Origin of the sequence: Halopseudomonas sp. (assembly GCF_036961105.1) — a bacterium.
Classification (GTDB): Bacteria; Pseudomonadota; Gammaproteobacteria; order Pseudomonadales; family Pseudomonadaceae; genus Halopseudomonas.
Genome location: NZ_JBALWW010000001.1, coordinates 57,197 through 114,519, shown reverse-complemented (window position 1 = coordinate 114,519; position 57,323 = coordinate 57,197). Strand labels below are relative to the sequence as shown.

Sequence of the window (57,323 nt, the reverse complement as noted above, 5' to 3'; positions counted from 1 at the left end):
CTCCTTTCGGGCCCACTCAGGGATATCAACACGCACGTTATAGGTTTGCGGCTCAACTAGGGACTGCCAGCGCACAAAAATATACTGGGGTAAATCGATGCCTGTCATCGGCCGGGTTGCACCTACTCTGGGACGAGCTGGCCAGCCGAGCGGGTTTCCTTTGTTTCCCGGCGGATTTTGTATGGATGACGTACCACCATGTACCCGCTCATAAGCAAAGCCGCGTTGATCCAGTACATCCACGCTTTCTACCCACACCTCCATGTAATTAGGGGCCAATAGCCCAATCTCCCACGTTCGGTAAGGTAATTCAGGGGCAGCCGGACGTTGGGACTTGCTTGCGCCAGAGCATGCGGTCAGCGCCAACACGGCTAGCAGTAAAATTGCAATATGGGTCGAACGCGTTGTCGGCACCTCAATTACTACCAGCTATCAAAAGGTATTTCGTGGGTCTCGAGGTAGTGCTGCGCGGCGGGATCCAATGGCAGCGCGTAGCGCCCTTCGGTTTGCCCGCGGCTCGGCCCTTCAAGACTTATTGAGCCTTCGAAGCGGCCGATTTCTATGGGGTCTGAACAGTCACCGCTCAACCAGACTTTAGCAATCCCTCCTGGAGCCAGACCAACGGTAACCACCTTTCGATAGTCCAGAATATTCTTACCATCAAATCCGCAATTGGCGTCCTTAGGCAGAACCATTTCTTTTCTAGCCCATTCCGGAATATTGATCCGAACATTGTAGGTTTGCGGCTCAGCCAACGATTGCCAGCGGACAAAAATCCGGTCTGGGAGGTCTATGCCTGTCATCGGACGCGACTTTCCCGCTCCAGGGCGCTCTGGCCAACCCGCGGGATCACCTCGGTCACCAGAAGGATTGGTTATTGACGAAGTTCCTCCATGTACTTGCTCATAGGAAAATCCCCGCCGATCAACTACGTCAACGCTTTCAACCCAAACCTCCATGTAGTTCGGTGCAACAAGTCCAATCTCCCAATTTCGGTAAGGCAAGTCTGGTGCCGAAGGCCGCTTTGCGTAAGCATCAAATGAGCAACCGCTCTGGGCCGTTATTAGCGCGAGCGCCAGAAGCAATCTAAACAGCATCAACAACCCAACCTTACTCGCTCTCATAAACAGCTCGCTTATTCTCCGCTCGAGGCTTATTGACGAAAAAGCCCTGTCTTGCATTCCAGTTAGCGGAACAGTGTATGTATGACCCGTGCAGGAAGCGCTTTTCGCTTTCCGACAACGACACAACATCTCCTGCTAGAGCAGCAGAAATAATTTTCTCGGCGATAGGCATCAATGGTGGGGGAACAATAAAGACTGGTGTCTCTGGAATCGGTTTGAATGGTGCCTCATGCGAAATTGCTTTTGAATGCATAACTCGCAGAGAAATCTTCGATAAGTCGCCCAGCACATAGCGATCCAAGCTAAGAAACAGCAGCACATCTCCGGCGCTTCCAAGCCCTGTCTGTCGGGCGTTGCTCGGCGCAATTGTGATCTCGTGTTTAATAAATTGCCCTGTGCCGGGCAAACCTTTAGCTCTGAAAGCGTTTTCCTGGCTTTCGCGTCTACTCCAAGCACTAGATCGTTCAAGCTTTGCCCTTTCAATGCCGCGCAGTGAATAATAGCTCCCCGTCACCAGCAAAGGCCTGGCAAGCAGCACGCGCTCGCGTATAACTGCTGGATAGCCCCCACCTAAATTCGAGTGAACACCGGGCAAAGCTAGCTCTTCATGGTATTTGGTATCGACCCTGTTGAGACTGAAGTTATGCCTGTGCTCATCAGCAGCGGTCAGGTGAACTACCTTTTTAGCGCAATCAGGAGCCAAGTGCAGATTAACGCCGGGGTTCTTGGCGTCGCCAACGCTCAAATGCCCTCTCCCAGGATCGCCTATGGCAGCAACCGTATCAAACAGCCCGATGAAATTTATGCTCACGTGCGAGCGCCATTTGAATTCGGGGGCTAGCGTCGAACCAAGCTGAGATAGCAGTGCAGACCGCACCATACTTGTTGGTGCGTTTACGTCATTAGCAAAATGCCGCGCAGCCGCGGCGCCCCGACTGAAGCCAAAGATATCGAACTCGAGCTCTTCAATGAGCACTCCTCGGTTGCTATTCAGAAGCCGGCGCAGCTTGGCCAAAATCAGCTCTGGGCTTTGCTCTACACGCTGAACAACCCCAGTATCACCTTGTCCAAATGCATATCCTGCCAGCGAATCAGCCTCTCCCGCTGTTGACCCAATACCATCAACGTACACTGCAAGGCTGACCCTATTATCGCGTTCGCCAAGAACCACATCCGCCTGATCCTGATACAGGTCATATAACAGCGCCACATTGCTCTTCTCGCCGCCGTAACTGTTATCCGGCAAGCTGTCGTAACGCCCCTGCGGCGAGAACTCGCCATAACCATTTTCTTCGCAGAAGGCGCGGATGCGTTCCAGCTCCTCGAGTTCGAACAGTGCCAGATCCTGACGCCGGCACTCCGCAGTAAAGGCGGCATTATTCATATTGTTCAGAGTGCCGTCGAAGAACATACCCACCCGCAATGTAATGCGCTGTTGCAACGGCAGCTCCTGCTCGTCTTCCTCCTCTTCTTCCTCGATTGAAAACGGCAAGTCTTCACTTACTGCGCTCTGCCGAAACTGCTGCACGGACGTTGCGCCGCCAGGGGAAAGCAGGCTGCTGACGCCACCCTCCCCGCTAGCAGAAACCACTGCGCCGCCAATGATCACGGTGCCAGAGCCACCTATCACTACATCCCCATGGGTGCCGGTACTGCCAAGCACCGCGGCCGGGCGGCCATTGATCAGTACATTGGGTATCACCTGTCCGAGCAGCGCGCTACCGCACGCGGTGCTGTCGCCCAGGCGCGCAGCCGGCTGGCCGTCGTACAACACATCTGCTGAGCCGGTAACTAACGCGTTACCACCGTGCCCCTTCTTCGGGCATTGAGTTGGATCGCCCTGACGGGCAGCGGGTTTGCCGGACATGCCAGGCTCCTTTTGGCGAAATTGCACTCCTGTGTGATTTGCAGGCTATGAAAGCGGACGAGGCGCAGCAATGGCTATTCCGGCGGTATGTGACGCAGCGCATGCTAGGCAAGCAAATTGGCGGAGGGAGAAAAGCAAACCTCAGAAACACGAAAGGCCCATCCGAAGATGAGCCTTTTGCGTTGATTCGATGGTGCCGGCACCAAGAGTCGAACTCGGGACCTACTGATTACAAGTCAGTTGCTCTACCAACTGAGCTATACCGGCGCGGGGTGCATTATATATCGCTAAATTTGTGTGTAAAGCCATGGGGCGCAAGAGTTTGCATTTATATGGCGGTTTTGGGCCTGAAACAGCCCACTGTCACTTGTGCATGACTTTTCGCTCAGTACTTGACGTAGCGCCCGCAAGCTGTTGTTTTCGCGCACTTATCAACCCTGATCAAAATTCATACGCTTGGCGCAAAGGCACGTCATTTCTCGCTTTCAGAGGGTTACCACCGCGTCATCAACATAGTTATGCACAGCAGACGTGGATAACCGCGGCAGCGCGCAATCTGTGGATAACTCTGTGCACTACCCGTTTACAGACTGGTGATGACTTGTTGGTTCTGCTTTTCTGCCAACAGCAGCAGGTTGCGCGGCGTCAGGCTGCGGGAGCAGAACTCACCCAGCTGCACCTGGTAACCCGCCTCCTGCAGATATAGCGCGCGGTCGAGCAGTAGCCAGACTTCCAGCGGACGGCGAAACAGGCCGCGCAACAGCTCCAGGTTGCGCACCTCGGCCAGGCGCTGCCAGCCGCGCTGTTCCAGTTGCGGCCAGCTGTCAGGGTCGGCCAGTTGCAGCTGATGGTGCTCCGCCAGGCTGCGGCAGAAGCCGGCAAAACCTTGCACGGTGCCGCCCGGAGGTTTGGAGGGGCTGGGCAGGTAGCTGTCTATGCCCCGCGCCTCGCGCTGCCAGAGATCGAAAGCCAGGCGCCAGGCCATGGAGCGGTCGCGCTGCTGCCGCTCGCGCTGGCCGGCGGTGACGGTTTCCTGCAAGGGCAGTGACAGGTCCTCCTTGCTGAGTTGTAGCTGCGCGGCGCGCGCTGCGGCCGATAGCGGCTGATAGCGCTCAGGCTCAATGCGGTTGTAGCAGCAGGGAGAAAGTGCCAACTGGCGGCAGTCGTTGGCTACCAGTTGCTGCAGCAACGTCATGTGCAATTGGCCGCAGGCGTGCAAGGCGACAACCGAGTCGTGACCGCGCAGCTGCTTTGCGCAATCAGACGCCAGAACATCCGTCTGCAGGTGCTGCGCATCGACCGATAATGCCTGACTCAGAGCCGCTCCGGCCTGAATTAGCGCCGCGTCTTGCTCAAGACAGACCAGTGGCTGCCTGCCCTGCCAGGCCAACAATCGGCCCAGGTGCCCTTTGCCGGCGCACCAATCGATCCAGCGCGTGGCAGGCTGCTGTAGCTGCGCTGCGGCGACGCCGGCGAAGGCGGTGATCTGCTGCCATTTACGGCCGGGAATATGGCGATACAGCGGCTCGGGCAGAGCGTTATCCGGCGGCGCCTGCCAGCGCGGTAGCCGGATGAAGCCTATGGCGTCGGCTGCCAGCTGGGTGAAGGGCGCCGGCGCCTGGAGCAATTGCGGCGCTTGATGCGCGGCTTCGGCCTCGGCCAGGCTACGCTGGCGCAACCAGTGCGCCAGCTCGGGCCAATCCGCTTCCCAAGGCAGCTGCAGCTCGGTGAACGGCTTGGCCCGCCATAGCGCTTGATGCTGGTGCAGCCACCGATCCAGCTCGGCGAAGTGCGCGGCGAAGCTCACTGCCGTGCCGTTCAGCGCGACTGCCGGCTGGCGTCTACCTTGAGCCAGCGCTCAACCAGGCGAAACAGCTGGGTAAACACCAGGGTAATGATCAGGTAGATCACCCCAGCCACCATGAAGAACAATTCGTACTCATAGGTCCGCGAATTGATGGTACGGATAACGCCCATGATATCCATCATGGTGACGGTATAGACCACGGCGCTGGCCTTGAGCATCAGAATCACTTCGTTACCGTAGGCCGGCAAGCCGATGCGAATGGCGCGCGGCAATATGATGTGCTGCAACGCCTGGCGCCGCGACATGCCCAGCGCGCGCGCCGCCTCGACCTCACCCGGTGGCACGGCCTGAATAGCGCCGCGCAGAATCTCGGCGATATAGGCAGCGGTGTGCATGGTCATGGTGATCAGCGCGCACCAGAAGGGCTCGCGCAGATAGGGCCAGAGGAAGCTGTCGCGCACCGCCTGAAATTGCGAGATGCCGTAATAGACCAGAAACAGCTGCAGCAACAGCGGGGTGCCACGAAAGAAGAAAATATAGCCATAGGGTAAGGCGCGGATATACCAATGCCGCGAAGCCCGTGCGAGGCCCAGCGGAATGGCGACCACCAGGCCGATCAGCACCGCCAGGCCCACTAGCTGCAGGGTAACCATCGCACCATCCCACAGCTGCGGCAAAAAGCGCTCGATCAGCGCCCACTTCTCGGCGAGGATCATAGCTCGGTTCTCACAAAGCCACGGTTGGCGCGATTTTCAAACCAGTGCAGCGCAGCCATGATGAAGACGGTCAGGAACAGATAGATCCCTGCTGCCAGCAGATAGAAGGTAAAGGGTTCTTTGGTAGCGTTGGCCGCCGACTGCGCCTTGCGCATGATTTCATCCAGGGTAATCAGCGAGACCAGCGCCGTGTCCTTGAGCAGAATCAGGTACAAATTGCCCAAGCCGGGCAACGCGACGCGCCACAGTTGCGGCAAAGTAATACGGTAGAAGATGCGCCAGTTCGACAGGCCAAGCGCCAGGCCGGCCTCCTTCTGCCCTGCCGGGATCGCCAGCAGCGCACCGCGAAACACCTCGGTGGCGTAGGCTCCGAAACACAGCGCCAAGGCCAGGGTGCCCGCCACAAAGGGGCTAAGTGACAAACGCGGGTTACCGAAATAGGCGCCCAGGGCGTTGAATGCCGATACCGTACCGAAGTACATCATCAGTACCCAGACGGTTTCCGGGATGCCGCGCACTACCGAGGTATAGAAGCCACCCAGGCCACGGGCGAAGGCGTTATTGGAAACTTTGGCGCTGGCGCCAAGCAGGCCGAAAACCAGGCCCACGGCTACCGCGGCAAGAGACAAACGAATGGTCATCCAGGTCCCTTCGAGCAGGGCTGGACCGAAACCTTGTAAATCGGGCATGGGCGTTTTATATCCAGGCCGGGCTCCGTAGAGCCCGGCTGGTCATCAATAGATGCTGAAAGGGAAGTACTTGGCGTTGATGTTCTCGTAGGTACCATCGTCGATAATGGCCTGCAGCGCTGTATTCAGGCGCTCACGCAGCGGATCATCCTTGCGCACGGCAATGCCGATCTGGTCGTTGTCGAACACCGGCTCGCCCTTGAACTCGAAGTTGGAACCAGCTTCGCTCTGCAACCACTCGTACTGCACAAAGTTGTCAGCCAGAACGCCGTCGATACGACCGGAGTTCATGTCCAGGTAGGCATTCTCCTGGGTGTCGTACAGGCGAATGTCCACCACGTCGCCCATGTTCTCTTCCAGCCACTGACCGGCGATGGTCGCGCGCTGCGCGCCGATGGTCTTGCCTTTCAGGCTGGCCTCATCAACCTTGAAGTCGGCCGACTTGGGCGCCACGAACTGCAGCTTGTTGGTGTAGTAGGGGTTGGTGAAATCAACTGCCTGCTTGCGCTCGTCGGTAATCGACATCGAGGCCACCAGGAAATCGAACTTGTTGTTGTTCAACGCGGGAATGATGCCATCCCAGTCGGACGTCACCACGGTGCACTCAACCTTCATTTCGGCGCACAGAGCCTTGGCGATATCGATATCAAAGCCAACCACCTCGCCACTGCTGTCGATCAGGTTAAAGGGCGGATAGGCCCCCTCGGTACCGATGCGCAGCGTTTCGGCCAAGGCCGGAGCACTCATAAACAACGCGGCGGCAGTTGCCAGCAAAACCTTTTTGTATTGTTTCATGGACCTACTCCTATTTATGGCTTGACATGAACTGTCGGCAGCGTTCGGAACCGGGGTTATCGAATACCTGTTCCGGGGTACCGATCTCTTCGACCTGCCCTTGATGCAGAAACACCACCTGGCTGGATACCTGCCGGGCAAAGCCCATCTCGTGGGTTACCAACAGCATAGTACGTCCTTCGTCAGCCAGGGCTCGAATCACCGTGAGTACCTCATGGACCATTTCCGGGTCCAGCGCCGAGGTCGGCTCATCAAACAGAATCACACGTGGCTGCATGGCCAGCGTGCGCGCGATGGCAGCGCGTTGCTGCTGCCCACCAGAAAGCTGTGCGGGGAAGGCATGGCGCTTGTCGGCGATGCCGACCTTGTCGAGAAAGGCCTCGGCCGCCTCGACTGCTTCCGCCTTGGACTGGCCCAGCACGCGGCGGGGTGCCTCGATGATGTTGTCGAGGATGCTCATGTGCGGCCACAGGTTGAAGCTCTGGAACACAAAGCCGACGCGGGCGCGCAGGCGATTGATCTGCTTGTTATCGGCCGCCACCAGCTCGCCGTGACGACCCGCTTTGAGCTTGAGCTCTTCGCCAGCCACCAGTATCTGACCCTGATGCGGATTTTCCAGCAGGTTGATGCACCGCAGCAGCGTACTCTTGCCGGAACCGGAGGAACCGAGGATGGAAATGACGTCGCCATCGTTGGCGACCAGATCAACGCCCTTGAGCACTTCAAGGTCGCCGTATCGTTTGTGCAAATTGCGCACTTCTAGAGCGGGCGAAGTCACGTATCGTTATCCACTAGGCTTTTAGCCGTCAGGTGTATTACCACCACATTTGTGATGCGGCGGCTGGGACACAGATCCTTCTGCGGGGTCCAGTCGTCATGTTCTGGCAAAACTAGCACAGCTCGGCGGCATGACCAAGAACCCTGTTTCGGTCACAACCCGGCAAATACAGGCAAGACTCTTGCCAACACGCCAGCTAGAGAGCTCTCAACCACCAGAAACAAAAAAGCCCGCTGGGGTCGCCAGCGGGCTTTGAAATAGGTGGTGCCCAGAGACGGAATCGAACCGCCGACACGAGGATTTTCAATCCTCTGCTCTACCGACTGAGCTATCTGGGCATCAAGGGCCGCTATTAAACGGTTTAAGCCTTTTTGTGTCAAGCGCCTGCCAAAAAATATTTTCTACTTTTCAGCCGCTTACCAAAACATCATGCACTCGGCGGCACGTAACCCTCGGCCTGCGCGTAGTCTTCCCCGGCAAGAAACTTGTCCATTTCCGCCTGGATAAAGCGCCGATCCTCGGGATCCATCATGTTCAAACGACGCTCGTTGATCAGCATCGTCTGGTGGGCCTGCCATTCATCCCAGGCGCGCCTGGACACGTCCTGAAAAATCGCCTCGCCCTTGGGGCCCGGATAGGGCGGGCGCTCCAGCCCGGGCAATTCTTCCTTGTATTTGCGGCACATTACCGTGCGTGTCATCACTGTCTCCTTCAAGCAACAGTTGGCAGGTGAACCTCGATCAGCTTTAGCAACTTTTTCACCGGCGCTGCCAGACCGAGGCGACTGGGTTGGCGCAGGTTATACCAGAGCCGCCCCTCTTCAGCCACGCCTGAACCGGCACTGACCCTGACCAGCACCGGCTGGATGTCCAGATGAAAATGGCTGAAGGTGTGCCGCAGGGGCGGTAGCGCCTCACGCCCTTCAACCTGCAGCGGCTGCGCCTGCAGCCAGACTGCGAAGCTCGCTTTGTCGTCCAGTTGCGGCGGACACCACAAACCGCCCCACAAACCACTGGGCGGCCGGCGCTGCAACCAGACTTCACCTTCCTCATTCAACAACAGGGGCATCACGCACTGACGCACCGGCAGGGTCTTGCGCGGCTTGGAACCGGGAAAGCGGGCGGGCTCGCCCAGAAGGCGCGCTTCACACCCCTCTTTCACCGGGCACAATAAGCAGGAGGGCTTGCTGCGCGTGCACAGCGTAGCCCCCATATCCATCATCGCCTGCGTGTAGGCCTGCACCCTGTTTTGGGGCGTGTACCGCTCGGCCATGCGCCACAAACGATCATGCACCTGCTTTTCGCCTGGCCAGCCTTCAACCGCACCAAAGCGCGCCAGCACCCGTTTGACGTTGCCGTCGAGAATCGGCGCCCACAGGCCCATGCTGATCGAGGCGATGGCGCCAGCGGTCGACCGACCTATGCCCGGCAACGCCATCAGGCCCTCTATGCTGCGCGGAAACTCACCAGCGTGTTCGGCAACTACCTGTTTGGCCGCCTTGTGCAGGTTGCGCGCCCGGCTGTAGTAGCCAAGCCCGGTCCACAGATGCAACACCTCGTCATCGCTGGCCGCCGCCAGGGCGTGCACATCTGGCAGTGCCGCCATGAAGCGCGCGTAATAGGGAATCACCGTTGCCACCTGCGTCTGCTGCAGCATGATCTCGGAAACCCAGACGCGGTAGGGCGTCTTGTCGTGCTGCCAGGGCAGATCCTTGCGCCCGTGCATGTCGTACCAGTCCAGTACACGCTGGGCAAACTCATCCGACTTCAATTGGAAAACAGCCCCTTGATGGCATCGCGCAGCTCGGGCGCCTTGTCGCCCAGCTTTTCATCCAGGCGCTCTTCCAGCTTGCGCTTGGCCTCGTTGCCCAGCAGCTGCCCCGCGACCTTGGTCACGCCTTCGGTATCCACGCCGCAGCTGCGCGCGGCATTGTGCAGATAGCCCTGGCAGCGCACCGGCCACTCGACGCCGACATAGCGCTCATTGACCTGACAGGCCTCATCCGGCATGTCGCTCTTGTCACCCTCGAGCAGCAGGCCAATGCGGTAGTCCAACCGCTGGTCAGGGAGATTGACCTCGCCCGTGCCCTTGGCCGTAATGCCGGGCAGCTCGACCACCAGATCGCGATTGCTGATCTGCCCATCACGCACGGTAAAGCTGCCACTCAACTGCTCGAAGGGGGTGTCCTCACTGCCGTGCTCCGCACTCAGCGACTTTCGGTTGGCCAATGCAATAGCGCGGCACAACTGCTGCTCCAGGTTCACCCCGAGCAGTGCCCCCTCATCGAACTCGAAGCTGGCGTTGCCGGTCAGGGTATTCATCCAGCGCCGCATGCTATTGCCGCGCATGCTCAGATCCAACTCCAGATCCAGCGCGCCGCGTACCTGGGCTGGCATCTCGTAGGCTTTCTGCGCGGCCAGCGAGTCGATACCCTTTAGCTGGCTGGCAATATTCAACCTGACCGGCGTCTGGCGCGTGTCCACTTCGCCCTTGCTGGTAAATGTGCCAGAAAACACACCCCCATCAAGCTGCTTGAGCAGGATGCGCCCCTCGCGCGCCGTTACTGCCGCCTTGAACGGACTGATGTCCAGCCCCGTCAGTGTCACTTTCTGCAGCTCCAGGCTGCCATCCACATCCAGGCGCGCCAACTGTTCCAGCGGCAACACGGCGTCGTCGCTCCACTCGGGCGGTGGCGCGGTTGACCTGCTGCCGCCCGACGCTTGCTCCTGGGCCGCGTCGCCCTGTTTTTCTTCTCGGGGCGGCAGATAGTTATCCAGGTTCAGTTGATCTCCCACCAAGCTGAAGCGCAGCGCCTGGCGGGTAAAATCGGTAATCCCCATCTGCCCCTTGAGGCTGGCGTCATCCACCACCAGCTCCAGATCATTCAACATCAGGCTGGAGGCAGAGCCGCTGAGGCTGGTCGACAGCGACACCTTTGACAGTGCGCCCGGGTCAGCCATATCAGGTAGCTCCTGTCCCAGATCACGCAGCAGATCGCGGGCATCAAAGTCTGCCACGTTCAATTGGCCGCTGAGCCGTGGCTCGCTATCCAATCCGGTGGCCTTGAGCGCGCCGGTTGCGCGCATGTCACCCAGGCTCATGCGCAGCTGATTCAGCTCCGCTACCTGCGCGCCAAGATCTACCAGGCCATCCGCCTGTAGCTGCAGATTGACTGCACGACCGGAGAAGGGCTCGCCACTGGCGTCCACTTTCATATCCAGCGCATCGAAGCGATAACGCTTCAGACCCAGGTCAAACTGCGCGACTGTCTTCACGTCCAGCCGCACGCGCAGAGCCGGCTTGTCGGTGGTGAGCATGCCCAGAAAACTGACATCAAAGGGCTCGCCCTCAATCAAGGCACCGGTGGTCAGGTTGGCCTGCTCCAGGGTCAACAGTTGACCGCTCTCTCGGTCTTCATAGCGTACGCTGGCGTTGGTGATCTGGACGCTTTCCACGGCAAAATCCATGGACCTGTCTTTGGTGGCGGGTGCGGGCTCCTGCTCGCCAGCGGTGCCTGAATCTTCGCCCGAATCCTGTGGACCTATATTGGCCCAGTTACCCTCGCCGTCCTCATCTTTGACCAACAGCAACTGGACATCGTCAAGAATCACATCGCTCATGCGCAGCTGGCGGCGCAGCAGCGGCAGCACCTTGACGCCCAACCCCAGCGAACCTACCTGCGCCAACGGCTGCTGCGGCTGCTCGGTAGGCGCCACACCCACATCCTTGAGCTCTATGCCAAGCCAGGGAAACAACGACCAGCCGATGTCCCCGTCCAGGGTCAGCTCGATATTGGCCTTCTCCCGTGCGGCTTGCTGGATGTCTTCCTTATAGTCATTGGGGTCGAACATCCGGGTAAGAAAAAACAGCACGCCGGCAGCCAGCACCACAATGCCGAACACTACCAGTCCAAGTACCTTGGCAAAGGCTTTCATGACTTCTCCTTAACAGGCTTCCAATGGCCCCGACGGAACACCCCGCCCAGGTAGCAAAATCGTGCCCGCACTCAGGGCTCCAGCATCAGCAGCACCCGCTCGGCCAACGCCAGGCTGGCAGTCAGCCCGGGCGATTCGATCCCGAACAGACTGACCAGCCCAGGCACAGCATGAATTGTCTGATCTTGGAGGACAAAATCCATGGCCGGTTCCCCCGCGCCGCTAAGCTTGGCACGCACCCCAGCATAGGCCGGCTGCAATCGCTGCGCCTCGCAAGCAGGCCAATAACGCTGTACCGCACGAGCGAATTCGTCGCGCAGGCTGGCATCGACCTGATAATCCAGTTGTTGTACATAGCGCACATCGGGACCAAAGCGCAGCTGGCCTGCCATGTCCAAGGTGGCGTGCACACCAAGCCCAGCCGCATTGGCCTCCGGCATAGGGTAAACCAGATGACGGAAGGGCGACGAGCCGGAGTAGGCAAAATAGCGACCCTGACACCAATACAGCGGCGGCATCTGCCGTACCCCCTCGATACGCTCTTGCAATGCCTGGGCGAACAGGCCGGCAGAGTTCACTACCTGCGCCGCCTCTACCGCAAAGGGCTCACCGCCGCTGATGCCCTCGACTCGCAAGCCCTCAGCCAAAGGCGTTATGCGCTGCACCAGGGTGCGGCAGACCAGCTCGCCACGCGACGCGCGCAGTGCCGCTTCGAAAGACTGCAGCAGCGCGTGACTATCGACAATCCCGGTGAGCGGCGAAAACAGCCCCGCCACCGCCCGCACCTCCGGCTCCAGCGCCTGCACCTGCTGGGCGTCCAACCACTGCAACAGCACCCCGTTTGCGGCTGCATTGCGCTGTAGCTGGTGCAGTGCAGCTATCTCGGCTGGCGCAACGGCCACCAGCAATTTGCCGATCCGCCGGTGCGGCACCCCATACTCCTTGCACCAGGCGTACAGCAGCTCTCGCCCTTCCACACAGAGGCGCGCCTTGAGCGAGCCGGGTGGGTAGTAGATTCCTGCGTGTATCACCTCGCTGTTGCGGCTGGAGGCATGCTGCCCCACCCAGGCTTCCTGCTCCAGCACCAGCACCCGCCGTCCGGTGCGTGCCAGGCGTTGCGCTATGGCCAGCCCCACTACGCCCGCACCTATCACAACCAGATCATAGTCCGTCGCCTTATACTCCCGTCTCTACGTGTTTTTTCTGCTCCGCACACCCGCTCTGCATTGTGCCGCCCCGCCCAGTTCAATGACAGCCGTCAGCCACTCATCGCCGGCCGGGCCAGCCGGCTGTAGCCCAACCGGCCCGCAGGCAAGTATAATGCCCGCCTTTGACCGACAACTTCAGCGGAGATTAACCATGGCGGAGCGCAAGGCCAGCGTCGCGCGCGACACTTTGGAAACCAAGATCAATGTCGCCATCAACCTCGATGGTACCGGCGAAGCCGACTTTGATATTGGCGTTCCCTTCCTTGAGCACATGCTCGACCAGATCGCCCGACACGGCCTGATCGACATGACTATCAAGGCCCGTGGCGACCTGCACATTGACGACCACCACACCGTTGAAGACGTGGGCATCACCCTAGGCCAGGCCTTTGCCAAGGCGATTGGCGACAAGAAGGGCATCCGCCGCTATGGCCATGCCTACGTGCCGCTGGATGAAGCCCTGTCACGCGTGGTGATCGACTTTTCCGGCCGCCCCGGCCTGCAGATGCACGTGCCCTACACCCGCGCCAGCGTGGGGGGCTTTGACGTTGACCTGTTCATGGAGTTTTTCCAGGGCTTCGTCAACCACGCCCAGGTGACCCTGCACATCGACAACCTGCGCGGCGTAAATACGCATCACCAGATTGAAACCGTGTTCAAGGCCTTTGGCCGTGCGCTGCGCATGGCCATCGAGCAGGATGAACGCATGAGCGGCATCATGCCCTCCACCAAGGGTTGCCTGTAAGCATGTCGACTCATGTAGCCGTCATCGACTACGGCATGGGCAACCTGCATTCGGTGGCCAAGGCCCTGGAGCACGTGGGCGCGCAACAGGTTGAAGTCACCAGTGATCCGCAGGCGATTCTCAACGCCGACCGCGTGGTGCTGCCTGGCGTAGGTGCAATTCGCGATTGCGTCAGCGAGCTGCGTCAGCTGGGGCTGGATCAGGTGGTCTATCAAGTGGCCAGGGAAAAGCCGCTGCTGGGCATCTGTGTGGGCATGCAGATGCTGCTCGAGCGCAGCGAAGAGAATGGCGGCGTTGACAGCCTGGGTCTGTTTCCCGGTGAAGTGAAGTTTTTTGGCAACGAGCTGTACGACGGCGATGTGCGTCTCAAGGTGCCGCACATGGGCTGGAACCAGGTGCAGCAGAACCTGGACCACCCGCTCTGGCATCGCATCGAGCAGAATGCGCGCTTCTACTTTGTGCACAGCTATTATGCCGCACCGGTTAAAACCACCCAGCTGGCCGGCCGCTGCCATTACGGTGTCGACTTTGCCGCCGCGCTGGCCCAGGACAATGTATTCGCCACCCAATTCCACCCCGAGAAAAGCCATACCAATGGCCTGCAGCTGCTGCAGAACTTTCTCGCCTGGGATGGACGCTGGTAAAGAACAGAGCTGCAAGCCACCAGCTGCAAGCTGCAAGCAAATCCGCTTGAGGCTTGCAGCTTGAAACTTGAAGCTCTTTTTCCAAAGGAAAAAGTTATGCTCATTATTCCCGCTATCGACCTCAAAGACGGCGCCTGCGTGCGCCTGCGCCAGGGCCTGATGGACGACGCCACCGTGTTCTCCGACGATCCGGTCGCCATGGCCGCGCGCTGGGTCGAGGCCGGCTGTCGCCGCCTACATCTCGTAGACCTGAATGGCGCCTTTGAGGGCAAGCCGGTGAATGGCGCCGCCGTCACCGCGATTGCCAAGCGCTACCCCGACCTGCCGATTCAGATCGGCGGCGGCATTCGCTCCCTGGAAACCATCGAAGAATACGTGAAAGCCGGCGTCAGCTACGTGATCATAGGCACCAAGGCAGTAAAAGAGCCCAAGTTCGTCGCCGAGGCCTGCCGTGCCTTCCCTGGCAAGGTGATCGTCGGTCTGGACGCGAAGGACGGTTTTGTCGCCACCGACGGCTGGGCCGAGGTGAGCAGTATTCAGGTCATCGATCTGGCCAAGCGCTTTGAAGCCGACGGCGTGTCCGCCATCGTCTACACCGACATCGCCAAAGACGGCATGATGCAGGGCTGTAACGTCGAAGCCACCGCCGCACTGGCCAACGCCACCTCGATTCCGGTGATCGCCTCAGGCGGCATCCACAATCTGGGCGATATCCAGACCCTGCTCGACACCACCACCCCCGGCATCATCGGCGCCATCACCGGCCGTGCAATCTATGAAGGCACGCTGGATGTAGCTGAAGCGCAGGCGCTGTGTGACAACGCAGCGGCAAGCCACAAGCCATAAGCGGCAAGCTGTCCGCGCCGGTTTACTGATTTTGCTTGCAGCTTGAAGCTTGTCGCTTGCAGCTGCTTTCGGAGAAAGCCCATGCCCCTGGCCAAACGCATCATCCCCTGCCTCGACGTCGACAACGGTCGCGTGGTCAAGGGCGTCAAGTTCGAGAACATCCGCGATGCCGGTGATCCGGTGGAGATTGCCCGTCGCTACAACGAGCAGGGCGCCGACGAAATTACCTTTCTCGACATTACCGCCAGCCATCAGGAGCGTGACACCACGCTGCACACGGTCGAGCGCATGGCCAGCCAGGTGTTCATTCCGCTGACCGTGGGCGGTGGCGTGCGCACAGTGGCAGACATCCGCAACCTGCTCAACGCCGGTGCCGACAAGGTCTCGATCAACACCGCTGCGGTGTTCAATCCAGAGTTTGTCGGTGAAGCAGCTGACCGTTTCGGCTCGCAGTGCATCGTCGTCGCCATCGACGCCAAGCGGGTTTCCGCCCCCGGCGAGCCGGGCCGCTGGGAGATCTTCACCCACGGCGGGCGCAAGCCCACCGGGCTGGATGCCGTGGAATGGTCACGCAAGATGGAACAACTGGGCGCCGGCGAAATCCTGCTCACCAGCATGGATCAGGACGGCGTGAAGAGCGGCTACGACCTGGGCGTGACCCGCGCCATCAGCGACGCGCTGCACATCCCCGTGATCGCCTCGGGCGGTGTCGGCAATCTGCAACACCTGGCCGAGGGCGTGATTCAGGGCGGCGCGGATGCCGTGCTGGCGGCCAGTATTTTCCACTTCGGTGAGTTTACCGTCAGCGAGGCCAAAGCCTATATGGCCGAGCGCGGCATCGAGATGCGCCTGTAACCAACAAGCGTCTCAATGCGGCCGGGTCAGCAGCGCCTGCACGCTGACCAGCTGCACCCCCTCGCGCGCCTCCAGCCCGGGCAGTTGCTGCTCCAAGAAGGCCAGGGTCTCCGGATAGGGATGACCGATCAACACCGCCGCGCCCTGCTTGCGCGCCCGTGCCAGCACCAGTTTGAACTCCCGCTCCAGCTCCACGGGCGTACGCAGGTTATCCAGGAAGACGTCACGCGATACATTGGCCACACCGCTCGCCTGCGCGGCAAAGGCCGCCTGGGTTTCCTTGTTGGTGCGGCTATCAACAAAGAATAGCTGCCGCGCTGCCAGTTGCGTCATCAGCCAGTCCATGCGTTCCCGGTCGGCGGTCAGCTTGCTGCCCATGTGGTTGTTCACCCCCTGAATCGGCGTGAAGGCGTTCAGGCTGGCCTGTAGCTGAGCATCGAAAACCGTCCGTGACATCTGCGTGCTCAGCCCGCCTTCACCCATGGAGAGCCCGGCCAGATTTTCCATCGGCAGATGCAGCATCACCGGCTTGCCGGCCTCGGCAGCCAGGGTCGCCAGGGCCTGTGCATTGCGGGTAAAGGGCATGATCGCCAGCGCTACCGGCGCCGGCAGGGCAATGATCCGCTCGCCGGCGGCGCGGCTGTGGCCGACGTCATCAATGATGATGCTGAGCATCGGTAGCGCAGCAGGCGGTGCCATCTTAGTTGGTGACGGCGCAGGCAGCTGCACCTCAGCCGGTCCGGGAGCTACCGGCGGCGTAGCCAGCTCTGGCGGGGGCGCTGACGCAGAGCTAGCGTCCGGCGACATGCCGGCAGCGGACTCGGGCGCTGGTGGTGGCAGCGAAGGAATGGACCCGACGCCCGGCGAGAGGATCGCTGGCGCGACCGGCTCGCGCTCGACAGCAACTTCGGCAGCGAGCTGCGTAGAGGAGTCCGCTTTGGTAGCGGCCGCCGAATCCGGCGACTCGTCCGAGCAGCCAGACAGCAGCACAGCGGCGAGCAATATCGACACCCCGCTGCATGCGCCGCAGACGAGGCGGCGCAAGCTGTTTCTCGACAACACCAGTGGCGCTATTGCACGTGGCTGCGGGCGACGTTCAGCCCCTTGAGCAGACTGACCGCCTGATTCAACTGATAGTCATCAGCCAGCGGATTGTCGCCTCGACTGCTGGCAGAGGTAGGCCGTTCATTGCCGCTGGCGTTGTTCAAATGGCCGGCCAGATCGGCCTCGCGATAGCTGATTTCGGCCTCGTCCAGGGTCAGGTGCGCGCGCTCCACACGGATGTCCGGCACTATCCCCTGGGCCTGAATCGAGCGCCCCTTGGGCGTGTAATAGAGTGCGGTGGTAAGTTTCAGGCCGCGATCATTGTTCAGCGGCAGCACGGTCTGCACCGAGCCCTTGCCAAAACTGTCGGTACCCATGATCACACCGCGCCCCAGATCCTGCAGTGCGCCAGCCACAATTTCGGACGCCGAGGCCGAGCCGCCGTTGATCAATACCACCAGCGGAATATCACCGGAAGGGTTGTTGCTGGTCGCACTGAAGCGCATTTCGGAATTGCTCAGGCGCCCTTTGGTGTAGACGATCAGTCCTTTGTCGACAAAGGTATCAACCACTTCGACAGCCGACTGCAGCACCCCGCCCGGATTGTTGCGCAAATCCAGCACCAGACCCTTGAGGTCGCCGTCGGCTTTCAGACGATTGAGATTGCTGCGCACCTCATCCCCGGTATTAAGTTGAAACTGGGTCACGCGCAGGTAAGCGTAGCCCGGCTCGAGCATTTCCGACTTGACGCTCTTGACCTTGATAATGGCGCGCTTGAGCGTGACCTCGAAGGGGCGTCCGTTGTTGCGCACCAGGGTCAGGCGAATACTGGTGCCCGGCTCGCCGCGCATTTTGTCGACGGCATCCATCAGGCTCATGCCCTTGACGGGCTGATCGTCGATCTTGACGATCAGGTCGCCCGCCTCGATACCTGCCTCTGCAGCCGGTGTATCGTCGATAGGCGAAACCACCTTGAGAAAACCATCCTCCTGACCTACTTCTATACCCAGCCCACCAAACTGGCCCTGGGTCGTATCCTGCAGCCCGGCGAACTCATCCGGCGCCATGTAGGCCGAGTGCGGGTCGAGCCCCTCCAGCATGCCGCGGATGGCATTCTCCAGCAGTGTCGCGTCATCCACCGGCTCAACGTAGGCGGTACGAATACGCTCGAACACTTCGGCAAAGGTACGTAGTTCGTTCAACGGCAGGGGTGCGGCAGCCTCCTGTGGAGCTTCTTGCGCATACACAGGGGCCAGACTGAGACTCAAGCTCAAGCTGGCAACAAACAGACTACGCACTGCAATCATGAAACTCTCCCAACGCAAGAAAGGCAGACAGCGACACGGCTACGGGGGCAGCCGGCAACACGCGCAACATCACCCCGACAGCATACACCACGCCAATGGATCAAGGGCCCGGCCCTTGTGTCTGATGGCAAAATACAATGATGGTTCAGATAATCCGCCACTGTTGCCCACGGTAGCCACCGGCTCACCCGGCTTTACCCAGGCACCCACGTCACGTAGCAACGTCTGATTATGGCCGTAAAGGCTGAGGTAGCCATTACCGTGATCGAGAATCAGCAGCAGGCCCGAACCGCGCAGCCAGTCGGCAAAGACCACCCGCCCGCCGTGTATGGCACTGACCTGACTACCCACTGGCGCAGAAATCAGCAGGCCATCCCATTTCAATCGCGCATCACCGCCGCGCTGGCTGCCGTAACGCGAGACGATACGACCACCCACCGGCAGGGGCATCTTGCCACGGGCTTGGGCAAAAGGCTGGCTACCTGCCGGCCAACTGGCTGGCGCCGGAATGCTCGCCTGCCCCTGATTCTGACTCTGGCCCTGGCTTGGCACCCGAGGCGCGGTGGGCGTTGGCAGGCTGGTGATGGCTTCATCCAGCTGCTTGATCAATTTGTTCAACGCCGCGCGCTCGGATTCACGTGCAGCCAGTTTCTGCGCCTCCGTGCGGCTCTGCCCCTGTAGCGAGGCGAGCAGTTGGGTACGCTTTGTCTGCTGCGCCTGCAGCGCGCTTTCCCGCGCGGCCAGATCCTCGCGGGCACTTTGCAGAGCTGCCTGCTCGCGCACTATCTCTGCACTGGCCTGCTGAATCTGGTCCAGGGTGTCATTGAAGTGGTTGATTTCCTGGACGCGCGCCTGCCCTACATATTCGTAGTAGCGCATCATCCGCGCCATACGCCCCGGATCATCCTGATTCAGCAGCACCTTGAGATAGCCTTGCTGCCCGGCCATGTAGGCAGCACGCACCTGCTGGGCAATCTGCTCCTGCTGCGCCGCCAATGAAGCCTGCAGCGCCCTGGCCTGTTCGCGCAGATCCAGCAGGCGCGTTTCACCGTCGCGAATCTGCTGTTCCAGTTCGTTGCTTTCACGCTTGAGGCGGCCGATGTCCGTCTCGCTTTCCTTCAATTCGGACTCAAGGCCGGACACCTCCTGCTTGAGTCCATCGAGCATATCTTTCAGACGCTTGATATCGGCCTGGGTCTTTTCCAGCTCGGCGCGCGCTGCACGCGAGTCGGTCTCCTGAGCGCTGGAGGGTAGCGCCGCGCCAAACAGCACGCTACCCAATAGCGCAACCGCCAGCATCAGGCGGCGTTGCCGTGCTCGTTTCAACAGCCACTCCATTGGCCTTGCCCTCCGCGATAGATGGGATTCACACCCGGGTAACAATAGAGCGGCCGGTCATTTCATCCGGCTGCGGCAAACCCAGCAGTGTCAGAATGGTGGGAGCCACATCGGAGAGGATGCCACCATCGCGCAATTCCACGGCGCGCGGCCCTACATAGACAAAGGGCACCGGCTCGCAGGTATGCGCCGTGTGCGCCTGACCGGTGCTGTCGTCGGCCATCTGCTCGACATTGCCATGGTCAGCAGTAATCAGCGCTTCGCCACCCACCTTCTGCAAGGCTTCAGCGATGCGGCCAATGCACTTGTCGAGGCACTCCACCGCCGCCACCGCAGCCTCGAACACGCCTGTGTGGCCAACCATGTCGCCGTTGGCGTAATTGACGATGATCACATCAAAACGTTGCTGCTCGATGGCCTCGACGATGCGGTCGGTGACTTCCGGCGCGCTCATCTCGGGCTGCAGGTCATAGGTAGCCACTTGCGGCGAGGGGATCAGGATGCGCTCTTCCCCCTCGAAGGGTTCTTCCCGGCCGCCAGAGAAAAAGAAGGTGACGTGGGCGTATTTCTCGGTCTCGGCAATTCGCAACTGGGTCTTGCCCTGCTTGGCCAGGTACTCGCCCAGCACGTTGTCGAGCGAGGCCGGCGGATAGGCACAGGGCGCCGGAATGCTTGCCGCATACTGGGTAAGCATCACAAAACCGGCCAGCTGCAATTCGCGTGACCGCGCAAAGCCGCTGAAATCCGGCTCGACGAAGGCGCGACTGAGTTCGCGGGCACGGTCGGCGCGAAAGTTCATGAACACCACCGCATCGCCGTCTTCCACGCGCACCGGCTCACCCACGGTGGTAGCTTTGACGAATTCGTCGCTCTCGCCACGCTCATAGGCCGCGTCCAGAGCTTCCGCCGCGGTGGCTGCGCTGTATGCGCCGTGACCGTCGCTGATCAGGCGATAGGCGGCCTCGACCCGGTCCCAGCGATTATCGCGGTCCATGGCGAAGTAACGGCCAATCAGGCTGGCAGTACGGCCCTTGCCCAGACGCGCGTATGTCTCTTCCATCAGTTGCAGCGAAGGAGCGGCGCTCCGGGGCGGGGTATCTCGACCGTCGAGAAAACCGTGTACATATATATAGTGCGCGCCACGCTGGGCAGCCAGCTCGACCATGGCCGCCAGGTGTTCCTCGTGGCTGTGCACCCCACCCGGCGACAGCAGTCCCATGATGTGTACCGCGCGCCCAGCATTCACCGCCCTGTCGACCGCCGCGCATATATTCTCGTTGCTGAAGAAATCGCCGTCGGCGATGGCCTTGGTGACCCGGGTAAAGTCCTGGTACACCACACGGCCAGCGCCCAGGTTCATATGGCCCACTTCGGAGTTGCCCATCTGACCGTCCGGCAACCCCACATCCATGCCCGAGCCTGACACCAGGGTATGCGGGGCATTGGCCCAGAGCTTGTCCCACACCGGGGTGTTGGCCGCCATGATGGCGTTGGACTCCGGCGACTCGCTATGACCAAAACCATCAAGAATCATGAGGACTACGGGCTTGGGGGCTGCTGTCATGCTGAATTAACTCACAGGTTGAATTGGCAAAAAGGCCGCAGCCAACCGGGCTGCGCCAGTGACGAATAGAGCCACAGTTTACTTGCCGGGTCTGCAACTGTCATGCCCGGCTCCGTCTCGGGCACGCATCGACCGTTCATCGCCTGCGACCGTTTTTTCTCGCAGCCGACCTGCGTCCGCTCGTCGAACGCGGCCTTGGTGTATACTCGCCCCCTTTATCGATTTCGGAAGCGTCGCCAATGCAGTTTCTCCAACATTTGATCGAATTCATCAGCACCCATTACCTGCTGACTACTGCCTTCCTGGTAGTGCTTGCCCTGCTGCTGTTCACCGAAGGTCGCAAGTCCGGCACCGCCGTCAGCACGCAGCAGGCCACCGCCATGATCAACCGCGAAAACGCCGTCGTGGTGGACCTGCGTCCCAAGAAGGAATTCGCCAACGGCCATATTGTCGAATCCATCAATATCCCGTTCGACAGCCTGACCAGTCGCATCAGCGAACTGGACAAGCACAAAGGCAAACCACTGCTGCTGGTCTGCGCAGCCGGCCAGCATGCCGGCGGGTGCGCCAAGCAGTTGAAGGCAGCCGGCCACGAGAACGTTGCGCGCCTTTCCGGCGGCATCGGCAGCTGGCGTTCGGACAATCTTCCTCTGGTGAAATAACATGGCCAAGGTCGTCATCTATAGCAGCAACTACTGCCCCTTCTGCATTCGCGCCAAACAGCTGCTCAACAGCAAACAGGCCGATTACCAGGAAATCAGTGTCGATGGACGTCCGGCGGTCCGCGCCGAAATGACCCGGCTGGCCGGCGGGCGCACCTCGGTGCCGCAGATCTGGATAGGCGATACCTACATCGGCGGCTGCGACGAGTTGTTTGCCTGCGAGCGCGCTGGACAACTGAACGCCCTGCTGGCAGGGTAATCAGCCAACCCAATACAACGTTTTAAACCACACTAACGAGCAATTAAGGATCGAGCATGGCCGAGGAAAACCAGAACAATCAAGCCGCCAACGGCGCAGCCAGCCAGCCGCAGTTCAGCCTGCAGCGCATCTACGCCAAGGACATCTCCTTCGAATCACCCAAGTCGCCCAGCGTTTTCCAGGCCCAGTGGAATCCGCAGGTCAACCTCGACCTGAATACCCGTCACACCCAGTTGCAGGAAGGCATGTACGAAGTAGTGCTGACCCTGAACGCCACCGTGACCAACGGCGAAGACGAAACCACTTTCATCGCCGAAGTGCAGCAGGCCGGCATTTTTGCCATCAATGGCCTGGACGAAGCATCGCTGCGTCACACCCTGGGCGCCTTCTGCCCCAACATTCTGTTCCCTTACGCACGTGAAGCCATCGACAACCTGGTTCTGCGCGGCAGCTTCCCTCCCCTGATGCTGTCACCGGTCAACTTCGATGCCCTGTATGCCCAGGCCGAACAGCGCCGCGCGCAGGAAGCCGCCGGCACCGCCTGATCGCTGCTGCATGGCGTGGCCCTGACCGGCCACGCCATGCCTTTTATCCCCCGCCTTCTACCGTCCGCAACCCAGACACCGCCGCAAACCGACTTTTGCCTTGTGTGCCACGCAGCGCATGCTCTAAGGTAGGCAACCGCAAATTTGCAGAAGACGGAATATCGCATGACCCTGCCGGCCTCCCGCCCCCTTTATCTGCTCGCTTTCATCGTCTGTGTACTCCTGATGGGTACCGCCCTGTATCTGGAACATGTGGTCGGCCTGGAGCCATGCCCCCTGTGCATCCTGCAACGCATAGCAGTGATCGTGATCGGCCTGCTCTGCCTTGCTGCCGTGCTGCACAATCCCAAGCCCCGCAATGGCAAGCGCACCGGCGCACGCGTCTATGCCGTGCTGCTGATCCTGGCCAGCCTGTTTGGCGGTGCAACCGCCGCGCGCCAGGTCTGGCTGCAACATTTGCCGGCCGATCAGGTACCCACCTGTATGCTGCCGCTGGATTACATGCTCGAAGCCCTGCCTTTTTGGCAAGTACTCAGTCAGGTATTCAGCGGCACCGCCCAGTGCGCGGAAGTCACCTGGACTTTCCTCGGCCTGAGCATCGCCGAGGGCACTCTGATCGCCTTTGTCTGCTTTACCGTCTTTGGCCTGATGCAGTTGCTGCGCAAGGTCGACTAACCCACCGGGAGCCGGTATGAAAACCCTGCTGATCCTGCTGTTGTGTTGCACTCTGGCGGCCTGCGCCAGTTCCGACGTGGAGCAATATGCCGCCGAACAACCCCAGCTTTCACTGCAGGACTACCTGAACGGTGACCTGGAAGCCTGGGGCATGTTTCAGGGCCGCAGCGGCAAGGTCATCAAGCGTTTTCACGTGAAGATGCAAGGCACCTGGGACGGCGATACCGGCACTCTCGACGAGCAATTCACTTATTCTGACGGCACCACCGAGCGCCGCATCTGGACGCTCACCCGCCAAAGTGATGGCAGCTGGCAAGGCACCGCAGCAGATGTTGAGGGTATTGCGCAGGGCCGCGTGGCGGGCAACGCCTTTCATTGGCGTTATAGGCTACGCCTGCCGGTGGACGGTCGCACCTGGCTGGTTGACCTCGATGATCGCATGTATCTGATCGACGACAAGGTCATGCTCAATCGCGCCGTGATGAGCAAATGGGGCATCACCCTGGGCAGCATCACACTCAACTTTTATAAACCTTGAAGCAGAGCCATCGAGTGGCCTATTCTGTTGCGACCACAAGACAACATATACCCACATAGCCGGCTCGCCGGCACCGTACGACGAGGTGGCAGATGCTGGACAGTTGCACGAATTCCCAGGAACGTTGGGGCGGCGTTCATCAGCTGATAGACCGCTGGCTTGCCGAGCGCAAGCAGCTGGTGATGAACTACAGCCAACTGCGCAAACGTCAGGCTCCGGCCAGCGCGCCCGACACCGAACTGGCCGCTTTCTGCGATGTACTGGTCGACTACCTGTCAGCCGGACATTTCGAAATCTATGAGCAGCTGATGCGCGAAGCGGAAGACTTCAAGGATCAGCGCGGCATCGAGCTGGCCCATCAGGTATATCCGCGTATCGAAACCATCACCCGTGAAGCGGTGACCTTCAACGATACCTACGGCCAGCCCGACTGCGGCGTCGAAGAAGACACCATGCAGACGCGCCTGCAGCACCTTGGCGCACTACTGCACGAGCGCTTTGAACTGGAAGATTGTCTGATCGAAGTACTGCATACCGCTCACAAGGACATGCTCAGCACGGTCTGAGCCACAGGAAACGCCAGTGACCAGCATAGAAAGCCCGCGCAAACCCGCCAAATCCAGCGACAAGGTTTCCAGCCCGTTGCACTTGCTGCAAACGCTGACCCGGACGCTGCACGAACATCTTGCCGACGCCTGCACCCAGGCCGAGCAGGACGCCCGCAAGGCGCTCGACAAGCTCCAGCGCCAGCAGGAGAAGCTGGATCTGAAACTCGGCCAGACGCGGGACAAGCTGGATGCGCGCACTGCCGAGCAGCCCGACAAACCGGCCGGCAAGACCCGCAAGAAGCTGGCCGAACTCGAAGCTGCCAAGCTCGAACTGCACGAAGCCCGACTAAAGGCTGAAAGCTACATTGCACAACTCAGTTCCGATGTTCGCCAGACGCTACGCCTGGCCAAAGGGCTTGAGCGCATTGATGGCCAGGTCAGTCAGGCGCTGGAAAAGCGCGATGCCCCCAAACCGCCTGCCAAGCCACGGGCGCGTCGCCCTGCCGCTCAGCGCAACGGCAAAGGCACCGCAGCACGCAAGCCCACCGCAAAGCCCAAGCCCTCCGCTACCGCGCCTAACTGAAACCGGCCTGCGCCGCTGTTTCGACAGCGGCAGCATAATCTTGCAGCAGCACCTGCAAATGCTCACTCTCGATCGATAGCTGCGCCGCGCACAATGCTCGCAGTTGCTCCAGCAAGCTTCCAGCCTCGGCCGCAGACATCTCCAGCACCCAGACCTGCAAGCGTCCCAACTGCAGCAACTCGGCCGCAAGCTCTACTTCCTTCACCTGTTTATAGAGCCTGTGCGCATCGGCGTGCTGTTTAAGCCTGCGCCGCACATCGCGCAGCGGCGATACCACCTGCTGCTGCCATGGACGCTGCTGGTCCAGCAGCCGCGGCAAGTGCTGGCTTGGCACATGCTTTCCCTGCGCCCATAACCAGGTGATTACCAGTAACAGCAGCACGTCCTGGCCGCCCTCATCCTGCAGCGCCAGCAATGCCGGCGCTACACCCGGCTGGCCATAGCAACGCTGCGCCCATTCGCTCAGATCACTACCCGGCGCTTTCATCATCTACTCCGCTGCTCAGCGCCACGGCGCGCTGGTATACTCGCGCCCCATGATCACTATTGAATCCCTAATTCTGCAACGCGGACCGCTGCGTTTGCTCGACAACGCCAATCTTAGCCTGCATAGCGGGCAGAAGGTTGGCTTGCTTGGCGCCAACGGTGCCGGAAAATCCAGCCTGTTTGCGCTGCTACGAGGCGAACTCGAGCCCGATTCCGGCGAGTGTAGCCTGCCGTCCGACTGGCGGATCGCCCACATGCGCCAGGAGATCGAGACCCTTGACCACCAGGCGGTGGATTACGTGCTCGACGGCGATCGCCGGCTGCGCGATATCCAGCGCCGCCTGCAGCAGGCAGAGCAGCAGCACGCGGCCGAGCAACTGGGCACGCTATACGGCGAACTGGAGAGCCACGATGGCTTCACCGCCGACAGCCGTGCGCGCACCCTGCTGGCTGGCCTGGGCTTTACCAGTGAGCAATGCGAACGCCCGGTTGGCGACTTCTCCGGTGGCTGGCGTATGCGCCTGAACCTGGCGCAGGCACTGATGCAACCCTCGGATCTGCTGCTGCTCGACGAGCCAACCAACCACCTGGATCTGGACGCCATTCTCTGGCTGGAGGAATGGCTGCGCGGCTACCCCGGCACCCTGCTGCTGATTTCCCACGACCGCGATTTTCTGGACGCTGTGGTCGAGCACATAGTGCACGTTGAAGGTCAGAAACTGAACCTCTATCGCGGCGGCTACAGCCAGTTCGAGCGCACCCGCGCCGAGCGCCTGAGCCAGCAGCAATCGGCCTTCGAGAAACAACAGGCGCAGCGCGAGCACATGCAGAAGTACATTGCGCGCTTCCGCGCCCAGGCCACCAAGGCCCGCCAGGCACAAAGCCGTTTGAAAGCATTGGAGCGCATGGAAGAGCTGAGCCCGGCGCATATCGACTCGCCCTTCTCGTTCAGTTTTCGCGAAGCCGCCAACCAGTCCACGCCGCTACTGGATCTGGACAAGGCCTGGCTCGGCTACGACGGCAATGCCATCCTCGAGAACGTCAAGCTGCAACTGGCGCCCGGCGCCCGCGTTGGCCTGCTGGGCCCCAATGGCGCCGGCAAATCCACGCTGATCAAGTCCCTGGCCGGCAGCCTGCCGCTGATCGGCGGCGAGCTGAAAACCGGCGAACATCTGGCCATCGGCTACTTTGCCCAACATCAGCTCGATAGCCTTGATCCGGCCGCCAGTCCACTGTTGCACCTGGCGCGCATGGCGCCGGATGAGCGTGAACAGACCCTACGCAATTTTTTGGGCGGCTTCGACTTTCAGGGTGATCGCATCGACCAGGCGGTCGAGCATTTTTCCGGGGGCGAGAAAGCCCGCCTGGCATTGGCATTGATTGCCTGGCAAAAGCCCAACCTGCTTTTGCTCGACGAGCCAACCAACCATCTGGACATGGAAATGCGCCACGCGCTTACCATCGCGCTGCAAAGTTTTGAGGGCGCCATGCTGCTGGTATCACACGACCGCGCATTGATTCGCGACACCACCGATGAACTCTGGCTGGTAGCCGACGGCAAGGTCGCCGCCTACAACGAAGATCTGGACAGCTACACCCGCTGGCTGGCGCAGTTTCGCCAACAGCAGGCCGCTGCAGGCCAACCGGAATCGTCGAACACTGCGCCCAAGGTCGATGCCAAAGCCCAGCGGCGCGCCGCCGCCGAACAGCGTCAGCGCCTGGCCCCGCTCAAGAAAGCGGCAGACAAGCTGGAACAGCAACTGGCGAAAGCCAACGAAGAAAATGCCGAAGTGGAGTTGGCGCTGGGCGACAGCAGCCTGTACGAAGCGGCCAGCAAGGACCAGCTGAAACAGTTGTTGAGTCGTCAGGCCGGCTGTCAGCAGCGCATTGCCGAGCTGGAAGAGGCCTGGCTCCAAGCCCATGAAGAGCTGGACAGCCTGCAGGCTGCATTGGCCGCCGAATGATTCTCTGGATTGATGCCGACGCCTGCCCCAGACCCGTGCGCGACGTGGCGGTGAAGGCCGCCCGGCGCAAACAGATAGAACTGGTTCTGGTGGCCAACAGTGCGCAGCAACTGCCGCCGGGGCCGGGAGTGCGCCAAGTAATAGTCTCGGCCGGCGCCGACGCCGCCGACCATCACATCATCGAGCAGTCCCGCCCGGGCGACCTGGTGATCACCGCCGATATCCCTCTGGCGGCCGGACTGGTCGACCGTCAGGTAACCGCGATCAATCCACGCGGCCAGGTGTACGACAAGGCCAGCATCGGCGACCGCCTGGCCATGCGCAATCTGATGGATGAACTGCGTGGTGCCGGGCTGGCCGGCCGCGGCGGCCCCGCGCCCTATAGCGACCGGGACAAGCAGGCCTTCGCCAACGCATTGGACCGTCTGCTCACGCGCGGCGCCTAGACCTGCTCACCTAGCGTTTCGCGGGCGAGGTCGCAGCCGTCCGTTGATCAGACTCCAACTTACACAGGCAAGCCACGGAATCCTGACGGGTGATATCCACCTTGCGACCCGCCAGCAATGCCTGCACCACCGGTTCGACAAAACTGCTGCCAGCTGTACAGTGCGCGCCGTCACTGTAAGGCCCCACATAGGCCAGCTCACCGCTGGCATCCCAGATGGCGATGGCCGGTGCACCGGGCCAGTTTTCCCAACTGGCGGGCAGTGGCCAATAGGGCAATGCCGCCAGCTCCCCGGTCAACCCCGCAGCGGAGCGCTGCCCCGCGCGGGCAAACTGCACGCCCTGAGCGGCGAAACGTCGAGTCATGTCACCCACATAGGCTTCATGCCCCGCGCTGCAGGGACAGCCGGCCTGCCACACATGCAACACCTGTATGTGCCCGGGCGCGAACGGCGGCGCAACCGGTACGCCCTGGAAGAACGCCGGACGCTCAAAGGACCTGACATAGCGCGCCTCGAACCACCAATAAGCCCAGACCAGGCCGGCCAGCCAGACCAATAACAGCAAGAGAGTAACAGTGCGGCGCAACCAGCGGTTCATCGCTCGGGTCCGGTAACGGAAGAGGCTCGCATTGTGCCACAGGCTCAGCCAGGGCTGAATGACGCCCCACAGGCGACGAGCTGAGAAGCTGGCGATCGGACCTCACAAGACCACGCCATCGCGCTTGGACCACAACAACGGCGTTTTGCGCCAAAATTTGCGCAATTGCTTCGATTTGTGCAAACCCCTCCACATCTTCGGACATGTCCGAAGCGGGCATCTTTGCAGCGGTACAGGCTTGGGTTACCGTTGCAGCATCTGAGACAACTACCCGGTGATTCAAGCCATGGGTAACGCAGCCACTGCATCAGGCTGCAGCTCGAAACTCCTGGATGATTACGCAAAGTGCCGGCAGCAGTATCGCCGAGCAAGGATGATCTCTGCAGATGCTCGCCACTCTCGATCTCACTACTCTCACCGTCACCCTGACGCTGGTGACCCTCAGCATGACCATGCTGCTGGCCCTGGCGGCCTGGCACGCCGGCACCGAACAGGGTTTGCGGCATTGGGTCCTGGGCAACTGCGCGCTGATGCTCGGGCTACTGCTGAATGTCAATCAGCAGCAGCTGCATCACAGCCTGTCGATTGTTCTGGCCAATGGCCTGATGACGCTGGGGCTGGGCGTTATCTGGCTGGGTGTGCGCGCGTTCAAGGGCCGCAGCCAGCCGCAATGGGGCCCAATCTGCCTGACCGCCCTGACAATGCTGCTGTTGTGGTTTTTTCGCTTTCAGATCAACCATTTTGAGACCCGCTACGCGATCAGCTCGATCGCACTCGGCGGGCTCTGCCTGCTATGCGCCAAGGAACTGCTGATCCGGGCACCGCAACCGTTGCGCACCGCTTACTGGTTCAGCGGCAGCATCGCACTGCTCTATGGCTTCTGCCTGGTCGCCAGGCCGGTGGCCGCGCTTTTGGGCTGGCAACAGAGCCTGCCGCTGCTCGACAGCCCGCTGCAGAATCTGACCCTGCTTGGCGCCATGCTGGCGCAGATCGGCATGGCCAGCGGCTTTATTCTGATGACCCACTACCGTACCGCCTTGGCCCTGCATCGCCTGTCCGAGCGCGACGCCCTGACCGACACGCTGAATCGGCGCAGCATGCAGGAACAGGCCCGCGCACTGCTGGAGCTGATGGCCCAGCGCAATCAGCCAGTGACGCTGATCATGGTCGACGCCGATCACTTCAAACGCATCAACGACGAGTTTGGCCACCAGACCGGGGATGCGGTGCTCTGCCATCTGGTGTCACGCATCGGTCAGCACTTGCGCAGCGACGATCTGCTCGGGCGCTTTGGCGGCGAAGAGTTCACTCTGCTGCTGCCGGGACTGGACACCGAACGCGCCGCCCAGGTTGCCGAGCGGATTCGCCAGGGACTGTGCGCCAATCCCTGGCAGCACAAGTCACAGCCGGTGTGGCTGAGCGTCAGTCTGGGCGTCGCCTGCTCCGAACATCACGGCTACGATTTCAACACCTTGCTAGGCGCCGCAGACGCCGCGCTGTACCGCGCCAAGGGGCTAGGCCGCAATCGCGTAGAGCTGGCGCCAGCGCCTGGCTCGGACCTTGAAGACCAAATGGCCTTACGCCTGCTGTCACAATTCCGTCATAATCTGGACGTATAAACGTCAACCAGATAGGTGCATAGTGGACCGACGTCCACGCACCAACGGAGTTCTTGTGAGCCACTCTTTTACCCAGCGTCCATACCCTCTGAGCCGTCCCCGCCGCATGCGCCGTGATGATTTTTCACGCCGCCTGATGCGCGAAAATACCCTGACCGTGGATGACCTGATTTACCCGGTTTTCGTGCTCGAAGGTGAGGGCCAGCGCGAGGCTATAGCTTCCATGCCGGGTATCGAAAGACTGTCCATCGACCTGCTGCTGGAAGAAGCCGCCGAGCTGGTCGAGCTCGGCATACCGGCGATTGCACTCTTCCCGGTAACCCCACTGGAGAAAAAATCGCTCGACGCCGCTGAAGCCTGCAACCCGGAAGGCCTTGCGCAACGCGCCACGCGCGCGCTCAAGGCCCGTTTTCCCGAGTTAGGGGTAATCACCGACGTCGCCCTGGACCCCTTCACCACCCACGGCCAGGACGGCATCATCGATGAACACGGCTATGTGATGAATGACATCACAGTCGAGACATTGGTCAAACAAACGCTTTCGCACGCCGAAGCCGGTGCCGACATAGTAGCCCCCTCCGACATGATGGACGGCCGCGTCGGCGCCATGCGTCAGGCGCTCGAAGCGGCGGGCCATGTGCATACCCGCATCATGGCCTACTCCGCCAAGTACGCCAGCGCCTATTACGGCCCGTTCCGCGACGCTGTCGGCTCGGCCGGCAATCTCGGCAAGGGCAACAAGGCGACCTATCAGATGGACCCGGCCAACGGCAACGAAGCCCTGCAGGAAATCGCCGCGGACCTGGCCGAAGGCGCCGACATGGTGATGATCAAACCCGGCATGCCCTATCTGGACATCGTCCACCGCGTAAAGGAGAGCTTCAAGGTGCCTACCTTCGTCTATCAGGTCAGTGGCGAGTACGCCATGCACTGCGCCGCCATCAATAACGGCTGGCTCAGCGATGCGGTGATTCTCGAATCACTGATTGCCTTCAAGCGTGCCGGTGCCGACGGCATCCTCACCTACTTTGCCAAAACTGCCGCGCGCCAATTGCGCGAACGACAACCCAACTGAACGAGGCCCCCATGCCCGAGCTCAACAGCAGCCGCGACAACAGCCAGCAGGAAGCGCAAGCCAGCCCAGTCGAGACAACACCCAAAGTCGAGCTGCTGCCCCGCCCCGCACCGGTCAGCGAGAAGCCGGTAGACACTGCGCCGCTGGCCGATACCAACGCGCCAGAACTCTATATCCACCGGGAGCTCTCGCAGCTGCAGTTCAATATCCGGGTGCTGGAACAAGCGCTGGACGAGTCCTATCCGCTACTGGAGCGACTCAAGTTCCTGCTGATTTTTTCCAGCAATCTGGACGAGTTTTTCGAGATCCGCGTTGCCGGCCTGAAGAAGCAGATCACCTTTGCCCGCGAACAGACCGGCCCAGACGGGCTGCAACCGCAGCAGGTGCTGAGCAAGATCAGCGAGATCGCCCATCATCACGTCAGCCGCCAGTACAGCATTCTCAACGACATACTGCTGCCCGCGCTGAGCGAAAAGGGCATTCGCTTTGTGCGTCGGCATCAGTGGACACACAAACAGACGCTGTGGATTCGCCGCTTCTTCCGCCAGCAGGTAGCGCCCGTCATCAGCCCCATCGGCCTTGACCCCACACACCCCTTCCCGTTGCTGGTGAACAAGAGCCTGAACTTCATAGTGCAGCTCGAAGGTATCGACGCCTTCGGCCGCGACTCCGGTCTGGCGATCATTCCCGCGCCACGTTCGTTGCCACGCCTGATCCGCCTGCCCGAGGAGCTGTGCGATGGCGGCGACAACTTCGTCTTCCTGTCGTCGATGATCCATGCGCACGCCGACGATCTGTTCCCAGGCATGAAGGTGCTCGGCTGCTATCAGTTCCGCCTGACCCGCAACGCCGACCTGATTGTCGACCCGGACGAGGTCGATGACCTGGCCCGCGCCCTGCGCGGCGAGCTGCTGTCACGTCGTTACGGCGATGCCGTGCGCCTGGAAGTGGCCGACAACTGCCCCAAGCCGCTGACCGATTTTCTGCTGCGCCAGTTCGGTCTCAGCGAAGCCGAACTCTACGAGGTCAATGGCCCGGTCAACCTGACTCGGCTGTTCTCGATTACCGGCCTGGAAAATCATCCCGAGCTGCAGTTTCCGACCTTCAGCCCCGGTATCCCCAAGCTGCTGTCGAGTGCCGACAACCTGTTCCAGGCGATCAGCAAGCAGGACATCCTGCTGCTGCACCCCTACGAGTCGTTCAGCCCGGTGGTCGACCTGCTGCGCCAGGCTGCGCAGGACCCCAATGTGCTGGCGATCAAGCAGACGCTGTATCGCACTGGCGCCAACTCCGAGATCGTCAACGCCCTGGTAGAGGCAGCGCGAAACGGCAAGGAAGTCACAGTGGTGATCGAGCTGCGCGCGCGCTTTGATGAAGAATCCAACCTGCAGCTGGCCAGCCGTCTGCAGCAGGCCGGTGCCGTGGTGATCTATGGTGTGGTCGGCTTCAAGACCCATGCCAAGATGATGCTGATACTGCGCCGCGAAGAGAAAAGCCTGAAGCGCTATGTGCATCTGGGCACCGGCAACTATCACGCCGGCAACGCGCGCCTGTATACCGACTATAGCGTGCTGACCTCCGACCTGGCGCTGACCGAAGACGTGCACAAGCTATTCAACCAGTTGATCGGCATGGGCAAGACCCAGCGCATGAAGAAGCTGCTGCAAGCGCCCTTCACGCTGAAAAAGCGCCTGCTTGAACTGATCAACCGCGAAACCCTCAATGCCCTGGCCGGCAAGCCCGCGCACATCATCGCCAAGGCCAATTCGCTGACCGATGCCAAGATCATCAAGGCGCTGTACAAGGCGTCGCAGTCGGGCGTGAAGGTAGACCTGATCATTCGCGGCATGTGCTGCCTGCGTCCCGGTATTCCCGGCGTATCGCACAACATCACGGTGCGCTCGATCATCGGACGCTTCCTGGAGCACAGCCGGGTTTACTACTTCCTCAACGACGGCCAGGATCAGGTGTGGATGTCGAGCGCCGACATGATGGAACGCAACCTCGACAAGCGCGTTGAGACCTGCTTCCCGCTGGAAGGCAAGAAGCTGATCACCCGCGCGAAACAGGAACTGCAGGTGTTTCTGACCGATAACACCCGCAGCTGGATTCTGCAGCCCGACGGCTCTTACGTGCTCAGTACGCCCAGCGGCAACCAGAACCCGCGCAGCGCACAAACCGCGCTGCTGGAGAAACTGGCCAACTCACCTCAGCGTACCGTCAACCTGTAACCGGCCTTGGCCCAGTACAGCGCCTCCTGATCGAAGTCAGCCTGCGTCAGCGGGTTGGCTTCGAGCCAACCCTGCGGGAAGTGCAGCACCAGATAATCCTGCCCGGCTTCCACCGCCAGCTCGGGCATATCCTGGTTACCGCGGATGTGGTGATACAGAATCGCCAGGCGCAGAATCATGCACAGGCGTAACAGCGTGCCGGCGTCTTCGCCAAACTCGCCCAATCGCTCGGCATTCGGCAGATTGCGTCTGTGGCCACGTACCAGCAGGGCCAGCGCCTGCTGATCCTGGCGAGAAAACCCGGGCAGATCGGAGTGCTCGATCAAATAGGCGCCATGCTTGTGAAACTGGTGATGGGCGATGTCCAGCCCCACCTCGTGCACCCGCGCCGCCCAGACCAGCAGGTCGGCCTGCTTGCTGGCTGACAGGTGCCATTGCTCGTCCACCTTGCGCATCAGCTTCAGCGCCTTGCTTTCCACCCGCGCGGCCTGCTCCTGATCCACGTGGTAGCGCTCCATCAGCGCGCTCAGGGTGCGCTCACGCACATCCTCATGCTGTTGGCGCCCCAGCAGGTCGTAGAGCACCCCTTCGCGCATGGCACCCTCGGAGTGCGCCATGGTTTCAATACCCAGGGCATCGAACATGGCCTCGAGAATCGCCAACCCCGCAGGCAATATCGGCTGGCGATCTGCCTTGAGCCCTTGAATATCCAGCTTGTCTACGTGTGCGGCCTTCAACACCTTGCGCTTGAGCCACTGCAGACCATCGCGACTGACCTCGCCCTGGCCCCGTCCGCCGGCCTGAATGCACTGCCCGATGGAGCGAATGGTGCCTGAGGCACCCACGGCCTCGGTCCAGCCGAGGCGATGAATGGCCTGCTCGATGTTCATCAATTCCAGCCGCGCCGCCGTATACGCCTGACTATAGCGCCCTGGGGTGATCTTGCCGTCAGCAAAGAACTGGCGGCTGAAGGACACGCAGCCCACGCTCAGGCTTTCGCGCAGTAGCGATTCGAAGCGCTCGCCAACAATAAACTCGGTACTGCCACCCCCGATATCCGCCACCAACCGACGGCCACCGTCATCCGCCAGTGTATGCGACACGCCCAGGTAAATAAGCCGAGCCTCCTCACGCCCCGACACCACCTCGGCGCGATGCCCGAGAATCTGTTGCACCTGCCGAATGAACTGGCCACGGTTGCGTGCCTCGCGCAGTGCGTTGGTGCCGACAATACGCACCGCGCCCTGCGGCAGACCATTGATCAGTTGGGCAAAGCGACGCAGGCAGTCCAGCCCGCGCTGCATGGCTTCCTCGCTGAGCATGCGCCCTTCATCCAGCCCGGCGGCCAGCTGCACTTTCTCGCCAAGGCGTTCCAGAATGCGAATCTCGCCCTGATCAACCCGCGCCAACACCATGTGAAAACTGTTGGAACCCAGGTCAATCGCTGCCACCAGCGAGTGGTCATTCTGTTGTGAGTCAGCCATGCGGTCGCCCCTTGCGTCGATAATGACCGATTCTAGCACTCGACAGGTGACAATTGCCCGCTGTACTCGCAGCCTGGCACTGCTGCCGCGCTACCTTCCGCTCTGCGCGTGGGTGGTGCTATGATGTCGCAATTCCGTCCTTTGAAACCCTTGGAGAAACGCATGAGCGATTTGATTGTGCATGTCACTGACAGCAGCTTCGAAGAAGAAGTGCTCAAGTCCGATACCCCCGTTCTGGTTGATTACTGGGCGGAATGGTGCGGTCCCTGCAAGATGATTGCCCCGGTTCTGGACGAAATTTCCAAGGACTACAATGGCAAACTGAAGATCTGCAAGCTGAACATCGACGAGAACACCGACACGCCACCGAAGTATGGCGTACGCGGCATTCCAACCCTGATGCTGTTCAAGGATGGCAACGTCGAAGCGACCAAGGTTGGCGCCTTGTCCAAATCCCAACTGGCCGCCTTCCTCGACAGCAACATCTGATGCTGCAGCCCCGGCCACTGTGCGCTGGGGCTCACTTTTTCTGGCAAGGCCTAGACTCAGCCGCTAAGCGGTGCTAGATTTGCTTTCCAACTCCTGGTCGCCCCCTGCGACAGTGGCTTATCTTTACCACAGCCAAACCCATCGCCCCATTCCAATATGGCGGCCATAACCCAACCTTTCCTGCCGACACTACTATTGCTCACCGACCCTATGAACCTGACTGAACTCAAACAAAAACCTATTACCGAACTGCTTGAAATCGCCAACAACATGGCCCTTGAAAACATGGGTCGCTCGCGCAAACAGGATGTGATTTTTGCCATCCTGAAAAAGCACGCGAAAAGTGGCGAGGATATCCACGGCGATGGCGTGCTGGAAATCCTGCAGGACGGTTTTGGTTTCCTTCGCTCCGCTGACTCGTCCTACCTGGCCGGCCCTGACGACATCTATGTCTCGCCCAGCCAGATTCGACGCTTCAATCTGCGCACCGGTGACACCATTGCCGGCAAGATTCGTCCCCCCAAGGACGGCGAGCGCTACTTTGCCCTGCTGAAGGTCGACTCGATCAACTTTGATCGGCCGGAAAACACCAAGAACAAGATCCTGTTCGAAAACCTTACCCCGCTGTTCCCTGATGAGCGCCTGGTCATGGAAGCCGGCAACGGCTCCACCGAAGACCTCATGGCCCGCATCATCGACCTGTGTGCACCCATCGGCAAAGGCCAGCGCGGCCTGCTGGTAGCACCGCCCAAGGCTGGTAAGACCCTGATGTTGCAGAACATCGCTTCGAACATTGCGCGCAACAATCCCGAGTGCCATCTGATCGTACTGCTGATCGACGAGCGCCCGGAAGAAGTAACCGAGATGCAACGCACCGTACGCGGTGAAGTCGTCGCCTCGACCTTTGACGAGCCGCCAAGCCGTCACGTGCAGGTGGCCGAAATGGTCATCGAGAAGGCCAAGCGCCTGGTCGAGCACAAGAAGGATGTGATCATCCTGCTCGACTCCATCACTCGTCTGGCTCGCGCCTACAACACTGTCATTCCCAGTTCTGGCAAGGTCCTCACCGGTGGTGTTGACGCCCACGCCCTGGAAAAGCCCAAGCGCTTCTTCGGCGCCGCGCGCAACATCGAAGAAGGCGGCAGCTTGACCATCATCGCTACCGCACTGGTGGATACCGGCTCGAAGATGGACGAGGTGATCTACGAAGAATTCAAAGGTACCGGCAACATGGAGATCCACCTGGATCGCAAGATTGCCGAGCGTCGTACCTTCCCGGCCATCAACATCAACCGCTCAGGTACCCGCCGCGAAGAGCTGCTGACCAGCGAAGACGAACTGCAACGTATGTGGATTCTGCGCAAGATCCTGCACTCGATGGACGAGGTCGCTGCTATCGAATTCCTGTTGGATCGTCTGAAAGATACCAAGACCAACGACGAGTTCTTCCAGTCGATGAAGCGCAGCAAGAATTAAGCTGCAAGCGCCAAGCAACAAGCTGCAAGCAGCCCGGTGCCGCTTGCAGCTTGTTGCACTTTGCACCACCCGACAGGCTGCTCTGTCGGCATAATGTGCTTCTGACCAGACACCCCAGGCTGCCGCATTCCTCGCACTGCTTGCAGCTTGCCGCTTGAGGCTTGAAGCTGCCATGAAATACTCCGATCTACGCGACTTTATCAAGGGCCTGGAGCAGCGCGGCGAACTCAAGCGCATCCAGACACCCGTCTCTCCCGTCCTGGAAATGACCGAAATCTGCGACCGCACCCTGCGCAAGGGCGGCCCCGCACTGCTGTTTGAAAACCCTACAGGTTACGACATGCCGGTGCTCGGCAACCTGTTCGGCACGCCGCAGCGCGTAGCCATGGGCATGGGCGCCGAAGAGATCAGCGAACTGCGCGAAATCGGCAAGCTGCTGGCCTTTCTCAAGGAGCCCGATCCGCCGAAAGGGTTGAAGGATGCCTGGTCCAAACTGCCGATCTTCAAGCAGGTCATCAACATGGCGCCGAAGGTGGTGCGCGACGCGCCCTGCCAGGCCACCGTGTTCGAGGGCGAGGACGTCGACCTGGGGAGGATTCCGGTACAGACCTGCTGGCCCGGTGACGCCGGCCCGCTGATCACCTGGGGGCTGGTGATTACCAAGGGCCCGCACAAGGACCGACAGAACCTGGGCATCTATCGCCAGCAGGTGATTGGTCGCAACAAGGTAATCATGCGCTGGCTGAGCCATCGCGGCGGCGCGCTGGACTTCAAGGAATGGCAGGAGAAACATCCCGGCCAGCCCTTCCCGGTTGCCGTGGCGCTGGGCGCCGACCCGGCCACCATCTTGGGCGCGGTGACGCCGGTGCCCGACAGCCTCTCCGAATATGCCTTCGCCGGCCTGCTGCGCGGCCAGCGCACCGAACTGGTGAAATGCCGCGGCAGCGACCTGCAGGTACCGGCCAGCGCCGAGATCGTACTGGAAGGCGTGATCCACCCCGGCGAAATGGCAGACGAAGGCCCTTTCGGCGATCACACGGGGTACTACAACGAGGTCGACCGCTTCCCGGTATTCACTATTGAGCGCATCACCCAGCGCGAAAAACCTATCTACCACAGCACCTACACCGGCCGCCCCCCGGACGAACCTGCAGTGTTGGGTGTGGCGCTGAACGAAGTTTTTGTGCCACTGCTGCAAAAGCAGTTCAGCGAGATCACCGACTTCTACCTGCCACCGGAAGGCTGCTCCTACCGCATGGCAGTGGTGTCGATGAAGAAACAGTACCCGGGCCACGCCAAGCGCGTGATGCTGGGCGTCTGGAGCTTCCTGCGCCAGTTCATGTACACCAAGTTCGTTATCGTGGTGGACGACGACATCAACATCCGCGACTGGAATGACATTATATGGGCCATTACCACCCGGATGGACCCCAAACGCGATACCGTGATGATCGACAACACACCCATCGATTATCTGGATTTCGCCTCCCCGGTCTCTGGTCTGGGCAGCAAGATGGGGCTGGACGCCACCAACAAGTGGCCCGGTGAAACCAGCCGCGAATGGGGCACTGCCATACATCAGGACCAGAACATCAAGCAGCGAGTCGACGAGCTGTGGGCGGAACTGGGCATTGACTGATGAGAATTGGATGAAAAGAACTGCATGAAGGTAACCCTACAACCCTCCGGCCTGAGGCTGGACACACACCCTGGCGAGCGTATTCTGGATGCCGCCAGGCGGCTCGGCTTTGATGCGCCGCAGAGCTGTCGCAACGGCAACTGCCATGTTTGCGACGCACTCTTGCTAAGCGGCAGCGTGCGCCTGGCCGACGGCACTGAAGCCAGCAGCGGCGACATCTACACCTGCGTGGCCGAGCCACTGACCGATTGCGAGCTGCAGTGGGAGGATATTCTGGCTCCGGGCGAACTGCCGGTGCGCGAGCTGGCGTGTCAGGTCAGCGAATGCAGCGAGATGGGCGCGGATGTCTGGCGTGTGCGGCTGCGCTTGCCGGCTGGCAAGCCGCTGCGCTACCACCCAGGCCAGTATCTGCTGCTCGAACGCCAGGATGCCGATCCGGCTGCTTTTTCCATCGCCTCTGCGCCGCAGGAAGGGCGCACGCTGGAGCTGCACATTCTTACCCGCGACGCCGTCACCCAGGGCGTAATAGACTACCTGCGCACACATCGTATCGCGCGATTGCAGGCGCCTTTTGGTGACGCCTGTGTACGCGATCTGCCGCAGCAGCCACTGGTGCTGATCGCCGCCGGCACTGGCCTGGCACAGATGCAGAGCCTGATCGAATACTGCCTGGCCGAGGGCTTCAGCCAGCCGATCCATCTCTACTGGGGTGTACGGCACAGCGAGGATTTCTATCAGGCGCCGCATTGGGATCGCTGGCAGGCAGCGCCCAATCTGTATCTGCACAAGGTGGTCAGTGATGAAGCGCAGTGGGCCGGCCGTGATGGACTGCTGCATCAGGCGGTATGCGAAGATATCGCCGATCTGGCCGATTATCGCTTCTTCGTCAGCGGTTCGCCGCCCATGGTCTATGCCACTCTGGATGCGCTGGTAGCGGCTGGCATGCCCGCCGAGCAGATGCATGCCGATGCCTTTGCCTATGCCCCACGCGAGCCGCTCGCTGATTGATCAGCGAGACGGCAACGGCAACGTCGGCAAACTTTCTTCCAGCAAATCGAAACCATCGTTGATGACGGCGCGCGAGGCTTGCTGCTCGCCCATGCGATCAAGCAAGCGCGCCAGCTCGGCACAGGTCTGGATATCGCGCTTGCTGGAAAAGCTGGCTTCCAGGTAATCCCTGGCCTTGCCCCACAGACTGTTGCGCTGCGCCAAACGCCCCAGAGCCAGAAGCAAGGTGGCGTTGTTCGGATGCTGCGGCAACCATTGCTCTGCCGTCGCCAGTTGGCGGGCTGAGTCGCGGCCCTGCACCAGACCGTAAAGATGCACCAGGCGTTCGTTGTAGCTGCCTTGCAGGGCGTTGCGCAAGGCCTCTTCAGCCAGCATTTCCCGTCCCTTGCCACGCAACTGCAGGCAATAGGCTTCCACTACAGCCGGATCCTCATGCATGCGTTTGGGCATACGCTCCCAGGCCGCCACCACCAGGCTGGCCGGGTCTGTATCTGCTGGCGCAGCCCGTTGCCCCGCCTGCTGCAACAAAGCGAGGTGAACCTGATACTCCAGAGCATCCTGATCGGCCGGCTTGAGCACCTGCTGCTTGCGCAGCTCGGGCAACAGCTCCAACAGTCGCCCCCAGTCTTCCAGACGCAGATACACCTGGCTCATCAGCTTGAGTGCATACAGGTGCTTGGGATGTTCCTTGCGCAAACGCGTCAATGTCGCCAGCGCCTGCTCCAACTGACCCCGGCCGATTTGCAACTGCGCCTGGGTAACGGCGATAGCCACGTCCGCCTTGGGTGTGGTTTCGTAGGCCTCGCGCAGCAGGCTGTCGCACTCACTGTAATCTTCCAGCTCGTGCGCTGCTCTGGCGGCAGCCAGATAGTTGATCAGCGGCAGCTCGGCATGCGGCGCCGACTTTTTCAGCAGTCGCAGGGCCGACTTCCAGTGACCCTCGGCAAATTCCAGCAGGCCGCGCGTGGCAATGGCGTTGGCGCGCTGCTGCTGATTGCGCCGCGACCAGGGGTTGATGCGACGGCCCGAGGCATTGAGTACTCGAATCAGCGCGCGCGCCAGCATCAGCAACAGCCAGAACGCCAGCAAGAAACCCAGGCCGACCCATACGCTGGTTTCAATCGAGAAGTTGCGCCAGGCAATCAGCAGGTAACCGGGGTCCTCCGCCACCGCCATGCCCAGCAGCGCAGCCACCAGGAGCACGGCCAGAATCGCGATGTAGCTTTTACTCATCGGTGGCCTCCGGCTGCTTGGCAGCACTGGCGGAGCGACGATTCTGTATGTAGGCCGCCAGGCTCTGCTGCAGCGGTGCCAGGTCGGGCGGGTTGAGACTTACCGCTTCCTCATGCAGCGCGTGGAATTGCTTTTGCATGCCCTCGACCTGCGGATTGTCGAGTTCGAAATACTGGCCCAGAATCTTTTCCGATTGCGTCAGGCTGGCTTGATACACCTTTTCTTCGCCGCGCAGAGCTGCCCATTGCGCCTGCTCTATGGTCAGTTGCAGGGTACGCTGCACGCGCTGCATCTCGGCCTCGTCCAACAGAGGTGTAATCACCTTGCCGCGCTGGAAGTCGACCCGCACGTAGCGCTCCAGGCGCATCAGCACGCGATCCCAGCGGTCGCGCCGCTGCAGACGATCGGCGTATTCCTCTTCAGTGGTTACCTCGTCCGGATCGAATTCGGGTACTGGCAACAACACCAAACGCTCGACCTGGTCGCGCAGCGCAGCCAGACGCAGGAACACGCCTGGGCGATCAAGCTCCGGCAACCCGGCCAGCTCGGCCTGGTACTGCGCCAGCTGCTCACGCACACCATACAGGCCGCTATCGGGCATGGATTTTAAAATACCGTCAACGGTCCTCAGCAGCTCGCGCGCAGCGCTTACGTCCTGTACCGCCAGCAGGCGCAGCGAGGCCAGGCGCAGCAGGTACTGGGCTTCTGCCAGTTTCCAGTCTTCGCGGCCATCGCCCTGCAGAATGTCCAGTCGCTCGCCAATTGCCTGCTGACTGCGCTGCATCTCGGCCACCAGGCGTTGCATGGACTGCCAGCTATCGCCCTGCGGCACGCCCTCAAGGCGTCCTTCGAGCTGCTGCTGGCGCTGCTCGCCCGCGGCCTGCATCTGCTCCAGCAACTGTTGCAGCTGTGCCTGCTGTTGAGTTTGCTGCGCCTGGCGCTGCTGCCATTGCCACAGGCTGAAAGCCAGGGCCAGCAAGGCTACCAGCAAGGCTAGCCAGGTGAGTCCGCGCCCCCCGCCGCTGCTATTGCCGTTATCCTTGCCCTTGTTGCGCACCGGCGGTATCACCGTGGATTGTTTGCCTGGCACTTTGCCCGCGCCGGTTTTGTTGCCTGCTGCGGCATGGGCGCCCGGCCTGGGTTCGTCTTCGCTACCGGGAACAGCCGCAGCGGACGTCACGCCAGGCTTCGCTTGCGAATCCGCGGGCGCGGCGCTGCCAGAGGCACCGGCGTTGCTGCCTGGAGAAGTATCGGCAGCACTGGCCGCAGCGCCGTCCGCGTTCTTGTTCGATTCTGTTGGTTCCACGCCTGTCCCCTTTAGTCCTTCAGCGGGTGTGCCCGCACTGCCGCGAGAATGGCCTCATCATCGGCACCCCCGCAGGTTACTACATCCTCACAGCCCAGGTCTGCGGCCTGAGCCGCAACCCGCACGCTTGGCACCCAGCAGCGCCATAGCCGCTGCTGCTGCCAAGCCTCTCCCGCAGCCTCGCGCCAATGACTCAGCGCCTGACTACTGAGCAGCACAATGCCACCCACATTGTCAGCCACCGCAGCCAACCGGGCAGCCACGCCGACCGGGGGCTGCCGATGATAGAGCTCAAGATAATCGACCTGCCCGCCCGCAGCACGAATCTGCTCGGCCAAGTACTCACGACCGCCGACGCCACGCCAGATCATCACCCGCAGATCTGGACGAGCAAAATGCGCCTGCCACAAGGGCAAGCGCAGGAGCGCTTCGCTGTCCTGCCCGTCTTCAGGTACCAGCACCGGCAAGCCAGCCTGCTGCAAAGGTTCGGCACTGCCAGCGCCAACGGCCAGCCAGTCGATACCCACAGGCATTTGCGGCCAGTACTGATCCACCCGCTCCAGTCCCAACTGCGCCGCCATACGGCTGACCGCGATCACCAGATGATAACGATCGAGCTCCAGCAGCAGGCGACGCTGGGCGTCACTTTCCTCGACCGGCACCAGCTCCAGCAACGGCAGGCCGGAGCTATCCACTCCCTGCGCTGCCAATAGCCGACCCAACCGCTGGTTGTCGGCAGGCTGACGCGTCAGCAGGATCGCTTTGCTCACCGTGGCGGATCACCGGCGTAAACCGCATCAAGAATGGTCTGTGCGCCCTGCCCCAGCAGGTCTTCCGCGACCGCGATGCCCAGGCTTTCAGGATCGCTTTCCGGGCCCCGCGCTTCAGCGCGTAGTAGCTGACTGCCATCCGGATCGCCGACCATACCGCGCAGCCACAGCTCGCCTTTGGCGCGCTCCGCGTAACAGGCGATAGGCACCTGGCAACCGCCATTGAGCCGGGTGTTCAATGCCCGCTCGGCGCGCACGCGCAGGGCACTGTCTTCATCGTTCATCTGTGCCAGCAGTGCGTGCAACTGGGTGTCGGCGCTACGACATTCGATGCCGACCGCCCCCTGCCCGCCCGCTGGCAGGCTCTCTTCCGGCGGCATGGCGTAGCGGATACGTGCATCAAAGCCCAGACGCATCAAGCCAGCGGCAGCCAGAATGATGGCGTCGTACTCACCGGCGTCCAGTTTGGCCAGGCGAGTATTGACGTTGCCCCGCAGAAAGCGCACCTGCAAGTCAGGGCGACGCGCCATCAGCTGCGCCTGGCGGCGCAGGCTGGACGTACCCACCACGCTACCCGGCGGCAGGCTGTCTACCTTGTCATGATGGTTGGAAACAAAGGCGTCGCGCGGGTCTTCACGCTCGCAGATGGCGTATAGGCCCAGGCCTTCCGGAAACTGCATGGGCACATCCTTCATGGAGTGCACCGCGAGGTCCGCCTCGTCATTGAGAATGGCGGTCTCCAGTTCCTTGACGAACAGGCCCTTGCCACCGATCTTGGCCAGCGGCGAATCGAGCAACTGGTCGCCGCGGCTGACCATGGGCACCAGGCTGACCTGAACGGAGGGGTCGATTTGTTCGAGGCGCGCTTTGACGTATTCGGCCTGCCACAGGGCCAAGGCGCTCTTGCGGGTGGCAATTCGCAGATGTCGAGTCATGGGATTCTCATTCAAAACCAGGCTGCATGATACGCCATGCCCCTGCGGGCATCCATGCAAGTGGCCATTGCAGCCGAATCACAGCCGATCCATCAAGCGGCGCACCCCCGGTACATGGCGCCGACTGACGGTCAGGGTTTCCTCATTGAGATCCTTCAGACACAGCTCAAAATGACCCATGGACGTCCTTTGCAGACATTCGATGCGACTGCGCGCCACCAGCGCATTGCGATGAATGCGCACGAACTGATCACCGAACTCTTCTTCCAGCGACTTCAGTGGTTCATCCAGCAGCACCTCGCCTTGCACATGGCGCAGGGTGACGTATTTGTGGTCGGCAATGAAATAGAGCACATCTTCGATCGGGATCAGTTCGATGCCCTTGCGCGTACGCGCGCTGATATGGCTGCGCGCCTGCCCGTTTTCGGCCTGATTGCCCGACCGGCCCAGGCTGGCCAGCTGCATGCGATTGGGCCGCTGCGCCTTGGCCAGGGCCTGCGCCAGATCTTCGCTGCGCACCGGCTTGAGCAGATAGCCCACCGCGCTGACGGCGAAGGCATCCAGGGCGTACTCACCGTGCGCGGTACAGAACACCACCGCCGGCGACTCGCTGTCTTCGCAGAGTTTGGCTGCCGTCTGCAGCCCGTCGAGCCCAGGCATGCGGATATCCAGCAGCAGTATGTCCGGGCGTTGCTCTTCCACCAGTCGCAAGGCTTCATGGCCGTTGCTGGCCATCTCAGGTAGCACTTTGTATCCGGGCAACTCGGCGACCAGACGCGCCAGGCGCTCGCGTGCAAGGGGTTCATCGTCAGCGATCAGTACTTTCATGCCTCAATGACTTCTCTGCTGTAGTGAAGACGTTTGCCTACAAGGATAGACCAGCCTGCTAAAGAAGCATGCACCCTCACGCCAGAGCTCCACGCGGGCCTGATCACCGAACAATGTCTGCAGCCGTGCACGTACATTCTCCATCGCCATGCGCGCTCCCTGGTGGTTCTCTGTCTGCTCAGGACAAGTATTACGCACGGTAAGTTCAACCACCTGGTTGCGACAGTGTCCACTGATGACAATTTCGCCACCATCCACGCGCGGTTGCAGGCCGTGCAAAATGGCATTCTCCAGCAGCGGCTGCAGTGTCAGCAGCGGCATGGGCGTGTTGTCCGGCAGCTCTTCGACATGCCAGCTCACGCGCATGCGCTCGCCCAATCGATACTGTTCTATACGCAGATAGCCCTGGCACAGACGCTTCTCTTCGCCCCAGCTCGCCAGACTCTCGGCACTGCCCAGGTTGGCCCGAAACAGGTCCGACAGATCCAGCACCGATTGCTCCGCCTTGAGCGGCTCGGACGCAATCAGACTGACAATACTGTTGAGACTGTTGAACAGAAAATGCGGGCGAATCCGCGACTGCAGTGATTGCAGACGCGCGCGCAGCTCGGCCTGCTGCTGGCGCTGCCATTGCTGCTGCAGATAGAAATAGCGCAGCAGCAGACTGGTCATGATCAGCGCGATCACGCCATGGCGCAGTAGCTGCTCGGTCTGCCAGTGCAGCGCGCCGGTCATGCCGCGGTAAACAATCCAGTCGCCGATCACGGTAAAAGCCAGCGTCAACCCCACCACCACGGCGAAGCAGGCCGCCACCGCCAGGCCCAGCGGCCGCCGCTGCATCCAGTTGCGCAGGCGGCAAAGCAGCGCCGCCGAGAGCAGCACTATCCATTGCACAAACAGCGAAGCCATCGCCAGGCCCAGCCAGTTGAACCCCTCGGTCACCGGCTGCGCCAACACCCACACCAGCACCACCAGTTGCGCCAGCACCACCAGGGTAAAAACAGCCACGGACGAGCACAGGTCGGGGAGGAAAAAATCCTCTCCGGCATAGGGCTGCTTGAGCAACGACCAGAATCCATTCTTCATTGCGCAAGTGTCCGCCAGCCGGGCGCCATCGCGCAAGCGTGAAATGGTATGCTATGGCCTTTTACACGCAGCGGAACAGTCCGACACATGAGCCAAGACCAGACAACCAATCAATCCTGGGGTGGCCGGTTCAGCGAACCGGTTGATGCCTTCGTCGCCCGCTTCACCGCCTCGGTGGATTTCGACAAGCGCCTGTACAAGCACGACATTCAGGGCTCCATCGCCCACGCCACCATGCTGGCCAAGGTCGGCGTGCTGAGCGACGCCGAACGCGACAGCATCATCGACGGCCTGCGCGCCATCCAGAGCGAAATCGAAGCCGGCGAATTTGCCTGGAGCGTCGCCCTGGAAGACGTGCACATGAACATCGAAGCGCGCCTGACTGACCGCATCGGCATTACCGGCAAAAAGCTGCACACCGGCCGTTCACGCAATGACCAGGTCGCGACCGACATCCGCCTCTGGCTGCGCGAGGAAATCGACATCATTCTGGCCGAGCTGACGCGCCTGCAACAGGGTCTGCTGGAGCAGGCCGAGCGCCACAACGCCGTAATCATGCCCGGCTTCACCCATCTGCAGACCGCGCAACCTGTCACCTTTGGCCACCACCTGCTGGCCTGGTTCGAGATGCTGCAGCGTGACCGCGAACGCCTGCTCGACTGCCGCAAGCGGGTCAACCGCATGCCGCTGGGTAGCGCCGCACTGGCCGGCACCACCTACCCGATCGATCGCAGCATTACCTGTGAGCTGCTGGGTTTCGACGCTGTTTCCGGCAACTCGCTGGACGGCGTTTCCGACCGCGACTTCGCCATCGAATTCTGCGCTGCGGCGTCCGTCGCCATGATGCACCTCTCGCGCTTTTCCGAAGAGCTGGTGCTCTGGACCAGCGCACAGTTCAATTTCATCGAACTGCCCGACCGTTTCTGCACCGGCTCCTCGATCATGCCGCAGAAAAAGAACCCCGACGTGCCCGAGCTGGTACGCGGCAAGACCGGCCGCGTATACGGCCACCTGATGGGCCTGCTGACCCTGATGAAGAGCCAACCGCTGGCCTATAACAAGGACAACCAGGAAGACAAGGAACCGCTGTTCGACGCCGTCGACACTCTGCGCGACTGCCTGCGCGCCTTCGCCGACATGATCCCGGCCATTCAGCCGAAGGTTGACGTCATGCGCGAAGCGGCCCTACGCGGTTTCTCCACCGCAACCGATCTCGCGGACTACCTGGTACGCCGCGGCTTGCCCTTCCGCGACTGCCACGAGATTGTCGGTCATGCCGTCAAGTACGGCGTGGACAGCAAGAAGGACCTGGCCGAGATGAGCCTGGACGAACTGCGCCAGTTCAGCGACCAGATCGAGCAGGACGTGTTCGAGGTGTTGACGCTGGAAGGCTCGGTCAACGCCCGTGACCATATTGGCGGGACCGCGCCCGGGCAGGTGCTGGCGGCGGTGCAGCGGGGGCGGGAGCTGCTCGGCGTCTGACACTGCGAGCCGCACCCGTCGTAGGGTGGATAACGCCGCAGGCTTATCCACCGTGTTTTTGACGTTTTTCTCGGCAATGTTGATCGTTCCCATGCTCCCGCGTGGGAATGCAGCCCCGACGTCTGTCCCAACTACTCGCGCCGTCTGGCGTGTTAGCGCACTTTCTCAACCTCGCGGCAGATAATCTGATCCAGCGCCTTGGCAGGGATGAAGAGCCACGCATGCTAGTGGCGCTGCTGAGGGAGAAGCCCGCTTCAACCCGAGCAACTTTGCCCTTGGCAATGATGTTGATCGTTCTAGTCAGCTTTCGCCTTGATGGCGAGTCGAGGGAAATGCCTGGCCATTTCCCCCAACACCCCCTAGGCCACCCCAACTGCGCGGCCCTGCGGGTTCACTGCGTTGCTCGACCTGGCGGGGGCACTCGCAAACTCGGCGCTACGCACCTCAGACACCGCGAGCACCTTTTTCCCGCCAACCCTGTGCTACTCGCCCGCGCAGACGGGGATTTGGGGTCCGTGCATTCTGGCTGGTTTTTTTTGGGAGCGGCAGTTCGCGCTCGTTTGAACCCAGTCATGTTCATGCTTGGCAAACGTACCTCGCGGTAGCACTATCGGAGGACTTTACTTATCGCCGAGTTAATTTTTTTGGGTGCATGGATGCCATCTCTTCTCTCACTAGGTAGCAAGGCACTTCTGGTCAAATGCTCGCTTGCTTGCTCATGCAGCGCCTCACTCTTTTGCGCTGCAATCGTGCGCGTGGTGAACGTGTTCGTGGCCGCCCCCGCAAGGGCATTAATATGAAAGCTTTTTTCAGGGTTTTCTTGATTTGCGCACTGGTAATCTCGACTGCTTGGAATGGCCTTGTGGTCATGCAAGATCGTTGGATGGTATCCGCAATTGCAGATGCCAGGGAGAGCAAACGTTCCGAGCTGGTTGAAGGTGGTGCTGCCCAGAGCAAAATCGATCAGGCGCTGGTTGACGTTGAGCGCAGTATCAAACTGATCAACCAATGGGAAAAGGCAGAGCTAAAAGATCATGTTGCAGCAACTAGTGTCGCGCTCGTTCAGGCATTCATTGTTGCCATCTTCATCTATCTGTTCTTTTTCAGAAAGGCGTACAGAAAAACCCTGCTCGGGATAATAGTCGCGGTGTCTCTGGTGCCTATATTCTGGCGGACCTACATGCTGGGCACGGACGCAAGAGGCTTGGTGGTGATTGCAACAGCAGGGCCCCGAGAGGTTACTTTCAATCCCTACTCGCAAAATGGGTTTCTAATAAGCCCGTCGCTGGCAGCCCGAATATTCATCAGTCACCCTGAGCTATACAGGGAGTGCGGTTTATTCTCTGAAGCATTAGGCGTTTGCGCTACTCCGATTGTTTCCTACATAGGCAGTTCTCTAGACTCCTCAGCCAATGACGAAGTCATTGATCGGCTGTTTGAAATGCTTGAAGCGGCGATCAAGCGAGGTGCTTCTGTTACCGAAATCCGTAACGGATTGCCACTGATACATGAGGCTATTCTTTTCAACAGTCCGCGCTATGCCGCATTGCTGATGCGGTACTGTGCTGATCTTAGTCAGCGTATAGATAGACCTTCTTCGCCAGTAGATGGATACGACGCTATCGCCTTCCTGAATTACCTTGATCAGCGAGGTGACCGAGATTTCACAAAAGTGCGCGCTGTGATCGAGACTCGCACTGACCAATGCTCGCAAAATCACCACATGAGCCAGCTTGGCAGCTGACCGGTTCAAGTATTTGCTCGCCACGGATGATTTCTGCTTCTCAAACTCGACTTAATGCACTGACCCCAAGTCCCCGTCTGCACGGGCGAGTAGCGCAGAGCTGGCGGGAAAAAGGTGCGCGCGGTGTCTGAGCGAAGCGAGTTTGCGCGTGCCCCCGCCAGACCGAGCAACGCAGCGAACCCGCAGGGCCGTGCAGTTGGGGTGGCCTAGGGGGTGCAGGGGGAAATGGCCAAGCATTTCCCCCGCTCGCCATCAGGGCGAAAAGCTGATTAGACCAATTCACGCCGCTATTAAGCGTCACGCCATCACGGGTTGATCGTTTCCACGCTGTCGCCGCCCGTCAAAGCAAAATCCATCCACAAGCCTGGATGCCGCTGGCAGTAGTGATGGACGCGGAGCGTCCGGGGCTGCATTCCCACGCTGGAGCGTGGGAACGATCAATGGACTTAGCGCTGGCACGCTCCCGAGAGCCCATCAGCTCCGAATCAACTGCGCCACCGACTCCTGCACCCGCGCCGTCAACTCACCTTCATCCAACCCACAGATATCACCATTGTCGATAGCTGGCCTACCCTGCACAAAACTGTACTTCACGCTTACCGGCTCACCACACATCAGCGGCGCCGTCAGCGGGCTGTGCACGCCAGCGAAGCGTGGCTGGTTGATGTCGTAGAGCACAAGGTCGGCGGCCATGCCGACGCTCAGCTCGCCGACGTTATCCAGCCCCAGCAACTGGGCACCGTTGCGGCTCCCCCAAGTCAGGATCTGTTCAAGGTTGGTGGCCTCCGGGCCGTGCATGGCGCGGTGGATGAGCCAGGCCAGGTTCAGCTCCTGCAGCATTGAGCCGGATTCGGCCGAGGCCGAGCCATCCACGCCCAGGGTGACGGGCAGGCCGAGTTTTTCCATCTCGACGGCGCGCGCCACGCCGCTGCCGAGGCGGCAGTTGGAGGTGGGGCAATGGGCGATGGTGGTGCCGCGTGCAGCCAGGCGCGAGAGCGCGTGATCGTCGCAATGCACCAGGTGCGCAAACCAGACGTCCTCACCCAGCCAGTCGCAGGACTCGGCATAGTCGATGGCGCTCATGCCGTATTTCTTCTGCGCCTGCGCCTCGTCAAAGCTGACCTCCAGCAGGTGCGAGTGCATGCCCAGACCGAACTCGCGTGCGTAGGACGCCTGCGCGCGCAGGCCATCCGGGTCGCTGGAATGAATCAGGCTGGTGGGTGCGACCACCAGTTTGCGCATGGCATCGCCGCCGCTCTGGTGATAACGGCTACGGCTGGCTTCCAGCCGGTCGAGAATCTGCGGCAGGGTTTCCGGCGCGATGCCGTGATCGACCATACCCTGGTGGCTGCCCACCTCAGTGGCGCTGCCACGGCACAGCACCAGGCGCATGCCAAGCTCATCGGCCGCCTGCCACACCGCGTCTTCCAGCTCGGGGCTGGTGGTAGCGTGGTACAGATAGTGGTGATCGGCACAAGTAGTGGCGCCGGAGCGCAGCAGCTCGTACAGGCCAAGACGCGCGGCGTGGTACATCAGCTCAGGCGTCACCTTGGGCCAATAGCGGTAGGGCACCGAGCTAAGCCAATCGCCCAGGTTCTGATTCAGCCCCTCGGGCACGCCTTTCATGATCGACTGCGCCAGGTGGTGATGGGTGTTCACCAGGCCGGGCCAGACCACGCAGCCGGCGGCATCTATCACCTGCTCCGACTGATCCGCCAGCGGCTGCAAGTTGGTGCCCAGCTCGGTGATTTTGCCGCCGCTGATGCGCAGGTCGCGCGCATCGCTCTGGGTCGGGGAGAATATCGCGGTCGCGTTTTTAATCAGATACGCCATCTAACTGCTCCTTTTAACAGCCAAAGAGCAATGTCCCGGAGCCTGGCCCCTGACCGCTTCTACTCTAGTGCACGTTCGGTTGAATACGCTCGGGGTGCCCGAGGCATAGCTTGCCGGAAATACGGTGCAATTTTCTAACCAACCCGCAACTGGGATGCATGCGGCGTAAACCGGGCGCTTGCGCTTAGCGCGCGCCGCCTTTGCGTGCAAAAATGGTGCAAGTGGTCAGCTTTTGCGCAGCGGCGGTGCAGTCTTGTGGAAGCGCTTTGCTGCGCGCCCTGGCTGCAACCCGCGCTGGCGCGACGTTCGTCAGAAACTACCGGGCTGGCCCGATTACTGCTTGATAAATTACGCCGCAGGATTATCCTCGGCAACGTGAGTAGAAGCTGTCAGGGGGCAACCACCCCAGGTCATTGCTCAGTTTATGGTCGGACGACGCGGCAAGCGCGGCGAACTGACCGGACTGATCAGCCACAGCTGACTCCCCCTCCGGTTACCCTCGCCCCACTCCCTGTCTCCGCCCCTTGCGCCCACACGGGCACTACTCGGAGATTCAAGATGACAACCACCTCTACAAGCACCTCCACAAGTACACCAGAATACGGCCTGAAAGAACTGCAGCTGGAAACCACCTTTGGCGGTATGGGCAAGGAAACCGAGCGCAGTATTCCGCTGATCGACCTCAGCGATTTCGAGAACCGCCGCGCCGAGATTACCGAGCAACTGTGGAGCGCCGCGACCGAAGTCGGCTTCTTCCAGCTGGTCCACCATGGCCTGGACATCAGGCTGGTGCAGAGCGCCTTTGAGTTGTCCGAAGCCTTCTTCAGTCTCAGCAACGAACAGAAAGCCCGGTTCCCCCTGAAGAAAGGCCTTAACACCGGCTGGGAGTTCATGTCGCAGGTACGCCCCTCGACCCGCACCGCCGATCAGAAGGAGTCCTTCCAGATCACTCTGCCGCACATGGACGACCTCTGGCCAAACCAGACTGTGGTGCCGGAGTTCCACCGCATCATGCTGGATTTTGAATACCGCGCCTGGCAGTTGGGCATGCAGGTGCTCTCGTGCTTTGCCGACCGCCTGGGCTTTGAACGCGACTTCTTCACCAAAGCGCATGACCGCCGCCAGCCTGACTACCAAAGCACCCTGCGCTTGCTGCATTACCTCGCCATGCCGGAAGAGGATCAGGATGAAAGCCTGTGGCGCGCCGGTGCGCACACCGACTTCGACTGCCTGACCATGGTGTTCCAGAAGGAAGGCCAGGGCGGTCTGCAGGTCAGCCCGGGCAAGGACGCCGAAGGCGCCGGCGACAACCGCGAGTGGAGCAGCGTGATCCCGCGTGACGACATCATCACCTGCAACATCGGTGACATGCTGATGCGCTGGAGCGACGACCAGCTCAAGTCCACCCTGCACCGCGTGCGCATGCCCAAGCCGGGCGAATACCGTGGCCCGCGTTACAGCATGGCGTTCTTCTGTCAGGCCAACAAGAACGTGATGATCGAAAGCCCGGCTGGCAAGTATCCGCCGATTTCAGCGGCCGACTATCTGCTGCAGCGGATTCAGGCGAACTTTGCCGAGGCGAAGAAGTAAACTCGAGCTTCCAGGAAGGTAAAACCACCATCGGTGGTTACCCGGACGGCCGGATTCTATCCCGGCCTGCGCTGGTGCGGTTGAGGCTGCAGGTCGAGATGGAACTCAACCTTCCCCATGAAAGTAAAGCTAAATCGGGGTTGCCTGAGACGGCCGGGTTCCATCCCGGCCTGCGGCGGTGCGGTTAAGGCCGCTGGTCGGCCGGTATTACTTCTTCACCGTTTCCAGGGTTTTGGTGATAGCGGCAACCGCAGAACCGATATTGCTCAGCTCGGCCGGCAGAATCATGGTGTTGTTGGTCTGTGCCAGCTTGCCGAATTCCTTCACATACTGCTCGGCAACGCGCAGCGATACTGCCGACTGACCGCCTTCGGTATTGATCGCCTCGGCGACCCGACGCAGACCCTCGGCGGTAGCGGTCGCAATCAGCTCGATCTCGCGCGCCTTACCTTCAGCCTCGTTGATCTGACGCTGCTTGTCAGCTTCGGACAGGTTGATGGTTTCCTGCTTCTGGCCTTCAGAGACGTTGATCTTGGCTTCCCGCTCACCTTCGGACTGGGCAACCACGGCGCGGCGCTCCCGCTCGGCGCGCATCTGTTTCTCCAGGGCATCAAGAATGGTGGCCGGCAATTCGATATCGGCGATCTCATAGCGCAGCACTTTCACGCCCCAGGGCTTGGCCGCCTCATCCAGCGCTTCTACCACCTGCACGTTGATGGTTTCGCGCTCTTCGAAGGTCTTGTCCAGGTCGATCTTGCCGACGACCGAACGCAGGGTGGTTTGCGCCAGCTGCATGGAGGCGTAGCGGTAATCGTTGATGCCGTAGCTGGCCAGCTTGGGGTCCACTACCTGTAGATAGAGCACACCATTGACGACCACCTGAATATTGTCGCGGGTAACGCAGGCCTGGCTGGGCACATCGATCGCTTCTTCCTTGAGCGTGTGCTTGTAGGAAACCCGGTCAACAAAGGGGATCAGCAGGTGAAAACCGGCTTCCAGGGTCTTGGCATATTTGCCCAGGCGCTCGACGATGAAGGCCGAACGTTGCGGCACGATGCGCGCGGTTTTCGCCAGGGTAACAACGACCAGGGCGAGAAACGCGAGTGAAAGAATAGTGGCCATTTCCATGCTTGAAGCTCCTTGAGGGTGATTTAGATTTTTTCAGGTTTCTGTGCGCTGACCTGCAGCACAATGCCGCTGTGATTCAGCACCCAGGCAGTGTCCCCTGCCTTGAGCGGCTCACTGGATTCGGCATCCCACTTGGCACCATTGAGCTGCACATCGCCGACGCCCTGGATGAAGTCGGTCAAGACCGTCACCCGCATGCCCAACAATCCGGCGTCATCCTGGTCGCGCGCGGCCAGATCGGCCTCGCTGCCGCGCAGCCAGCGCGTGAAGTGTCGACGCAGATACCAGAGGGCAACCACGCTGATCAGCGAAAACAACAGTAGTTGATAAGGCAGCGTATCGATCACGCCGAACAGGGTCAGCAGACCGACCACCAACGCGCCAATGCCAAAGAACACCGCGACCATCGCGGGAATGAAGAACTCCGACAGCAGCAGGGCCAGGCCCAGCAACAACCAGAAAGCGTAACTCGTCAAATATCCAGTCAACATGATTTCTCCCTGCGCGCAGGACGTCTCTGCAACGGCTGCTGGGAGGTTATCAGATTGCCCGCACAAATGCCCTGCCAATGCCGCAGACCTGGCCACGCAGGTCAGCTTTGTTAAGCTGGTATAAACCACAGGAGCCGCTCATGCCGTTAAAAGCCTTACATCTATGTCTGTTTCTGCTGCTGAGCTGCAGCGTGTCAGTCATTCACGCCAAGCCCTTGCAGGTAGGCATAACCACGGTGCCGCCCTTCGCCATGCAGAACGAACAGGGTGAGTGGCAAGGCATCAGCATTGATCTGTGGCGCGCGGTCGCACGTGAGCAGCAGCTGGACTTTGAGTGGGTGCCCTTGTCATTCACCGAGCTGCTGAGTCAGGTGGAATCCGGCCAGATAGATGTCGCCGTTGGGGCCCTGACCATGACGGCAGACCGCGAAGCTGTTTTCGACTTCAGCCACCCGTTCTATCAGACCGGCCTGGCCATTGCCGTACCCCCCTCGCCCAAGCACGGCATTATGCATAGCCTCAAGGCGCTGTTCAGTTGGGAGTTTCTCAGCGTCATAGCCGCGCTCACGCTGCTGCTGTTTGTGGTTGGCACACTGCTCTGGTTCTGTGAGCGGCGCGCCAATCCCGACCAGTTTGGCGGCAAGGCCCGTGAAGGCATTGGCGCCAGCTTCTGGTGGGCTGCAGTGACCATGACCACGGTCGGTTATGGCGATAAAGCCCCGGTGACCCTCGCCGGCCGCATGGTGGCATTGGTATGGATGTTTGCCGGACTGATCATGGTGGCCAGCTTCACCGCCGCTATCACCACGTCATTGACGGTCAGCAATCTGCAATACCAGATCCAGGGTCCGCAGGATCTACCCGGCAACCGGGTGGCGACCATTACCGGTACCGCCAGTGCGCAGTACCTGCAAGACAATCGCATCATCCGACGCGAATATGCCAACCTCAGCGACGCCATGCACTCGGTACTGGATGGCGAAACCGATGCCGTGGTCTATGACCGCCCGTTGCTGCAGTTTCGCAACCAGCAACTGGCCGAACAGCGCCTGACGCTGGTACCCGGGGTATTCGATCAGCAACTCTATGCGCTCGCCATGCCCGCCGGCAGCAAGCTGCGCGCGGCCATCAGCGAGGAGATTCTGCGGATTACCGAATCGCAGGAGTGGAGCGCGATACAGGCGAGCTATCTGCAGGAGAGTAAATAGCCCCCAGGCGGGCGCCGAAGCAAGACGTAAGGCATTTACGCGGTGGCCGCAGGAAGAAATGAACTGCAGTTCATCCGATTTTTTCCATGAATGATGGCGGGCCAGAGCCAATGACCCGCCAGTCATTTTTTACGACCTGCGACTGCGTCACAAAGTGTGCGCAGCCACCTTCATAAGCCCCTGAACGCTGACTATTCTGATTCACCTCAGGCATGCCCTGAATGTCTTAAGACGATACAAACAAAAACAAACACAAGGAATTTCGTCATGTCTAAAAAGACCCGACTGAGCGTCGCCTGCGGCCTCATCGCAGCGCTCGGCGTCAGCACCCAGGCCCAGGCTTTCTGGTTCAGCTCGTCGCAATACACCAAAACCAAATACCCGATCGTGCTCACCCACGGCATGCTGGGTTTCGACAGCCTGCTGGGGATCGATTACTGGTATGGCATCCCCGCCGCCCTGCGCAAGGACGGCGCCAGCGTCTATGTCACCGAGGTCAGCCAACTGGATACCTCCGAGGCCCGCGGCGAGCAATTGCTCGAACAGGTCGAAGAGATTGTTGCCATCAGTGGCAAGCCAAAGGTCAACCTGATCGGTCACAGTCACGGCGGCCCCACTGTGCGCTACGTCGCCTCGGTTCGCCCTGATCTGGTGGCCTCGGTGACCAGCGTGGGCGCGCCGCACAAGGGTTCGGCCACCGCCGATTTCCTGCGCCAGATTCCCGAGGGGTCCGGCGGCGAGGCGATTCTCGCAGGCCTGGTCAATGCCATGGGCGCCTTCATCAATCTGGTTTCCGGCAGCAGCTCGATGACGCCGCAGAATGCGCTAGGGTCGCTGGAGTCACTCAACTCGGCGGGCGCTGCGGTATTCAATGCACGCTATCCAGAAGGACTGCCAACCAGCGCCTGTGGCGAAGGTGCCTACAAGGTCAACGGCGTGCGCTACTACTCCTGGAGCGGCACCAGCCCCTTGACCAATGCGCTGGATGTGTCTGATCTGCTGACCGGAGCCGCCTCACTGACCTTCAAGGGTGAAGCCAACGACGGCCTGGTAGGCCGCTGCAGTTCGCATTTGGGGATGGTCATTCGCGATAACTACCGCATGAATCACCTGGACGAGGTAAACCAGTTCCTCGGGCTCACCAGCCTGTTCGAGACCGATCCGGTAACCGTTTACCGGCAGCAGGCAAACCGCCTGAAGAACGCCGGGCTTTAAGGCTGCGCGCGGCTGGCCACATTGCAGCCGCGCGACCACCTGACTTTGCCAGAGTAATCCTATGAAATACCTTGTTTACCTGCCCCTGGTTGCCGGTGCACTGCTGCTGGGCTGGCAACTGCTACCCGAACACCAACCCCGGGACAGTGCTCCAGCCAGCACCAGCACCGGCGAGCCAACGCCTTCAGCCGCCTTGCCCGCAGCTATCAGGCACGGCACGGACGCAATCGCTAGCCAGGCGCAGCCAGCATCCTTGCGCGGCACCGACGTGGACGGCGACTTACAGGTGGACACGCAGGGCAACCTGCTGATCAGCGATCAGCTACGCCATCTGTTCGATTACTACCTCAGCGCGACCGGCGAACAGACCACCGAACAAGCCCAGCGGCGAGTGCACGAGTATCTTGCCAACCAGCTGGAAGAACCCGCACGCGAGCAGGCGCTGACGATCTTCGAGCAGTATCTGAACTACCTGCAGGCGGTCGCCGAACTGGAGCAGGACTTCCCGGTACTGGATGAACTGGACGCACTCTGGGCACGCGAAGACGCTGTACAACGCCTGCGTGCCAGCCTGTTCGACCCCGCTGTACATCAGGCCTTCTTTGCCAGCGAGGAAGTTTACAATCGCTTCACCCTGGAGCGCCTGGCAATCAACCGCAATACCGATCTTGACGCAGGCCAACGCGCAGCCGAGGTGGAAGCCTTGCGCGAAAACCTGCCGGAGCAACTGCAACAACTGCTGGTGCCGCAACTGCACCAGGATCTGCGCCGCCAGACCCAGGCGCTGGCCGAACAAGGCGGCAGCGCCGAAGATATCCGTGCGCTTCGCCTCACGCTGGTGGGCCCCGAGGCGACGGCCAGATTGGCAGCGCTAGACCAACAGCGCG

At 60.8% G+C, this 57,323-nt stretch carries 54 protein-coding genes and 2 tRNA genes (2 of these 56 running past the window's edge); 26 read left to right on the top strand and 30 right to left on the bottom strand.

Annotation, left to right across the window (positions count from 1 at the left end; translation table 11 throughout):
* From V7756_RS00545 to V7756_RS00480, 14 genes are all read right to left on the bottom strand, one after another.
* Nucleotides 1–369, bottom strand: the 5' portion of a protein-coding gene (locus V7756_RS00545; RefSeq protein WP_335608630.1) for a DUF2931 family protein. The gene continues 273 nt to the left of window position 1, outside the view; 369 of the gene's 642 nt are visible here — the first part of the coding sequence; the start codon lies at nt 367–369; the stop codon falls past the left edge of the window.
* A gap of 53 nt (nt 370–422) precedes the next feature.
* Nucleotides 423–1,097, bottom strand: a complete 675-nt coding sequence (locus V7756_RS00540) for a DUF2931 family protein (protein ID WP_335608212.1) — start codon at nt 1,095–1,097, stop codon at nt 423–425.
* A gap of 13 nt (nt 1,098–1,110) precedes the next feature.
* Entirely contained in the window at nt 1,111–2,991 is a 1,881-nt protein-coding gene (locus V7756_RS00535) for a PAAR domain-containing protein (RefSeq protein WP_335608211.1), read from the bottom strand.
* Nucleotides 2,992–3,182: 191 nt separating this feature from the next.
* A tRNA-Thr gene (locus V7756_RS00530) sits at nt 3,183–3,258 on the bottom strand.
* A gap of 316 nt (nt 3,259–3,574) precedes the next feature.
* Nucleotides 3,575–4,798, bottom strand: coding sequence for a methyltransferase (locus tag V7756_RS00525; RefSeq protein WP_335608210.1), 1,224 nt, complete (start codon nt 4,796–4,798; stop codon nt 3,575–3,577).
* 11 nt (nt 4,799–4,809) lie between these two features.
* Nucleotides 4,810–5,514: an ABC transporter permease gene (locus V7756_RS00520; protein ID WP_335608209.1), complete on the bottom strand. Its 705-nt coding sequence runs from the start codon at nt 5,512–5,514 to the stop codon at nt 4,810–4,812.
* Complete coding sequence (locus V7756_RS00515; protein ID WP_335608208.1) at nt 5,511–6,203, bottom strand: ABC transporter permease; 693 nt, start codon at nt 6,201–6,203, stop codon at nt 5,511–5,513. Before V7756_RS00515 ends, V7756_RS00520 begins: the two co-directional genes overlap by 4 nt.
* 45 nt (nt 6,204–6,248) lie before the next feature.
* The gene (locus tag V7756_RS00510) at nt 6,249–6,998 is read right to left on the bottom strand and encodes an ABC transporter substrate-binding protein (protein ID WP_335608207.1); all 750 of its coding nucleotides are present in this window, start codon (nt 6,996–6,998) and stop codon (nt 6,249–6,251) included.
* A 10-nt stretch (nt 6,999–7,008) separates the two neighbouring features.
* Nucleotides 7,009–7,776, bottom strand: coding sequence for an ABC transporter ATP-binding protein (locus V7756_RS00505; RefSeq protein ID WP_335608206.1), 768 nt, complete (start codon nt 7,774–7,776; stop codon nt 7,009–7,011).
* A 262-nt stretch (nt 7,777–8,038) separates the two neighbouring features.
* Nucleotides 8,039–8,114: transfer RNA gene (locus V7756_RS00500), tRNA-Phe, on the bottom strand.
* A gap of 89 nt (nt 8,115–8,203) precedes the next feature.
* Nucleotides 8,204–8,476: an oxidative damage protection protein gene (locus V7756_RS00495; RefSeq protein WP_335608205.1), complete on the bottom strand. Its 273-nt coding sequence runs from the start codon at nt 8,474–8,476 to the stop codon at nt 8,204–8,206.
* A gap of 11 nt (nt 8,477–8,487) precedes the next feature.
* Nucleotides 8,488–9,546 (bottom strand): A/G-specific adenine glycosylase, encoded by a 1,059-nt coding sequence (mutY, locus tag V7756_RS00490; protein WP_335608204.1) that lies wholly within the window; start codon nt 9,544–9,546, stop codon nt 8,488–8,490.
* The gene (locus tag V7756_RS00485) at nt 9,543–11,711 is read right to left on the bottom strand and encodes an AsmA family protein (RefSeq protein ID WP_335608203.1); all 2,169 of its coding nucleotides are present in this window, start codon (nt 11,709–11,711) and stop codon (nt 9,543–9,545) included. Before V7756_RS00485 ends, mutY begins: the two co-directional genes overlap by 4 nt.
* A gap of 71 nt (nt 11,712–11,782) precedes the next feature.
* Nucleotides 11,783–12,865: an NAD(P)/FAD-dependent oxidoreductase gene (locus V7756_RS00480; protein ID WP_335608202.1), complete on the bottom strand. Its 1,083-nt coding sequence runs from the start codon at nt 12,863–12,865 to the stop codon at nt 11,783–11,785.
* 205 nt (nt 12,866–13,070) lie between these two features.
* Between V7756_RS00480 and hisB the strand changes: the two genes are divergently transcribed.
* From hisB to hisF, 4 genes are all read left to right on the top strand, one after another.
* On the top strand, nt 13,071–13,664 hold the full coding sequence (gene hisB, locus V7756_RS00475; RefSeq protein WP_092286246.1) for an imidazoleglycerol-phosphate dehydratase HisB: 594 nt from the start codon (nt 13,071–13,073) through the stop codon (nt 13,662–13,664).
* Nucleotides 13,665–13,666: 2 nt separating this feature from the next.
* On the top strand, nt 13,667–14,308 hold the full coding sequence (hisH, locus tag V7756_RS00470; protein ID WP_335608201.1) for an imidazole glycerol phosphate synthase subunit HisH: 642 nt from the start codon (nt 13,667–13,669) through the stop codon (nt 14,306–14,308).
* A gap of 96 nt (nt 14,309–14,404) precedes the next feature.
* The gene (hisA, locus tag V7756_RS00465; RefSeq protein WP_335608200.1) at nt 14,405–15,154 is read left to right on the top strand and encodes a 1-(5-phosphoribosyl)-5-[(5-phosphoribosylamino)methylideneamino]imidazole-4-carboxamide isomerase; all 750 of its coding nucleotides are present in this window, start codon (nt 14,405–14,407) and stop codon (nt 15,152–15,154) included.
* Nucleotides 15,155–15,235: 81 nt separating this feature from the next.
* Complete coding sequence (gene hisF / locus V7756_RS00460; RefSeq protein ID WP_335608199.1) at nt 15,236–16,009, top strand: imidazole glycerol phosphate synthase subunit HisF; 774 nt, start codon at nt 15,236–15,238, stop codon at nt 16,007–16,009.
* A 12-nt stretch (nt 16,010–16,021) separates the two neighbouring features.
* On the opposite strand, the gene V7756_RS00455 is transcribed toward hisF, so the two are convergent.
* The 4 genes from V7756_RS00455 to gpmI form a co-directional block, all read right to left on the bottom strand.
* Complete coding sequence (locus V7756_RS00455) at nt 16,022–17,020, bottom strand: divergent polysaccharide deacetylase family protein (RefSeq protein ID WP_335608198.1); 999 nt, start codon at nt 17,018–17,020, stop codon at nt 16,022–16,024.
* Between the two features lie 59 nt (nt 17,021–17,079).
* Nucleotides 17,080–18,360 carry a S41 family peptidase gene (locus V7756_RS00450; protein WP_335608197.1) on the bottom strand — a complete coding sequence of 427 codons (1,281 nt, stop codon included), beginning with the start codon at nt 18,358–18,360 and terminating at the stop codon, nt 17,080–17,082.
* A 69-nt stretch (nt 18,361–18,429) separates the two neighbouring features.
* Nucleotides 18,430–19,686 carry a murein hydrolase activator EnvC family protein gene (locus V7756_RS00445; protein WP_335608196.1) on the bottom strand — a complete coding sequence of 419 codons (1,257 nt, stop codon included), beginning with the start codon at nt 19,684–19,686 and terminating at the stop codon, nt 18,430–18,432.
* A 40-nt stretch (nt 19,687–19,726) separates the two neighbouring features.
* Nucleotides 19,727–21,262, bottom strand: a complete 1,536-nt coding sequence (gpmI, locus tag V7756_RS00440; RefSeq protein ID WP_335608195.1) for a 2,3-bisphosphoglycerate-independent phosphoglycerate mutase — start codon at nt 21,260–21,262, stop codon at nt 19,727–19,729.
* Between the two features lie 239 nt (nt 21,263–21,501).
* Here gpmI and V7756_RS00435 point away from each other — a divergent pair, with 239 nt between their 5' ends.
* The 7 genes from V7756_RS00435 to V7756_RS00405 all read left to right on the top strand — a co-directional run bounded on the left by V7756_RS00435 (nt 21,502) and on the right by V7756_RS00405 (nt 25,072).
* The gene (locus tag V7756_RS00435) at nt 21,502–21,924 is read left to right on the top strand and encodes a rhodanese-like domain-containing protein (protein WP_335608194.1); all 423 of its coding nucleotides are present in this window, start codon (nt 21,502–21,504) and stop codon (nt 21,922–21,924) included.
* Between the two features lies 1 nt (nt 21,925).
* Entirely contained in the window at nt 21,926–22,183 is a 258-nt protein-coding gene (gene grxC, locus V7756_RS00430) for a glutaredoxin 3 (protein WP_335608193.1), read from the top strand.
* A gap of 56 nt (nt 22,184–22,239) precedes the next feature.
* Entirely contained in the window at nt 22,240–22,728 is a 489-nt protein-coding gene (secB, locus tag V7756_RS00425; protein WP_335608192.1) for a protein-export chaperone SecB, read from the top strand.
* Nucleotides 22,729–22,893: 165 nt separating this feature from the next.
* Entirely contained in the window at nt 22,894–23,403 is a 510-nt protein-coding gene (locus V7756_RS00420; protein ID WP_335608191.1) for a disulfide bond formation protein B, read from the top strand.
* 16 nt (nt 23,404–23,419) lie between these two features.
* Complete coding sequence (locus tag V7756_RS00415; RefSeq protein ID WP_335608190.1) at nt 23,420–23,941, top strand: DUF3833 domain-containing protein; 522 nt, start codon at nt 23,420–23,422, stop codon at nt 23,939–23,941.
* 92 nt (nt 23,942–24,033) lie between these two features.
* A complete protein-coding gene (gene rsd, locus V7756_RS00410) occupies nt 24,034–24,507 on the top strand; it encodes a sigma D regulator (RefSeq protein ID WP_335608189.1) in 474 nt (157 codons plus the stop codon).
* A gap of 16 nt (nt 24,508–24,523) precedes the next feature.
* Complete coding sequence (locus tag V7756_RS00405; protein ID WP_335608188.1) at nt 24,524–25,072, top strand: hypothetical protein; 549 nt, start codon at nt 24,524–24,526, stop codon at nt 25,070–25,072.
* On the opposite strand, the gene V7756_RS00400 is transcribed toward V7756_RS00405, so the two are convergent.
* Nucleotides 25,065–25,559 (bottom strand): TIGR02444 family protein, encoded by a 495-nt coding sequence (locus tag V7756_RS00400; RefSeq protein WP_335608187.1) that lies wholly within the window; start codon nt 25,557–25,559, stop codon nt 25,065–25,067. The two genes, V7756_RS00405 and V7756_RS00400, sit on opposite strands and share 8 nt — an antisense overlap.
* A gap of 49 nt (nt 25,560–25,608) precedes the next feature.
* On the opposite strand from V7756_RS00400, the gene V7756_RS00395 reads away from it, so the two are divergent.
* Nucleotides 25,609–27,522 (top strand): ATP-binding cassette domain-containing protein, encoded by a 1,914-nt coding sequence (locus tag V7756_RS00395; protein ID WP_335608186.1) that lies wholly within the window; start codon nt 25,609–25,611, stop codon nt 27,520–27,522.
* Nucleotides 27,519–27,968 carry a YaiI/YqxD family protein gene (locus tag V7756_RS00390; protein WP_335608185.1) on the top strand — a complete coding sequence of 150 codons (450 nt, stop codon included), beginning with the start codon at nt 27,519–27,521 and terminating at the stop codon, nt 27,966–27,968. The genes V7756_RS00395 and V7756_RS00390 overlap by 4 nt, the downstream gene beginning before the upstream one ends.
* 10 nt (nt 27,969–27,978) lie before the next feature.
* Here the strand turns inward: V7756_RS00390 and V7756_RS00385 are convergent, their stop codons facing one another.
* Nucleotides 27,979–28,566, bottom strand: a complete 588-nt coding sequence (locus V7756_RS00385) for a DUF6436 domain-containing protein (RefSeq protein WP_335608184.1) — start codon at nt 28,564–28,566, stop codon at nt 27,979–27,981.
* A 386-nt stretch (nt 28,567–28,952) separates the two neighbouring features.
* Between V7756_RS00385 and V7756_RS00380 the strand changes: the two genes are divergently transcribed.
* From V7756_RS00380 to ppk1, 3 genes are read left to right on the top strand one after another with little or no spacing between them, the layout of a single operon-like run.
* Entirely contained in the window at nt 28,953–30,185 is a 1,233-nt protein-coding gene (locus V7756_RS00380; RefSeq protein WP_335608183.1) for a GGDEF domain-containing protein, read from the top strand.
* Nucleotides 30,186–30,240: 55 nt separating this feature from the next.
* Nucleotides 30,241–31,260 carry a porphobilinogen synthase gene (gene hemB / locus V7756_RS00375; protein ID WP_335608182.1) on the top strand — a complete coding sequence of 340 codons (1,020 nt, stop codon included), beginning with the start codon at nt 30,241–30,243 and terminating at the stop codon, nt 31,258–31,260.
* An 11-nt stretch (nt 31,261–31,271) separates the two neighbouring features.
* A complete protein-coding gene (gene ppk1, locus V7756_RS00370) occupies nt 31,272–33,491 on the top strand; it encodes a polyphosphate kinase 1 (RefSeq protein WP_335608181.1) in 2,220 nt (739 codons plus the stop codon).
* Here the strand turns inward: ppk1 and ppx are convergent.
* Nucleotides 33,470–34,975: an exopolyphosphatase gene (ppx, locus tag V7756_RS00365; protein ID WP_335608180.1), complete on the bottom strand. Its 1,506-nt coding sequence runs from the start codon at nt 34,973–34,975 to the stop codon at nt 33,470–33,472. The two genes, ppk1 and ppx, sit on opposite strands and share 22 nt — an antisense overlap.
* Before the next feature lie 162 nt (nt 34,976–35,137).
* On the opposite strand from ppx, the gene trxA reads away from it, so the two are divergent.
* The 4 genes from trxA (at nt 35,138) to V7756_RS00345 (ending at nt 39,587) form a co-directional block, all read left to right on the top strand.
* Nucleotides 35,138–35,464: a thioredoxin TrxA gene (trxA, locus tag V7756_RS00360; RefSeq protein ID WP_335608179.1), complete on the top strand. Its 327-nt coding sequence runs from the start codon at nt 35,138–35,140 to the stop codon at nt 35,462–35,464.
* 210 nt (nt 35,465–35,674) lie between these two features.
* Complete coding sequence (rho, locus tag V7756_RS00355) at nt 35,675–36,940, top strand: transcription termination factor Rho (protein WP_092286299.1); 1,266 nt, start codon at nt 35,675–35,677, stop codon at nt 36,938–36,940.
* 172 nt (nt 36,941–37,112) lie between these two features.
* Nucleotides 37,113–38,579, top strand: coding sequence for a 4-hydroxy-3-polyprenylbenzoate decarboxylase (gene ubiD / locus V7756_RS00350; protein WP_335608178.1), 1,467 nt, complete (start codon nt 37,113–37,115; stop codon nt 38,577–38,579).
* Nucleotides 38,580–38,603: 24 nt separating this feature from the next.
* Nucleotides 38,604–39,587, top strand: coding sequence for a CDP-6-deoxy-delta-3,4-glucoseen reductase (locus V7756_RS00345; protein WP_335608177.1), 984 nt, complete (start codon nt 38,604–38,606; stop codon nt 39,585–39,587).
* Here the strand turns inward: V7756_RS00345 and V7756_RS00340 are convergent, their stop codons facing one another.
* The 6 genes from V7756_RS00340 to V7756_RS00315 form a co-directional block, all read right to left on the bottom strand.
* Entirely contained in the window at nt 39,588–40,820 is a 1,233-nt protein-coding gene (locus tag V7756_RS00340; RefSeq protein ID WP_335608176.1) for a heme biosynthesis HemY N-terminal domain-containing protein, read from the bottom strand.
* Nucleotides 40,813–42,126 (bottom strand): uroporphyrinogen-III C-methyltransferase, encoded by a 1,314-nt coding sequence (locus tag V7756_RS00335; protein ID WP_335608175.1) that lies wholly within the window; start codon nt 42,124–42,126, stop codon nt 40,813–40,815. Before V7756_RS00335 ends, V7756_RS00340 begins: the two co-directional genes overlap by 8 nt.
* An 11-nt stretch (nt 42,127–42,137) precedes the next feature.
* Nucleotides 42,138–42,896 carry a uroporphyrinogen-III synthase gene (locus V7756_RS00330; protein WP_335608174.1) on the bottom strand — a complete coding sequence of 253 codons (759 nt, stop codon included), beginning with the start codon at nt 42,894–42,896 and terminating at the stop codon, nt 42,138–42,140.
* On the bottom strand, nt 42,893–43,831 hold the full coding sequence (gene hemC, locus V7756_RS00325) for a hydroxymethylbilane synthase (protein WP_335608173.1): 939 nt from the start codon (nt 43,829–43,831) through the stop codon (nt 42,893–42,895). The genes V7756_RS00330 and hemC overlap by 4 nt, the downstream gene beginning before the upstream one ends.
* Before the next feature lie 78 nt (nt 43,832–43,909).
* Nucleotides 43,910–44,659 carry a LytR/AlgR family response regulator transcription factor gene (locus tag V7756_RS00320; RefSeq protein WP_335608172.1) on the bottom strand — a complete coding sequence of 250 codons (750 nt, stop codon included), beginning with the start codon at nt 44,657–44,659 and terminating at the stop codon, nt 43,910–43,912.
* A 3-nt stretch (nt 44,660–44,662) separates the two neighbouring features.
* Entirely contained in the window at nt 44,663–45,745 is a 1,083-nt protein-coding gene (locus tag V7756_RS00315; protein WP_335608171.1) for a sensor histidine kinase, read from the bottom strand.
* 87 nt (nt 45,746–45,832) lie between these two features.
* Here V7756_RS00315 and argH point away from each other — a divergent pair, with 87 nt between their 5' ends.
* Nucleotides 45,833–47,227: an argininosuccinate lyase gene (gene argH / locus V7756_RS00310; protein WP_335608170.1), complete on the top strand. Its 1,395-nt coding sequence runs from the start codon at nt 45,833–45,835 to the stop codon at nt 47,225–47,227.
* Between the two features lie 796 nt (nt 47,228–48,023).
* Nucleotides 48,024–48,971, top strand: a complete 948-nt coding sequence (locus tag V7756_RS00305) for a hypothetical protein (protein ID WP_335608169.1) — start codon at nt 48,024–48,026, stop codon at nt 48,969–48,971.
* Nucleotides 48,972–49,445: 474 nt separating this feature from the next.
* On the opposite strand, the gene V7756_RS00300 is transcribed toward V7756_RS00305, so the two are convergent.
* A complete protein-coding gene (locus V7756_RS00300; RefSeq protein ID WP_335608168.1) occupies nt 49,446–50,804 on the bottom strand; it encodes an amidohydrolase family protein in 1,359 nt (452 codons plus the stop codon).
* Between the two features lie 558 nt (nt 50,805–51,362).
* Here V7756_RS00300 and V7756_RS00295 point away from each other — a divergent pair.
* Nucleotides 51,363–52,394, top strand: coding sequence for an isopenicillin N synthase family dioxygenase (locus tag V7756_RS00295; protein ID WP_335608167.1), 1,032 nt, complete (start codon nt 51,363–51,365; stop codon nt 52,392–52,394).
* A 207-nt stretch (nt 52,395–52,601) separates the two neighbouring features.
* Here the strand turns inward: V7756_RS00295 and V7756_RS00290 are convergent, their stop codons facing one another.
* Together V7756_RS00290 and V7756_RS00285 are read right to left on the bottom strand one after the other, a co-directional pair.
* On the bottom strand, nt 52,602–53,522 hold the full coding sequence (locus V7756_RS00290) for an SPFH domain-containing protein (protein WP_335608166.1): 921 nt from the start codon (nt 53,520–53,522) through the stop codon (nt 52,602–52,604).
* Nucleotides 53,523–53,545: 23 nt separating this feature from the next.
* Nucleotides 53,546–54,013: an NfeD family protein gene (locus V7756_RS00285; protein WP_335608165.1), complete on the bottom strand. Its 468-nt coding sequence runs from the start codon at nt 54,011–54,013 to the stop codon at nt 53,546–53,548.
* 140 nt (nt 54,014–54,153) lie between these two features.
* Here V7756_RS00285 and V7756_RS00280 point away from each other — a divergent pair, with 140 nt between their 5' ends.
* The 3 genes from V7756_RS00280 to V7756_RS00270 all read left to right on the top strand — a co-directional run.
* A complete protein-coding gene (locus tag V7756_RS00280; protein ID WP_335608164.1) occupies nt 54,154–55,221 on the top strand; it encodes a transporter substrate-binding domain-containing protein in 1,068 nt (355 codons plus the stop codon).
* Nucleotides 55,222–55,488: 267 nt separating this feature from the next.
* On the top strand, nt 55,489–56,436 hold the full coding sequence (locus tag V7756_RS00275; protein WP_335608163.1) for a triacylglycerol lipase: 948 nt from the start codon (nt 55,489–55,491) through the stop codon (nt 56,434–56,436).
* Nucleotides 56,437–56,497: 61 nt separating this feature from the next.
* A protein-coding gene (locus tag V7756_RS00270; protein ID WP_335608162.1) for a lipase secretion chaperone crosses the window boundary here: on the top strand, nt 56,498–57,323 show its 5' portion. The gene runs 176 nt beyond the window's last position; the window shows 826 of its 1,002 coding nt (coding positions 1–826); the start codon lies at nt 56,498–56,500; its stop codon lies off the right edge, out of view.

Coding starts and splice junctions, on each gene's coding strand:
- V7756_RS00540 (WP_335608212.1), bottom strand. CDS start 1,097: ATGCTGTTTAGATTGCTTCTGGCGCTCGCGCTAATAACGGCCCAGAGC.
- V7756_RS00535 (WP_335608211.1), bottom strand. CDS start 2,991: ATGTCCGGCAAACCCGCTGCCCGTCAGGGCGATCCAACTCAATGCCCG.
- V7756_RS00520 (WP_335608209.1), bottom strand. CDS start 5,514: ATGATCCTCGCCGAGAAGTGGGCGCTGATCGAGCGCTTTTTGCCGCAG.
- V7756_RS00515 (WP_335608208.1), bottom strand. CDS start 6,203: ATGCCCGATTTACAAGGTTTCGGTCCAGCCCTGCTCGAAGGGACCTGG.
- V7756_RS00510 (WP_335608207.1), bottom strand. CDS start 6,998: ATGAAACAATACAAAAAGGTTTTGCTGGCAACTGCCGCCGCGTTGTTT.
- V7756_RS00495 (WP_335608205.1), bottom strand. CDS start 8,476: ATGACACGCACGGTAATGTGCCGCAAATACAAGGAAGAATTGCCCGGG.
- V7756_RS00485 (WP_335608203.1), bottom strand. CDS start 11,711: ATGAAAGCCTTTGCCAAGGTACTTGGACTGGTAGTGTTCGGCATTGTG.
- hisB (WP_092286246.1), top strand. CDS start 13,071: ATGGCGGAGCGCAAGGCCAGCGTCGCGCGCGACACTTTGGAAACCAAG.
- hisH (WP_335608201.1), top strand. CDS start 13,667: ATGTCGACTCATGTAGCCGTCATCGACTACGGCATGGGCAACCTGCAT.
- hisA (WP_335608200.1), top strand. CDS start 14,405: ATGCTCATTATTCCCGCTATCGACCTCAAAGACGGCGCCTGCGTGCGC.
- hisF (WP_335608199.1), top strand. CDS start 15,236: ATGCCCCTGGCCAAACGCATCATCCCCTGCCTCGACGTCGACAACGGT.
- V7756_RS00450 (WP_335608197.1), bottom strand. CDS start 18,360: ATGATTGCAGTGCGTAGTCTGTTTGTTGCCAGCTTGAGCTTGAGTCTC.
- gpmI (WP_335608195.1), bottom strand. CDS start 21,262: ATGACAGCAGCCCCCAAGCCCGTAGTCCTCATGATTCTTGATGGTTTT.
- V7756_RS00435 (WP_335608194.1), top strand. CDS start 21,502: ATGCAGTTTCTCCAACATTTGATCGAATTCATCAGCACCCATTACCTG.
- grxC (WP_335608193.1), top strand. CDS start 21,926: ATGGCCAAGGTCGTCATCTATAGCAGCAACTACTGCCCCTTCTGCATT.
- secB (WP_335608192.1), top strand. CDS start 22,240: ATGGCCGAGGAAAACCAGAACAATCAAGCCGCCAACGGCGCAGCCAGC.
- V7756_RS00420 (WP_335608191.1), top strand. CDS start 22,894: ATGACCCTGCCGGCCTCCCGCCCCCTTTATCTGCTCGCTTTCATCGTC.
- V7756_RS00415 (WP_335608190.1), top strand. CDS start 23,420: ATGAAAACCCTGCTGATCCTGCTGTTGTGTTGCACTCTGGCGGCCTGC.
- rsd (WP_335608189.1), top strand. CDS start 24,034: ATGCTGGACAGTTGCACGAATTCCCAGGAACGTTGGGGCGGCGTTCAT.
- V7756_RS00400 (WP_335608187.1), bottom strand. CDS start 25,559: ATGAAAGCGCCGGGTAGTGATCTGAGCGAATGGGCGCAGCGTTGCTAT.
- V7756_RS00395 (WP_335608186.1), top strand. CDS start 25,609: ATGATCACTATTGAATCCCTAATTCTGCAACGCGGACCGCTGCGTTTG.
- V7756_RS00390 (WP_335608185.1), top strand. CDS start 27,519: ATGATTCTCTGGATTGATGCCGACGCCTGCCCCAGACCCGTGCGCGAC.
- V7756_RS00385 (WP_335608184.1), bottom strand. CDS start 28,566: ATGAACCGCTGGTTGCGCCGCACTGTTACTCTCTTGCTGTTATTGGTC.
- V7756_RS00380 (WP_335608183.1), top strand. CDS start 28,953: ATGCTCGCCACTCTCGATCTCACTACTCTCACCGTCACCCTGACGCTG.
- ppk1 (WP_335608181.1), top strand. CDS start 31,272: ATGCCCGAGCTCAACAGCAGCCGCGACAACAGCCAGCAGGAAGCGCAA.
- ppx (WP_335608180.1), bottom strand. CDS start 34,975: ATGGCTGACTCACAACAGAATGACCACTCGCTGGTGGCAGCGATTGAC.
- trxA (WP_335608179.1), top strand. CDS start 35,138: ATGAGCGATTTGATTGTGCATGTCACTGACAGCAGCTTCGAAGAAGAA.
- rho (WP_092286299.1), top strand. CDS start 35,675: ATGAACCTGACTGAACTCAAACAAAAACCTATTACCGAACTGCTTGAA.
- ubiD (WP_335608178.1), top strand. CDS start 37,113: ATGAAATACTCCGATCTACGCGACTTTATCAAGGGCCTGGAGCAGCGC.
- V7756_RS00345 (WP_335608177.1), top strand. CDS start 38,604: ATGAAGGTAACCCTACAACCCTCCGGCCTGAGGCTGGACACACACCCT.
- V7756_RS00340 (WP_335608176.1), bottom strand. CDS start 40,820: ATGAGTAAAAGCTACATCGCGATTCTGGCCGTGCTCCTGGTGGCTGCG.
- hemC (WP_335608173.1), bottom strand. CDS start 43,831: ATGACTCGACATCTGCGAATTGCCACCCGCAAGAGCGCCTTGGCCCTG.
- V7756_RS00320 (WP_335608172.1), bottom strand. CDS start 44,659: ATGAAAGTACTGATCGCTGACGATGAACCCCTTGCACGCGAGCGCCTG.
- V7756_RS00315 (WP_335608171.1), bottom strand. CDS start 45,745: ATGAAGAATGGATTCTGGTCGTTGCTCAAGCAGCCCTATGCCGGAGAG.
- argH (WP_335608170.1), top strand. CDS start 45,833: ATGAGCCAAGACCAGACAACCAATCAATCCTGGGGTGGCCGGTTCAGC.
- V7756_RS00305 (WP_335608169.1), top strand. CDS start 48,024: ATGAAAGCTTTTTTCAGGGTTTTCTTGATTTGCGCACTGGTAATCTCG.
- V7756_RS00300 (WP_335608168.1), bottom strand. CDS start 50,804: ATGGCGTATCTGATTAAAAACGCGACCGCGATATTCTCCCCGACCCAG.
- V7756_RS00295 (WP_335608167.1), top strand. CDS start 51,363: ATGACAACCACCTCTACAAGCACCTCCACAAGTACACCAGAATACGGC.
- V7756_RS00290 (WP_335608166.1), bottom strand. CDS start 53,522: ATGGAAATGGCCACTATTCTTTCACTCGCGTTTCTCGCCCTGGTCGTT.
- V7756_RS00285 (WP_335608165.1), bottom strand. CDS start 54,013: ATGTTGACTGGATATTTGACGAGTTACGCTTTCTGGTTGTTGCTGGGC.
- V7756_RS00280 (WP_335608164.1), top strand. CDS start 54,154: ATGCCGTTAAAAGCCTTACATCTATGTCTGTTTCTGCTGCTGAGCTGC.
- V7756_RS00275 (WP_335608163.1), top strand. CDS start 55,489: ATGTCTAAAAAGACCCGACTGAGCGTCGCCTGCGGCCTCATCGCAGCG.